Raw genomic sequence first — 55341 nt, forward strand, 5'->3', positions numbered from 1 at the left:
GGTCGGGACGCCTTACCTGCACCGGGCGCATCTCGCCGCCGAGATCGAGCTGCTGCCCCAGGGTACGCGGGTGACCGAGGGCCAGAGCCTCGACGACCAGATGGACCGCTGCCGAGCGGCGCGCCCGGACCTCACGGTCTGCGGCCTCGGCCTCGCCAACCCGCTGGAGGCGGAGGGTCTGTCGACCAAGTGGTCGATCGAGCTGCTGTTCACGCCGGTACAGGGCTACGAGCAGGCCGGCGACCTCGCCGAGCTGTTCGTGCGCCCGCTCCGGCGCCGCGCCCTGCTGGAGGTGTAGCGCCATGCAGCTCACCCTCTGGACCTACGAGGGTCCCCCGCATATCGGCGCCATGCGCGTCGCAACGGCGATGTCCGGCCTGCACTACGTGCTTCACGCGCCGCAGGGCGACACCTACGCGGACCTGCTGTTCACGATGATCGAGCGGCGGGACGCCCGCCCGCCCGTCACCTACACCACCTTCCGCGCGCAGGATCTCGGCCGCGACACCGCCGAGCTGTTCAAGGAGGCGGTCGCCGCCGCGCACGCACGCTTCCAACCCCAGGCGATGATCGTCGGCGCCTCCTGCACCGCCGAGCTGATCCAGGACGATCCGGGTGGCCTCGCCAAGGCCCTCAACCTGCCGATCCCGGTGATCCCGCTGGAGCTGCCCGCCTACCAGAAGAAGGAGAACTGGGGCGCCTCAGAGACCTTCTATCGCCTCGTCCGGGCGCTCGCCGGTCCGCCGGCCCCGCGTCCGGCGCGCGAGCCCGGTCGGCGGCCGCTCTGCAACATCCTCGGGCCGACGGCTTTGGGCTTCCGCCACCGGGACGATCTGATCGAGATCCGACGTCTGCTCGACTCCCTCGGGATCGCCGTCAACATTGTCGCGCCGCTGGGAGCCTCTCCGGCCGACCTCGGCCGCCTCGGGGACGCCGATTTCAACGTCGTGCTCTACCCCGAAACCGCTCGGTCGGCCGCGGAGTACCTGAAGAAGAGCTTCGGGCAGCCATTCACGCAGACACTGCCGATCGGCGTCGGCGGCACCCGCCGGTTCGTCGCCGAGGTGGCGGAGATCGCGGGAATCGATCCGGCACCCGTGCTCGACGGCCCGGGCTCGCGCCTGCCCTGGTACTCGCGGTCGGTCGATTCGACCTACCTGACGGCCAAGCGCGTCTTCGTGTTCGGGGACGCGACGCATGCCATTGGCATCGCCCGGGTCGCGGCGCGCGAACTCGGCTTCACGGTGGTCGGTCTCGGGACCTACAGCCGCGAATTCGCCCGCGAGGTCCGCGCCGAAGCGGCCGAGCACGGGATCGAGGCGCTGATCACCGACGACTACCTCGACGTCGAGGCGGCGATCCGCGCGGCGGCACCGGAACTGGTGCTCGGCACCCAGATGGAGCGCCACGTCGCCAAGCGGCTCGGCATCCCCTGCGCGGTGATCTCGGCGCCGGTCCACGTCCAGGACTTCCCGGCCCGCTACGCGCCGCAGATGGGGTTCGAGGGCGCCAACGTCCTGTTCGACACCCTGGTCCATCCGCTGATGATGGGCCTCGAAGAGCACCTCCTCGGCATGTTCCGGGAGGATCCCGAATTCCACGACGGCGTCGGCCCCTCGCATCTCGGCGGCAAGTCCTTCGGGACTCCGGCGGACGGGGCGCTCGAGGCCGGAGAACGGGCGCCGGCCGACACCCCTCCGACGTCGGCGCCCGTTCCGATCCTGCTGGACAGGCCGGTCGCGACCGCGTGGTCGCCGGAAGCCGAGAAGGAACTGAGAAAGATCCCGTTCTTCGTGCGCGGCAAGGCCCGCAGCAACACCGAGACCTTCGCCCGGGAGCGGCACCTGCCGCTCATCACGATCGAGACCCTCTACGATGCCAAAGCGCATTACGGCCGCTAGGCCGCCGATCCGCGTCGTCATCGTCACGCTCGACAATCATTTGGCGAGCGCGGTGGAACGGGCGCGCCTGCGCCTCCGGTCCGAGATGCCGGGGCTGGTGCTGGGCTTCCACGCGGCAGCCGAGTGGGAGACCGATCCTGCGACGCTGGAGGCCTGCCGGGCCGACATCGCGCAGGCCGACATCGTGCTCTCGGCCATGCTGTTCATGGACGAACATGTCCGGGCGATCCTGCCGGCGCTCGCGGCCCGGCGCGAGGCCTGCGACGCGATGATTGGCTGCATGTCGGCGGGCGACGTGGTGAAGACGACGCGGCTCGGCCGCTTCGACATGAGCGGCACCAAGCGCAGCGCCCTCGACTTCCTGAAGAAGCTGCGCGGCAAGCCCGGCCAGCAGGGCAATGCCGGCCGGCAGATGGCCCTGGTGCGCAAGTTGCCGAAGATCCTGCGCTTCATCCCGGGCTCGGCCCAGGACGTGCGCGCCTACTTCCTCACCCTGCAATACTGGCTGGCGGGCTCCGACGAGAACGTCGCAGCCCTGGTGCGTTTCCTCGTGCACCGCTACGCGGCGGGCGAGCGGGCGGCCTGGCGCGACGGGCCGGCGGCACCAGCGCCCCTCGACTACCCCGAGACCGGCCTCTACCACCCGCGCCTGCCCGGCCGAATCGGCGCGGACCCGTCCCGGCTGCCGCGCCGGGCGGACGCGACGGGCCGCGTCGGCCTCCTGGTGATGCGCAGCTACGTGCTCGCCGGCAACACCGCCCACTACGACGGCGTCATCGCGGCCCTGGAGGCCAAGGGCCTCGACGTGGTGCCGGCCTTCGCCAGCGGTCTCGACAACCGCCCGGCCGTGGATTCGTTCTTCATGCGGGACGGGCGCGCCTGCATCGACGCCCTCGTGTCCCTCACCGGCTTCTCCCTGGTCGGCGGCCCCGCTTACAACGATGCCGCTTCCGCCGAGGCGATGCTGGCCCGGCTCGACGTGCCCTACCTCGCCGCCCAGGCGCTGGAGTTCCAGACGCTGGAGCAGTGGGAGGCGGGTGAGCGCGGCCTGTCGCCGGTCGAGGCGACCATGATGGTCGCGATCCCCGAACTCGACGGCGCCACCGCCCCGATGGTTTTCGGGGGCCGCTCCGCCGCGTCGGGCAGCGACAATTCCCGCGACATGCGGGTCCATCCCGAGCGGGCCGCGCGTCTCGCCGAGCGGGTCGAACGGCTGGTGTCCCTGCGCCGGACCGAGAAAGCCGAGCGCCGACTCGCCGTGGTGCTGTTCAATTTTCCGCCGAATGCCGGCGCCACCGGCACGGCGGCGTTCCTGTCCGTCTACGCCTCGCTCCTCAACACCCTGAAGGGCCTGGCGGCCGACGGCTACACCGTCGACGTCCCGGAGAGCGTCGATGCCCTGCGTGCAGCGATCCTTGAGGGCAACGCCAAGCGCTACGGCACCCAGGCCAATGTCCACGCCCGCATTCCGGCCGAGGATCACCTGCGGCGCGAGACTTACCTCGCCGAGATCGAGACCCAGTGGGGCCCGGCGCCGGGCCGCCATCAGACCAACGGCGCCGAGATCTTCGTGCTCGGCGCGCAGTTCGGCAACGTCTTCGTCGGAGTCCAGCCTGCTTTCGGCTACGAGGGCGACCCGATGCGGCTGCTGTTCGAGCGCGGCTTCGCGCCGACCCACGCCTTCTCGGCCTTCTACCGCTACCTGCGGGAGGATTTCTCCGCCGACGCCGTGCTGCATTTCGGCACCCACGGGGCGCTCGAATTCATGCCCGGCAAGCAGACCGGCCTGTCCGAGGCCTGCTGGCCGGAGCGGCTGATCAGGGCGCTGCCGAACGTCTACCTCTACGCCGCCAACAACCCGTCGGAGGGGACGCTCGCGAAGCGCCGCTCGGCCGCGACGCTGGTGAGCTACCTGACCCCGAGCCTCGCGGCGGCCGGGCTCTACCGCGGGCTGATCGACCTGAAGAGTTCGATGGAGCGCTGGCGCGGCCTCGACCTCGAAGCCGGGACGGAGCGGGAGAGTCTCGCCCGGATGATCCAGGACCAGGGCGCGGCCCTCGATCTCGTGGCCGCCGAGCCGGCCTGGACCGGCGATCTCGGCGCCCGGGTCGGCGCCCTCTGGTCCGCCGTGCAGGAGTTGGAGCAGACCCTGATCCCGCACGGGCTGCACGTGGTCGGGGCGGGGACGCCGGAGGACGAGCGGGTCGACCTGCTCCTGGCGCTCGCCGAGTCGGCGCACGGCGTGAGTCCGGAGCGGGCCGGGATCGAGGCCCTGGTGGCCGGGCACGGCGTCGAGGCGGCGCTGACGGCCTCCGGCCTGTCCGCCGACGAGACCAGCCGCGCCGCCTTCGCGAGTCTGGCCGAGACCGACCGGCTGCTCGCCCGGGACCACGAGGTGCCGGCGCTGCTGCGGGCCCTCGACGGCCGCTTCGTTCCGCCGGTGGCGGGCGGCGACCTGCTGCGCAACCCTGCGATCCTGCCAACGGGCCGCAACCTCCACGGCTTCGACCCCTACCGCCTACCTTCCGCCTTCGCGGTCGCGGACGGTGCCCGGCAGGTGGCCCGCATCCTCGAACGCTTCGCGGCCGACGGAAAGCCCTGCCCGGAGAGCGTTGCCCTGGTCCTGTGGGGCACCGACAACCTCAAGAGCGAGGGCGGCCCGATCGCCCAGGCGCTGGCGCTGATCGGCGCCGCGCCCCGCTTCGACGGCTACGGCCGCTTGAGCGGCGCCGAGCTGATCCCGCTGGAGACCCTTGGCCGCCCGCGCATCGACGCGGTGGTCACCCTCTCGGGCATCTTCCGCGATCTCCTGCCGCTCCAGACGAAGCTCCTGGCGGAGGCTTCGTACCTCGCCGCCACCGCGGACGAGCCGCTGGAGCAAAACTTCGTCCGCAAGCACGCCCTGGCGATCCAGGCCGAGCAGGGCTGCGACCTGGAGACGGCGGCCCTGCGGGTCTTCTCGAACGCCGAGGGGGCCTACGGCGCGAACGTCAACCACCTTGTCGATTCGGGGAGCTGGGACGACGACGCCGAGCTGTGCGAGACCTTCTCGCGCCGCAAGAGCTTCGCCTATGGCCGCACCGGCCGCCCGGCGCCGCAACGCGCCCTGATGCAGGCGGTGCTGGCCTCCGTCGACATGGCCTACCAGAACCTCGACTCTGTCGAGGTCGGCGTCACCTCCGTCGACCACTACTTTGACGGCCTCGGCGGCATGGGCCGGGCGGTGGCCCGCGCCAAGGGCGAGGCGGTGCCGATCTACATCAGCGACCAGACCCGCGGGGAGGGGCGCGTGCGCTCCCTCGAGGAGCAGGTGGCGCTGGAGACGCGCACCCGCATGCTCAACCCGAAATGGTACGAGGGCCTGCTCGGCCACGGCTACGAAGGCGTCCGCCAGATCGAGACCCACCTGACCAACACGGTAGGCTGGTCGGCCACCGCCAACGCGGTCCAGCCCTGGATCTACGAGCGGATCACCGAGACCTACGTCCTCGACCCCGCCATGCGCGAGCGCATGGCGGCCCTCAACCCCACCGCCTCCGCCAAGGTCGCCCAACGGCTGATCGAGGCCCACCGCCGCGGTTTCTGGACTCCCAACGCAGAGATGCGCGACGCCCTCGACCGGGCCGAGGAGGAGCTGGAGGATCGTCTCGAAGGCGTCACCACAGGAGTCGCCGCATGAACATCGCCATCCGCAATCCGGTCGTCGCCCGGAAGGAAGAAGGCAGCGTCCAGGTCGCCCTGGACCCGGACCTGAAGATCGAGACCGCCAAGGTGTTCGCGGTCTACGGCAAGGGCGGCATCGGCAAGTCGACCACCTCGTCGAACCTGTCGGTGGCCTTCTCCAAGCTCGGCAAGCGCGTGCTCCAGATCGGCTGCGACCCGAAGCACGACTCGACCTTCACCCTGACCAAGCGCCTCGCCCCCACGGTGATCGACGCCCTGGAGGCAGTGAACTTCCATTCGGAGGAGCTGCGCGTCGAGGACTTCGTGGTCGAGGGCTATAACGGCGTCATGTGCGTCGAGGCCGGCGGCCCGCCCGCCGGCACCGGCTGCGGCGGCTACGTGGTCGGCCAGACGGTGAAGCTCCTCAAGGAGCACCATCTCCTGGAAGACACCGACGTCGTGGTGTTCGACGTGCTGGGCGACGTGGTCTGCGGCGGCTTCGCCTCGCCGCTCCAGCACGCCGACCAGGCGCTGATCGTCACCGCCAACGATTTCGACTCGATCTTCGCCATGAACCGGATCGTGGCGGCGATCCACGCCAAGTCGAAGAACTACCCCGTGCGCCTGGGTGGCGTCATCGCCAACCGCTCGGCCAAGACCGACGAGATCGACCGGTTCAACGACGCGGTCGGCCTGAAGCGGCTGGCTCATTTCCCCGACCTCGACGTGGTCCGCCGCTCGCGGCTCAAGAAGTCGACCCTGTTCGAGATGGACTCGTCCCCGGAGCTCGACGCCGTGACCGCGGAGTACATGCGGCTCGCCGAGACGCTGTGGTCGGGCGCCCCGCCCTGCGAGGCGGTCCCGATGAAGGATCGCGACCTGTTCGAGTTCCTCGGTTTCGATTGAGTTTGGGGTCCGACCGATGGCCAGCGCCAGCTACGACGCCCGCCGGGGCGAGTTGACCACCTACTTCGACCGCACCGCGGTCGAGGCGTGGTCGCGTCTGACCTCGGACGCGCCGGTGAGCCGCATCCGCGCCACGGTGCGGGCAGGCCGCGACGCCATGCGGGCGACGCTCCTCTCCTGGCTGCCCGCCGACATGACCGGCCTGCGCCTGCTCGATGCCGGCTGCGGCACCGGGGCGCTCAGCGTCGAGGCGGCGCACCGCGGGGCGGAGGTGGTGGCGATCGACGTCTCGCCGACGCTGATCGGGCTGGCGCAGGAGCGGCTGCCGGCGATCGCCGGGGCGGGCCGCATCGACTTCCGCGTCGGCGACATGCTCGATCCGGGTCTCGGCCGCTTCGACCACGTGGTGGCGATGGATTCGCTGATTCACTACCGGGCCGCCGACATCGCCCGGGCGCTGGCGGCGCTGGGTGCGCGCACCGACGGCTCGGTGCTGTTCACCGTGGCGCCGCGCACGGCCCTGCTGACTGTGATGCACGCGGCGGGCAAGTTCTTTCCCCGCAGCGACCGTTCGCCCGCGATCGTGCCGGTGACCGAGGGCGGCCTGCGCCGTCGGATGACCTCTGAAACAGCGCTCGACGCCTTCACCTGGGCGCGGAGCCACCGGATCAACAGCGGATTCTACCTGTCGAACGCGGTGGCGCTGACGCGCGCGCGCGCGTCCGCCTCTGCGGGATCGGGGGCGGCGTCGCCCGGGGTGCGGACATGAACGCCGCATCCCAGAAACTCACCCGCGCCCTGATGCGCCTCGGCCCGGCGATCCTCCCCTTCGCGGATGCCGCAACCGTCGAGCTGCCCCTCGGGCGCCTGCTTCGGCTCGCCCTGTTCCAGGTCACCGTCGGCATGGCGGCGGTGCTGCTGATCGGCACCCTGAACCGGGTGATGATCGTCGAACTGGGGGTGCCGGCCTGGATCGTCGCGGTGATGCTGGCGCTGCCGCTGATCTTTGCGCCCCTGCGGGCGCTGGTCGGCTTCCGCTCGGACACGCATCGCTCGCTGCTGGGCTGGCGGCGGGTGCCCTACATCTGGTTCGGCACGCTGCTTCAGTTCGGCGGCCTCGCGATCATGCCGTTCGCCCTGTTGATCCTGTCGGGCGACACCACCGGGCCGCTCTGGGTCGGCAACCTTGCGGCGGCTCTGGCCTTCCTGCTGGTCGGTGCCGGTCTACACACGACCCAGACCGTCGGGCTGGCGCTCGCCACCGACCTCGCCCCCGCGCATGCAAGGCCGAAGGTGGTGGCGCTGCTCTGCGCGGCCCTGCTGTTCGGCATGATGGCGAGCGCCCTGCTGTTCGGCCTGTTCCTCGCCCATTTCTCGCCGGTGCGCCTGATCCAGGTGATCCAGGGCGCCGCCCTGGTCACCATCATCCTCAACGGGTTCGCCCTCTGGAAGCAGGAGCCGCGCGATCCCAACCGGACGCAGACGGCGCCGCAGCGCGACTTCCGGTCGTCCTGGCGGGCCTATGCGGGTGAGGGCACCGCCCGCCGTCGCCTCGTGGCGATCGGCCTCGGCACGGCGGGCTTCTCCATGCAGGACATCCTGCTGGAGCCCTATGGCGGCCAGATCCTGCACCTTTCCGTGGGCGCGACCACGGCCCTCACGGCGCTGCTCGCCGCGGGCGGCGGGCTGGGCCTGCTGGTTGCGGCGCGCTGGCTCGGCCGCGGGGGCGATCCGTTCCGGGTGTCGGCGGTCGGCGTCGGCATCGGCATCCTCGCCTTCTCGGCGGTGGTCTTCGCCGCGCCGCTGGCCTCGGCCGACCTGTTCGCCGCCGGCGTCAGCCTGATCGGGCTCGGCGGCGGCCTCTTCGCCCACGGCACGCTCACCGCCTCGATGAACCGCGCCGGCCCCGAGGATACGGGGCTGGCGCTCGGCGCCTGGGGCGCCGTGCAGGCGACCGCCGCGGGCCTGTCGATCGCGGCGAGCGGCCTCGTGCGCGACGTGGGCGGCGCCATCGCCCAGTCGGGGGTGCTCGGCGAGGGCATGAACGAGCCCGCGATCGGCTACCTCATCGTCTACCACATCGAGATCGCCCTGCTGTTCGCGGCGCTCCTCGCGCTGGGGCCGCTGGTGCGTGAGGACGCACGGACAGAGGATCGAGACCGCATCGCCAACGGCCTTACCGGCCGGACGGCCTGACATTCGGGGAGGACAGCCATGCCAACCGGCGCACTTACGGGTTATGTCGACGTCGCCCAGGTCGTGCTCTACGCGTTCTTCATCTTCTTCGCCGGGCTGGTCTTCTGGCTGCGCCGCGAGGACCGGCGGGAGGGCTACCCGCTGGAGAACGAGGCCGTCGGCCGCCGCAAGGCGGACGATCCGATCCTGATCCCCCGGTCCAAGGCCTTCCATCTCCCCGGCGGCGAGACCACCTACGCACCGCAGGCGGTGCACGGCCGGGACGACATCGAGACCGGCATCCCGGCCCGCAAGGTCGAGCCCTGGCCCGGCGCTCCCTACGAGCGCACCGACACGTCGCTCCAGGCCGGCGTCGGCCCCGGCTCCTGGGTGCTGCGACACGACGTCCACGACCGGACCTGGGACGAGGAGATCCGCATCGTTCCCCTGCGGGTGGCGAAGAACTTCGTCATCCACGAAAGCGGCCCGAACCCGATCGGCATGACGGTGTTCGGCACCGACAACGCCGTGGCGGGCGTGATCAGCGACGTCTGGGTCGACCGCGGCGAGTCGCTGATCCGCTACTATGAGGTGGAACTCCCGGCGGGCGGCCGCCGGCTGATGCCGACCACCTTCTGCCGGGCCGGCGGCTTCACCAAGACGGTGACGACCGAGGCGCTGCTCGCCAGCCAGTTCGCCGACATCCCGACCACCCGCGATCCCGACAGCGTGACCTTCCTGGAGGAGGAGCGGATCGTCTCGTATTTCGGCGCCGGCACGCTCTACGCGACGCCGGCCCGGGCGGAGCCCCTGATATGAGCGGCGACTTCCTCCCCGAGGGCACCCCGCGGGGCCTGCCCGGTCCTCTGCCGGCGGGCGAGCGTATCCTGTGGCAGAGCAGGCCGACCACCTTGGGCCTGTTGGTCCGGGTGTTCCACGCCCGTCTGGTGATTGCGTGGTTTGCGGTCTGCGCCCTGGCCTTCGGCCTGGCAGCCGGTTCGCCCGCCTCGGCCCTGAAGGTGGTGGGACCGACCCTGGTGATCGGCGCGGGCGCCGTCGCGCTGCTCTGGCTGCTCGCATGGCTCACCCATCGGACGACGCTCTACACGGTGACCAACCGTCGTGTCGTGCTGCAGGCCGGCATCGCCCTGCCGGTGACCCACAACCTGCCCTTCGCGCAGATCGAGACTGCGGCCCTGCGCGCCTTCACGGATGGCAGCGGCGATCTCCCTCTGCAGTTGCGGCCGGGCATCCGCATCGCCTACCTTCACATCTGGCCGCATGTCCGGCCCTGGCGTCTCGCCCGGACCGAGCCCATGATGCGCTCCGTACCGGAGGCCGACGCCGCGGCGGCGCTGCTGGCACGGGCCCTCGCGGCCCATGCCGACGGCACCGCGCCGCCGGTTCGGGTGGCGCAGCTCGAGCGCGCGGACGAAAATTCCGGTCGCCTCGTCGCGGCCGAATAGGGAGGGGCACGATGGGCGAGCGGGCGGAGGGCGCCGGCCGGGCGATGGGGCCGGCGGGACCGGCACCGGCGCTGCTGATGGTCGGTGCGGGCGCACTCATGGGCTTCACCATGCTGGCGGTCCTGATCGGCCGGAGCGAGCAGGTCGGCCTCGTCGCACTGCCGCCCGCCAAAGCGGTGGCGCGGCTCGAATTCCGCGCCGAGGATCAGGTCGACGGCTCGATCGCCCTGCGGGACATCGCCGACCGGCATATCGTCGCCTGGATCCGCCCCGGCGAGGACGGCTTCCTGCGCGGGACCCTGCGGGGCCTCGCCCAGGCCCGCCAACGGGAAGGCCTGGGGCCCGAGCAACCGTTCAGCCTGACCCGCTACGAGGACGGCCGGCTCGCGCTCGCCGACGAGGCCACCGGCCGCCGGGTGCCGCTCGAGGCCTTCGGGCCGACCAATGCCGGCGCCTTCGCCCGGCTGATGCCCGCGCCGGGCGTACCCGCCACGGAGACGCGGTGATGGGCCTGTTCGGCAGCCGCACCGTCACCGTACCCTGCACGGTGGAGATCGAGCAGACCCCCGAGAGCCTGCACGCCCACGTGACCCTCGATGCCGGCTTCGAGATCGAACCCGGCGACGAGGTCCAGGTCCACGACGCGCCGACCTCGGTGCCCTACGGCGAGCGGCTGACCGTGCGCCGCACCGCCACGGTCACCCGGGCCGGGGCGCTGGAGCGGGCCTGGACCAAACTCATCGCCCATCTCGAGCTGACCGAACTCTACGAGGTCAGCTTTTCCGAGAGGAGGAAGCTGTGAACGCATCTGTCCCGCCGCCCTCCGGCCAGCCTGTCCCCAAGGTCCCGGTCAACGAATCGACGCGGGCCGCCCAGGAGACGACGTTCCTCAGCCCGCGCTTCTACACGACGGATTTCGACGAGCTCGATCGCACCGATGTCGAGCCCGTGCGCCGCGACTGGGATCTGCTCATTGCCGAGCTGCGCGCCGACCCGAACAAGCGCCACTTCACCCGCAACGAGGAGTTCGACTGCGACCTGTCGCAGATGGAGCCCGAATTGCGGAAGGAGTTTTTGGACTTTTTGGTTTCCTCCATCACGGCGGAGTTTTCCGGCTGCGTCCTCTACGCCGAGATGAGGAAGCGGGCGAAGAACAAAGATATCAAGGAATTGTTCGGCTTCATGAGCCGGGACGAGGCGCGTCACGCCGGGTTCATCAACGATACGCTCAAGGATTTCGGCATCGGCGTGGATTTGGGGTTTCTTACCAAATCCAAGAAGTACACGTTCTTTCGACCGAAATTCATCTTCTACGCCACCTACCTCTCGGAGAAGATCGGCTACGCCCGCTACATCACGATCTTCCGCGAGCTGGAGCGGCACCCGGAGCGGCGCATCCATCCGATCTTCAAGTGGTTCGAACTCTGGTGCAACGACGAGTTCCGCCACGGGGAGGCCTTCGCGCTCCTGATGCGCGCGAACCCGAAGCTGACGAGCGGCGTGAACCGCTACTGGATCCGGTTCTTCCTGCTTGCGGTCTTCGCCACGATGTACGTGCGCGACCATCACCGGCCGGCCTTCCACAAGGCGCTCGGGGTCGATCCCACCGACTACGACTTCAAGGTCTTCCGGATCACCTCGGAGATCTCCCGGCAGACCTTCCCGCTGGAACTCGACCTCGACAACCCGAAGTTCAAGGCGGGGCTCGACCGGCTGCTTGCCTGCTCGCGGGCGATCGCCGACGCCAAGGCGCGGGGCGGCGTCGTCGGCACGGTGCAGCACGGCGTGCAGGTGCTGCGGGCGGCCACGACCTTCGCCCGGCTCTATCTCCTCCCCGTCAAGGCCAACGCCCTGCCGGCCGACATCCGCCTCCAGCCGGTCTGGTAGCATGGGGACCTACGCCGCCCCGGTGGTCTACGCGGTCCTGCTCTGGTGGTTCTCCACCGGGCTGATCCTGCTGCTCGACCACGCCCCGCGGCGGACGCATGCGTGGAGCATGGCCGGGGCGACGCTGCTGCTCGCGGGCGCCCTGTTGGCGATCCGGTCCAGCGCCGCGGACACGAGTGCCACGGGGGCCTACACGGCCTTCACGGCGGCGCTCGTCGTCTGGGGCTGGCAGGAGATGAGCTACTACATGGGCTTCCTGTCCGGCCCCAAGCCGGCCGCCTGCGCGCCGGGGGTGCGGGGGTTCGACCGGTTCCTCGCGGCGCTCGCCACCAGCCTGTGGCACGAATTCGCCATCGTGATCGGGGGTCTGGCGATCCTGGCCCTGGTCTGGGGCAGCCCCAACCGCTTCGCCCTGTGGACCTACGGTACCCTGGTGGTGATGAACCTCTCGGCGCGGCTCAACCTGTTCCTGGGGGTGCGCAACCTCCACGCCGAGTTCCTCCCGGACCATCTCGGCTACCTCGCCTGCTACCTGTCCCGGAAGCCGATGAACCTGCTGTTCCCGGTCTCCGTGAGCCTCGGGACCATCGCGGCGGCGCTGCTCGGACGCGCGGCCCTGGGGCCGGACCTGCTGGAGCACGAGCTGATCGGCCTCACGGTCCTGGCGACGCTCACGGCGCTCGCCACCCTGGAGCACTGGTTCCTGATGCTGCCGCTGCCCTCGGCGGAGCTGTGGCGCTGGAGCCTGCCGGCCCGGGCGCCCGGGGAAGCGGCCGGACCGCCGGATCACGTGTAGGCCGAGGGATCACGAACGGGCGACGCACGTCCACCAATCTGGAACTGATCTTGTGCGAAGTCCGGTGTCACAGGCGGGATCAACCCGCAGGATTTGTTCGGGGAGAGGCGACATGGACTACGAGACCTTCTTCGGGGCTGAGATCGCCGGGCTCCACCGGGAGGGGCGCTACCGGGTCTTCACCGACCTCGAACGCCACGCGGGCAACTTCCCGCACGCCACGCACCACCATGCCGGCGGCACGCGTCCCGTGACGGTGTGGTGCTCCAACGACTATCTCGGCATGGGCCAGCACCCGGCCGTGACCGGCGCGATGCACGAGGCGATCGACCGCTGCGGCGCCGGCGCCGGCGGCACCCGCAACATCTCGGGCACCAACCACTACCACGTGCTGCTGGAGCGCGAGCTCGCCGACCTCCACGGCAAGGAGGCGGCCCTGCTGTTCACCTCCGGCTACGTGTCGAACTGGGCGGCGCTCGGGACCCTGGCCTCACGCCTGCCGAACTGCGCGGTCTTCTCCGATTCCGAGAACCACGCCTCGATGATCGAGGGCATCCGGTTCTCCCGCGCCGAGCGCCACATTTTTCGTCATAACGACCCGGAGGACCTGAACCGCAAGCTCGCCCTGGTCGATCCGGCCCGGCCGAAGCTCGTGGCGTTCGAATCCGTGTACTCGATGGACGGCGACATCGCCCCCATTGGAGAGATCTGCGACGTGGCCGAGGCCCACGGGGCACTCACCTACCTGGACGAGGTCCACGCGGTCGGCCTCTACGGCGCCCGCGGCGGCGGCATCTCGGAGCGGGACGGCGTCGCCCACCGGCTCGACGTGATCGAGGGGACGCTGGGCAAGGCGTTCGCCGTGCACGGCGGCTACATCACGGCCTCGGAGAAGCTCTGCGACTTCGTGCGCAGCTTCGCGTCGGGCTTCATCTTCACCACCTCCCTGCCACCCGCGGTGGCGGCGGGCGCGGCGGCGAGCATCCGCCACCTGAAGACGAGCGGCGAAGAGCGCGCCCGGCATCAGGAGCGCGTGGCGAAGGTCCGTCAGGCGCTGGAGGCCGCCGACATCCCGACCATGCCCAACGACAGCCACATCGTGCCGGTGATGGTCTGCGACCCGGTGCTGTGCAAGGGGATCTCCGACACCCTGCTCGACGAGTTCGGCATCTACGTGCAGCCGATCAACTACCCGACGGTGGCCCGCGGCACCGAACGCCTGCGGATCACCCCGTCGCCGCTGCACACGGATGCCGACATCGCCCGTCTCGTCGAGGCCCTGACCACGATCTGGGGGCGGATCGGGCTTCGGCAGAAGGCGGCGGAGTAAGGCGCTCTTCCCTCCCCCTTGCGGAGAGGGGTAGGGGTGGGGGTGGTGCAGACGGCACCGCCTCGACCCATCCTGCACCCCCCATCTCCGGCTCCTCCCCACGCGGGGAGGAGAGGAGCCAGAGCCAGAACCCCGTGCCCACCTTCCCCTTCTCGGCCATCGTCGGCCAGGACGAGATGCGCCAGGCGCTGCTGATCGCGGCGGTGGACCCGTCCGTCGGCGGCGTGCTGGTCTTTGGCGACCGCGGCACCGGCAAGTCCACGGCGATCCGGGCGCTGGCCGCCCTGCTGCCGCCGATGCGGGCGGTGGCCGGCTGCCCCTACAATTGCGACCCCGACAGCCCGGCCGCATCCTGCCCGCATTGCGCGGAAGGCGGCCCGCGAAAGAGTCACAAGACACCGGTGCCGGTGGTGGACCTGCCGCTCGGCGCCACCGAGGACCGCGTGGTCGGCACCCTCGATCTGGAGCGGGCGCTCGGCGCAGGCGTGAAAGCCTTTGAGCCGGGGCTGCTCGCCCGGGCCAATCGCGGCTTCCTGTACATCGACGAGGTGAATCTGCTCGAGGACCACCTCGTCGACCTGCTGCTCGACGTGGCGGCCTCCGGCGTCAACACCGTCGAGCGCGAGGGCCTGTCCTTGCGCCATCCGGCGCGGTTCGTGCTGGTCGGATCCGGCAACCCGGAGGAGGGCGAATTGCGCCCGCAGCTCCTCGACCGGTTCGGGCTGGCCTGCGAGGTCGTGACCCCGAAGGACATCCCGACCCGCATCGCGGTGGTGCGTGCCCGCGACGCCTACGAGCGCGACCCGGAGGGCTTCTGCGCCGCCCGCGCCCGGGACGAGGCCGCGATTCGAAAGCGCCTCCTGCTGGCGCGGGAGCGCCTGCCGTCGGTCACCGTGCCGGATGCCGCCCTGGAGCGCGCGGCGCGGCTCTGTCTCACCCTGGGCACGGACGGGTTGCGCGGCGAGCTGACCCTGATGCGGACCGCCCGAGCGCTCGCGGCCCTCGATGGCGCCGGGGCCGTCACCGACGACCACCTCCGCCGCATCGCCCCGGCCGCCCTGCGCCACCGGCTGCGCCGCAACCCGCTGGACGAATCCGGATCCACCGCCCGGGTGGAGCGGGCGCTGGCGGAGATGTTTTCGTGACGGTCGCGCTGCCGGTCCGCCTGTCGTGGACCGGACGGACCGCGCCCGACCGGGTCGGGATGGCGCGCGGGTCTCCTCTCCCGTGCGGGAGAGGGACAGGGTGACGGACGTGCCCGATCCGGAAAGGTCTCCTCCCTCACCCCGACCCTCTTCCGCACGGGAGACAGGGGGCGTCGCGTCGCGTCCCGGGCAGGCCGAACCGGCGGCCCAGGGCGAGAACGCGCCTCTGCAGGACAGGCTTTTCAGCGCGTCGCATCCCTGGACCGACGTGCATCGCGCCGCCCGGCTCCTCGCCGCCGACCCGCATGGGCTCGGTGGCGCGGTGGTCCGCGCCCCTCCCGGACCGGAGCGCGAGCGCTGGCTCGAGACCCTGCGGTCCGCGTTGCCCTCCGGAACGCCCTGGCGGCGACTGCCGCCCGGCATCGGCGACGACAGCCTGCTCGGCGGCCTGGATCTCGCCGCGACCCTGGCGGCGGGCCGTCCCATCACGCGGGCCGGTCTGCTGGCGGAGGCCGATGGCGGGATCGTCGTCGTCCCCATGGCCGAGCGCCTGCCGGCCGGCACTGCGTCCCGCCTCGCGGCCGCCCTGGATGCCGGCACCGCGGTGGACCGGCCGGCCCGATTCGGCCTGATCCTCCTCGACGAGGGCGAGGCGGACGAGACGGTGGCCGAGGCGCTGGCCGATCGCCTCGCCTTCCGGATCGACCTGAACGGCCTCGCGGAGCCTCCCCCGGCTGAGCCGGAACCCGTCTCGGACGCTCCGGAGCCCGATCCGGTCGGGAGCCTCTGCGCCCTGGCCGAGGCCTTCGGGATCGCGTCGCTGCGCGGCCCGATCCTGGCGGTGCGGGTCGCGCGCGCCCTCGCGGGCGACGGGCCGATCGGCCGGGCGGAGATCGTCGCGGCCGGGCGCCTCGTCCTGGCGCCGCGCGCCACGCGCCTGCCCGCACCGGAAGAGCCGCGCCCCGAGACCGCCGAGGCGCCACCCGCGGACGCGCCTCAGGAGCAGCCCAGGGCGGAGACGACGGATCCGTCCGCCGCGGAACCCCCCGACGACGTCGTGCTGGAGGCGGTGCGCGCCGCCATACCGCCGAACCTCCTCGACCAGTTGCTGGCGGGGGGTCGGCGGCTCACGGCCGCGAAGTCCGGCCGGGTGGGGCAGGCGGCGGCCGCCCGCACCGGGCGCCCGGTGGGCTGCCGGCGGGGCGATCCGCGGCGGGGACGCCTGGACCTGCTCGCCACCCTGCGAACGGCCGCGCCCTGGCAGGCCCCGCGGCGCACGGGGGAGGAGACGCGCCGCATCGTGGTGCGGCGGGACGATCTGCGGATCCGGATCCTCAAGCAGCGGACCGAGACCACCACGGTGTTCTGTGTCGATGCTTCGGGCTCGGCCGCCCTGGAGCGGCTGGCCGAAGCCAAGGGCGCGGTCGAGCTGCTGCTGGCCGAGGCCTATGTCCGGCGCGACCGGGTGGCGCTGGTGGCGTTCCGCGGCACCGGCGCGGAGTTGGTGCTGCCGCCGACCCGCTCGCTCACCCGGGCCAAGCGCGGGCTCTCGGGGCTGCCCGGCGGGGCGGCACGCCGCTCGCGGCGGGGATCGATGCCGCGGTCGCGGTGGCGCTGGGCGTACGCCGCGGCGGCAGCCGGCCGGCGATCGTGCTGCTGACCGACGGGCGCGCCAACGTCGCCCGGTCGGGGAGGGGGACGAGCCCGGGCGGGCGCGGAGGCCCTGCAGGCGGCCCGCACCTTGCGGGCGGCCGGGCTGGCGGCCCTGGTGGTCGATACGGGGACCCGGGGCGAGGACGCCCGGGCGGTGGCGGACGCGATGGGCGCCCGTTACCTGAAGCTGCCGCGGGCCGAGGCCGGTCAGCTCAGCGCAGCGGTGCGGGCGGCGCTCTGAGCGCCCCGCTCTTCAGCCCCGGGGCGGGGTCTCAGAGGTCGCCGCCGATGCCGCTGTCGGCGAGGCGCTGGTGATGGGCGAGCCACGAGTTCAGCATCTCGCGGATGACGGCCTTGAGGCTCCAGCCGCCGGAGACCGGGGCGGCGATGTTCTGGGTCGAGGAGGTGAACAGGATCATGGCCTTCTCCAAAGTCCGGGGACGCGTGTTGCTCTTGCTCGCCCGTGATATGCCGCCGTTGTTGCGGCGCAGCAATCCGCTTCCTCTCACCGGTGGCATGCGGCCGCCGCATAGGATTATGCAGTGCTACGAAATACTTCCGGCCATGAACGATAGCACCGCCGCCGCCTATGGCACCTCCGGCCTCTCCGGTCATGCCGCATTGCGGGATGCGGACGCATGTTGACCGGCGTCGCGACCGACCGACCGGACTGGGCCGTGGAGGGTCGCGACTGGCCCCATCGGGAGGCCAGCCGCTTCGTGGAGGCGGCGGGCCTGCGCTGGCACGTCCAGGAATTCGGGTCCCCGGATGCCCCGACGCTGCTGCTCCTGCACGGGACGGGGGCGGCCACGCATTCCTGGCGCGGGCTGGCGCCGCTCCACGCCCGTGACTTCCGCATCATCGCCCCGGACCTGCCGGGTCACGGTTTCACGGATCCCCTGCCCGACGCCGACCTGTCCCTGCCCGGCATGGCCCGGGCCGTGGCGGGCCTCGTGGCGGCGCTCGGCCGGCCGCCCGTCCTGGCGGCGGGCCACTCGGCCGGTGCGGCCGTGCTGGCACGGATGTGCCTCGACGGCGCCATCGCCCCGCAGCTGCTGGCGGCCTTCAACGGCGCCCTGGCGCCCTTGCCGGGGGCGGCCAATCTGCTGTTCCCCGGCATGGCGCGGCTCTTGTTCCTCAACCCGCTCACCCCGAAGATCTTCGCCTGGACGGCGGACCGCGCCGCGGCCAAGCGGCTGATCGAGGGGACCGGCTCGCGCCTCGACCCGGAGGGCGTCGATCTCTACCGGCGGCTCTTCGCCCGGGCCGGCCATGTCCGCGGTGCGCTGGGGATGATGGCGAACTGGGATCTGGCCGGCCTGCACCGGGCGCTGCCCGGCCTCGCGACCCGGACCGTGCTGATCGTCGGCGGCGACGACAGGGCCATCCTGCCGGACACCGCCTTCGCCCTGCGCGACCGCCTGCCCGACGCCCGCGTCCGCCTGATCCGGGGTCTCGGCCACCTCGCGCACGAGGAGGCGCCGGAGCGCGTGGCCGAGGTGCTGCGCGCGGAGGCTTTGGACGCGGGCCTTCTGTCGCCGCCGTGACCCGGACGGGACTGGCGTCGGCCTTGCGTGGGTCGTAGAGCCTGCCGCGGGCCGCAAGGGCCTGCCGCTTAGACAGCACAATTAGCCAGCACAAGGAGCAGCCGGGACGATGGCGAGACCCGTGATCGGCGTCATCGGCAACGCCCGCCTGATCGACAATCGGTTTCCGGCGCAGATCGTCGGCGAGAACAACATGCGGGCGGTGGCCGCGGTGGCGGGAGCCCTGCCGCTGATGTTCGCCGCCGCCCCGGCGATCACCGACCTCGGCGACCTCCTCGATACCGTGGATGGCATCCTGCTCACGGGCGGCCGCGCCAACGTCCACCCGACCCGGTTCAACACCGAGCCCTGCGCGGCGCACGAGCCCTACGACGAGGACCGCGACGCCGTGGCTCTGCCGCTGATCGAGGCCTGCGTGGCATGCGGGGTGCCGCTGTTCGGCATCTGCCGCGGCTTTCAGGAGATGAACGTCGCCTTCGGGGGCAGCCTGCACCCGGAGATCCGCGACCTGCCGGGCCGGCTCAACCACCGCATGCCGCGCCTCCCGAACGGCGAGATCCATCCGGACCTGGAGGTGATCTTCGCCGACCGTCACGAGGTCCGCCTGACGCCCGGAGGCGCCTTCGCCCGTCTCCTCGGACGCGAGACGATCCGGGTGAACTCCCTGCACGGCCAGGGCATCCTCGAACCGGGCGGGCGGATCGTGATCGAGGGGGTCGCCGAGGACGAGACGGTTGAGGCGATCCGCGTCCGCGACGCGGCGGGCTTCGCCCTCGGCGTCCAGTGGCACGCCGAGCACGATCCGGCGACCAACCCGCTCAACCGCGCCCTGTTCGAGGCCTTCGGGACGGCCGCGGCGACGCGGCACCGGGCAAGGGTGGCCGGGGGGCGCTGAGGCGCGGCATCGGTCGCGGACGGCGATCCTGACGGGGCGCCGATGCGGCGGGCGGCCGCCGTCTCCACGCAGCCAGAGGCTGCCAGGCATCGGCGTCCAGGGTCGGGCGAATCGGGCCGCGACGACGGCCCGCGGAACCCGCACTGCCCGCCCGCGGTTGCCTCGCCATGTCCCCCTCTGCCGATGCGTCTTCCGGTCCCCCGTCCGGCCTGCGGGTGAGCGTCGATCTCAACCTGTGCCAAGCCTATGCCCAGTGCTGCTACGCGGCGCCGCGGCACTTCCGCATCGAGGGGCACGAGGCCCTGTTCTACGATCCCGCGCCCGCCGCGCAGGACCGGGACGACATCGAGCGGGCGCGCGTCGCCTGTCCGGTCCAGGCGATCCGGGTCGAGGATCCGGAGCGGGGGGCCTGATGGCGCAGCCCCCCGGGCGGGCCCTGATCGTGGGCGCCGGCCTCGCGGCCCTGCGCGGTGCCGAGTCCCTGCGCGCGGCGGGGTTCTACGGCCCGCTCACCATCGTCGGCGACGAGCCCCATCCTCCCTACGACAGGCCGCCGCTGTCGAAGCATGTCCTGACCGGTGCCGTCGCGGCCGACGCGACGACGCTGCCGGGACGCCACGGCCTCGCGGCCGACTGGCAGCTCGGCACGGCGGCCGTGAGCCTCGATCGGCAAGCCCGCACGGTCCGCCTCGCCGACGGGCGTGCCCTCCCGTACGATCGGCTGCTCATCGCCACCGGTACCCGCGCCCGGCCGTGGCCGAACCCCCACGAGGGCCGGCTCTCCGGCGTCTTCACCCTGCGCGGGCGGGACGATGCTGCCGCCTTGCGGCGCGCCCTGGCCGCCGGCCCGAGGCACGTTCTGGTGATCGGCGCGGGCTTCATCGGCTGCGAGGTCGCGAGCCTGTGCCGCCAGCTCGGCCTTCCCGTCACCCTGGTCGAGCCCGGCCCGACGCCCCTGTCCCGCGTGCTCGGCAGCACCGTCGGAGGGTTGATCGGCGCGATCCACGCGGGCCACGGGGTCGCGGTGCGCTGCGGCAGCGAAGTCGAGTGGCTGGAGGCGGAGGGCGGTCGGCTGGTGCGGGCCCACTTGGTCGACGGCGGCAGCATCGCGACCGACATCGCCGTCATCGCCCTGGGCGCGGTGCGCAACACCGACTGGCTCGAAGGGTCCGGCCTGTCTGCGGATTGCGGCGGGGTCGATTGCGACGCGCGCGGCTATGTCCTCGACACCGACGGCCAGCCCGATCCGCACATCGCCGCCGCCGGCGACGTGGCGCGCTTTCCCCATCCCCTCTACGGGGGCCGGCGCGTCGCCCTGGAGCACTGGAGCCACGCGGTGGCGCAGGGCATCCATGCCGGCCGCCTGCTCGCCGGCGCGGGACCCGAGGTGCCCTACGGCGCCCTGCCGACCTTCTGGTCGACGCAAGGAGACCTCGTGGTGAAATCCGCGGGTCTGACCGAGGGCGCCGACGCCGTGGCGATCACGCAGGGCGATCCGGCATCCGGCCGCTTCGTCGCCCTCTACGGCCGCGAAGGACGCTGCATCGCGGCGGTCTCGGTGGATTCCGCCCGCTGGCTGCCGGCCCATGCCGAGCTGGTCGCCGCCCGGGCCCCGTTCCCGCCGCACGGCGCCGCGACCGACCGGCCGAAGGCCGTCACGATCCTCGAGCCGGGCTTGCCCTAAGGAAACCGCATGCCCGACGCCACCCTCCTCAATCAGGTCAAGGATTTCGCCAACCGGCCGAATCCCTATCCGATCTATGCGCGGCTGCGGGAGAACCCCGTCTCGCGCCAGGACGACGGCACCGAGGAGGGCACCTGGGTTGCGGCGACCCACGGCACCATCGCCAGCCTGCTGCAGGACCCGCGGGTCAGCTCCGAGACCCTGCCCCCGGCCGACCGGCCGCGCACCGGCAACCCCCTCACCGACCTGATCGTGAAGCCGCTCAAGGACTGGATGATGGACCGGCACCGGGTCTTCATCTTCCGCGACCCGCCGGACCACGATGCCCTGCGCTCGGCGGTGATGCACCAGTTCAGCCGGGAGCGCGTTCAGGCGATGCGCGCCCGCTCCGACCAATTGGTCGCCGATCTGCTCGACGAGAAATGCGGCGCCCGGGAGATCGATGCGGTCGACGACCTCGCCTACCCGCTGCCCGTGACGGTGATCTGCGAGCTGTTCGGCGTGCCCCGGGAGGACGAGCCGAAGTTCCACGGCTGGGCGACGCAGCTCGCCACCGCGCTGGAGCCCGACAGCCTGTCCGACCCCGAGATCCGCGCCGAGAACAGCCGGACCTTCGACGCGATCGGCGGCTACATGGCCGACCTGATCAAGGACAAGCGGAAGCACCCGGGGGACGACATGCTGTCGGGGCTTGCCAACCACGCGACCCCGGCCGGGGTGAAGATGGGCGATTACGACCTGATCGCCACCTCGATCCTGATGCTGGTGGCCGGCCACGAGACCACCGTGAACCTGATCACCAACGGCCTGCTGACCCTGCTGCGCCATCCCGACGAACTGGAGCGCCTGCGGCAGGATCCGCTCCGGGCCCCGCGGCTGATTGAGGAACTGCTGCGCTACGAGCCGCCGGTGCAGTTCCGGACGCGGCGGACGCTCTCGGCCATCGACATCGCGGGCGTGACGATCCCCGAGGGCGCCGACCTCGTGCTGCTGCTGGCCTCCGGCAACCGCGACGGGGCCGTCTTCCCGGATCCCGACCGGTTCGACCCCGACCGCGCCGGACTCCGCCATCTCGGCTTCGGCGGCAGCCTGCATTACTGCGTCGGCGCACCCCTTGCCCGGTTCGAGGCCGAGGCGGCGCTGACCGCCCTTGCCCGCCGGCTCAAGGCGCCCCGGCTGATCGAGGACCCGCCGCCCTACCGGTCGGGCGCGGCGCTCCGCGGGCCCGAGCATCTGCGGGTGGCGATCGACGGGATCGCATGAGGCGCCGCCGGGCCGGCGGGTCGGCGGCGCACGATGCCCCTCAGGCGGCCTTGACGGCGGCGAGGAAGGTCGTGACCTCCGCGCCGAGGCTCGCCGAGTAGCGGGCCAGTTCCTGCGCGGCGCTCAGGACCTGTCCGGAGGCCGTCCCGGTGTCGCGGGCCGCCTGCCGGACGTCGGCAATATCGGTGCTCACCGCCTGCGTGCCCTGCGCCGCCTGCGTGACGTTCCGGACGATCTCGCTGGTGGCCGCGCCCTGCTCCTCCATGGCGGCGGCCACGCTGAGCGCCACCGTGCGCATCTCGTCGATCGTGCCCCCGATCGTCCGCATCGCCTCGACCGCCTGCCGCGTCTCGGTCTGTATGGCCGCGATCTGCGCCGCGATGGTCTCGGTCGCCCGGGCCGTCTGCGAAGCGAGCGCCTTCACCTCGCCCGCCACCACGGCGAAGCCCTTGCCGGCCTCGCCGGCGCGCGCCGCCTCGATGGTGGCGTTGAGGGCCAACAGGTTGGTCTGCCCGGCGATCCCGGCGATCAGGCCCATCACCTCGCTGATCTGGTCGGTGCCGCGGGACAGCACCTGCATCAGGGCGTTCGTCTGGGTCACATCCGTGCTGGCCCGGTCGGCCATCGCGGAGGACTGGGCGACGCGGGCCGCGATCTCGTGGATCGAGGCGGCCATCTCCTCGCTGGCCGCCGCCACGGTCTGCACGTTGCTCGACGTCTGCTCGGAGGCAGCGGCCACGCGCACGGACTGGTCGGTGGTCCGCGCGGCCGTGCGCGTCATCTCCCGGGCGGTGGCCTCCATCTCCACCGCGGCCGAGGACAGCCCCTGCGTCAGCGCGCCGACCTGCGTGTCGAACCGGGCGGTGATCGCGTCCAGCATCTGGGCGCGGCGCATCTTCGCGTCGTTCTCCGCCACGGCGGCCGCGTCGGCCGCGCGCTTGGCGATCAGGGCGTCCTTGAACACCTGGACCGCGCGGGCCATGGCGCCGACCTCGTCGCCGCGCCGCTGGTCATCGACCGTCACCGCGAGATCGCCGTCCGCGAGGCCGCGCATCGCCGCGGTCAGGCGGGTGATCGGACGCGCCAGGCTGTTGCCGACGAGGAGGAGCAGCGCCAGGATCGGCAGGGCGAGGCCGGCGGACCAGACGGCGATGGTGACCGCCCGGTCGCGCACGGCCGCGTGGACATCGTCCCGGTACAGGCCGGTGGCGACGATCCAGCCCCACGGCTTGAACATCTGCACGCTCGCGACCTTCTCCACCGCCACGGACCCGCCGGCGCGCGGCTTCATGTAGTCGACGAAGCCGGAGCCGTCGCGCGTGGCGGTCTCGACCATCTCGGCGAAGTAGCGCTTTCCGCCGGGGACGTCGGTCTGGTCCACCACCCGCTTGCCGACGTTCTTGGCGTTGAAGGCGTTGGCGATCAGGTGACCCTGGGCATCGAGGACGAAGAAGTAGTCCTCGCTGCCGAAGCGCAGGGCGGTGATCGCCGCGAGGGCCGCCTTCTGCGCCTCGGCGAGGGGCATCTGGCCCGCGGTGGCCTGCGCCTCGTAATGGCCGAGCAGGCTCTGCGCGACCTCGGTGAGGCGCTTCGTCATCAGGGCGCGATCCTCGAGCGCCGAGCTGCGCATGTCGACGTAGCTCAGCGCGCTCAGGGCGCCGATGGCCACGAGCACCAGGACCATCACGGCCGCCAGCTTGTGGCGGAGCTTGAGGTTGGCGAGACTGTGCCACGGCACGGCACGGTCGGCGGACGGGCGGCTGGTCTGGTTGGGAATCATCCGAGCACCGGAAGAGGACGCCTGCAGCCTGCCGGAACAGGGTCGCCGTCGGCGCTGCATCGAGCCACTTTCGCGCGATCGGGTTAGTAAATCGCAAAAATTCGCGACCGAGAGCCGGAACCATGAGGGCGGATCTCGAGAGGCGCCCCGTGAAAGCAGCCTATCTCAGTAAATTTACATAGATTAGTATCTAATTCTATTCGAGACGGGACAGCAACTCAACTGTTCACGGCTGTCCGGTCACGCTGTAGTGTGCCCGCCTGAAGCAGCCCGTGTCCGGCCGCAGGGGCGAGCGGCGGTCGGCCCGACGATCAGTCCGGTCTGCGCCACGAGCGCGAGCCTGTCCGGCCGCAGGATCCGTCATCGATCGGCAGGCTCCGATGGCGCCGGTCCGGCAGCGGCTCCCGGCCGGCAGGACCGCGGCCGCCCCGACACGGACCGCCCGAGCGGAGCGTCATCGGTATTAAACGTGCTTCGACGATCTTCATGGAAATGCAGCGACGGAATTCCCCTGTGCGGCAGTTCGATCTATTGTTGCATCGCCTAGCGGATCAGTCGGGAACGCCGCGATTTCAGGAGGGCACCATGTTGCACGGTGCGCGAACGAGCCTCGCCGCCCTCATCCTGGCCCTCGGCCTGGGCGGCGCATCCGCCGAATCCGTGGCCACGACCTGGACGGACCCACCGGCCCACAAATCGGCCACCGAAAAGGCGCCGGCCGCGGATCAGAAGGCGGCGGCGCCGGCAACGGCCGCCTCGACCCCAGCGGCGGCGACGAAGGTCCGGCCGACGCCCGCCAAACGGACGGCCGTCGCGGCGCGGCGCGAGCCGGAGCGGAAGGCGGCACGCGGCCCATCCTCGACCGCCAAGCGGTTCGCCGCCGCGCCGCGCCGGGCCCGCATCACCGCAGCGCCGGCCCGCATGATCCGCAGCGGCCCGCAGATCGCCGCGGCAGCGCCCCCGCCTCCGCCTGAGGGCTACGCGCGCTACCGCGCCTACAATTACGGGCCGGGCTATGGGTACGGCTACGCGCCGGACGACACCGACGACCGCCTCGATCGCCTGAGCAGCGCGCAGGCCGCCGGCTACGTCGTGGTCCGCCGCCGGACGGTGCAGTTCCCCGACGGCCGGACCCTGCGGGTCTACCGCCCGGACCCAGAGGGTGAGCCGTTCTGATCTGACACGCCTGCGAACACCGCCCGCAGGGGGGCCCTCAGAATCTTCCCGGCGGGGTTGCGCGGCAGGAGTTCGTCCCGGATCACGATCCGCACCGGGACCTTGAACGCCGCGAGCCGCGCGGCCGCGAAGGCGCGGATCTCCGAGGCGTCGGCACTCGACCCCTCCGCCAGAACCACGATGGCGCCCGGCTCCTCCCCGAGGGTCGGATGGGGCACCGGCAGCACCACGGCGTCGATCACGTCCGGATGGGCGTAGAGGGCGTTCTCGACCTCGCAGCAATAGATGTTCTCGCCGCCGCGGATCAGCATGTCCTTGATCCGGTCGACGATGGTCAGGAACCCCTCGTCGTCGGCGCGGGCGAGGTCGCCGGTGCGCAGCCAGCCCTCGGAAAGGGCCTCGGCGGTGGCCGTCGGGTCGTCCCAGTAGCCGCGGACCACGTTGGGGCCCTTCACGCAGAGCTCGCCGACCGCGCCCGGCGGCAGCACGTCCCCGAGGGGGTCGACGATCCGCACCTCGCAGACCGGCAGGGGCGGACCGCAGGACTCGGGATGCGCGAGGTAATCCTCGCCCTGGTGATGGGTGAAGGTCGCCGAGGTCTCGGTCATGCCCCAGCCGGTCCCGGGGACGACCTTCGGCAAGGCCTCGCCGAGCGTTCGCACGAGGTCGCCGGCGGCCGGGGCGCCGCCATAGGTGACGCCCTCGAGACTCGGCAGCGGCCGTCCGGCTTCCCGGGCGGCGGTGGCGAGCTGCCACGCGATGGTCGGGACGCCGCCCGCGCTGGTGCAGCCCTCCCGTTCGATCAGGTCGAGGGCCGCGTTCGCGTCCCAGCGGTGCATCATCACCAGCCGGTGGCCGCCGTAGAGCGCCGCCCCGAGGCTCGCGTGGCAGCCGGTGACGTGGAACAGCGGGATCACCAGCAGCGCCGCCCGCTGCGGCGCGGACGGGTCGGGCTTGGGCGGGCTCTCGCCCCGGCGCAGGGCGCTGCGCGCCGCCGAGTAGGGATAGGCCATCACCGTCGTGGCGGCCGCCCGGTGGGTGCCGACCGCCCCCTTGGGCTTGCCGGTGGTGCCCGAGGTGTAGAACAGCGTCGCGTCGTCCTCCGGACCGAGAGCGATGTCGGGCAGGGGCAGGTCGGGCAGGGCGGCCCAGTCCCGGACCGGCCCCACAATCTCGGCGAGCGGCATCGCACGGGGGTCCGGCTCCATCCGGGTGGTGAGGACCCGCTCCAGGGCCGGGCATTCGCCCAGATGCGGGGCGAGCCGGGCGAAGCGCTCGCCGTCGGCGATCAGCACCCGCGCGCCCGAATGCTGCAGGCCGTAGGCGAGCTCGGGCCCGGTCCACCACGCATTGAGCGGCGTCGCGATCGCCCCGGCGAGCAGGGCACCGAAATAGCTCACCGGCCATTCGGGCAGGTTGCGCTGCGCGATGGCGACCCGGTCGCCCTTGCGCAGGCCGGCCTCCACCAGGGCCCGCGCGAGGGTGGTCGCCGCCCGGGCGAAGCCCGTGAAGGTCACGCGCTCGTCCTGGTAGACAACGAAGGTCTTCTCTCCGTGCCCCCGGGCGATCCGGAACAGGTCGCGCAGGGTCGGCGGGGCCTTCTCCCAGATCCGGGTCGGCACGCCCCGGATCGGCACCGTGGCGATGGCGAAGGGTGCGCCCGGGGCGGTGAGCCGCGCCTCGGCCTCGCGGAAAGGCAGGGAAGGCCAGCCGGCGGGGATGCGGGGGTCGAGACTCATCGGGCGATGGTCACGCCGCCGTCGATGACCAGTGCCTGACCGGTCACGAACCGGCCCGCCGCGGAGGCCAGGAACACGGCGGCGCCGGCGATCTCGTCGGGCTCGCCGATCCGGCGCAGGGGCGCGGCGTCCGTGGTGGCGGCCAGCATCTCGGGATCCTCCCACAGGGCCCGGGCGAAATCGGTGCGGATCAGCCCCGGGCAGAGGCAGTTCACCCGCACGTTGGCGGGCCCGTACTCCACCGCGTAGTTGCGGGCGAGCTGGAGGTCGGCGGCCTTCGAGACGTTGTAGGCGCCGATCACCGGCGACCCTTTGAGCGCCCCGATGGAGGAGACGATGACGATCGCGCCGTCCCGCCGCGCCACCATGCCGGGGGCGACCCTCTGGATCAGCCAGTGGTTCGCCAGGACGTTGTTCTCGAGGATCTTCCGGAACTGCGCGTCGGAGATGCCGGCCAGCGGCCCGTAATAGGGATTGCTGGCGGCGTTGCAGACCAGCACGTCCACCGGGCCGAGCCGCGCCTCGGTCTCGGTGACCAGGGCTTCCAGCTCGTCCTTCACCGAGATGCTCGCCGGGATCGCCACGGCGCGGCCGGCGCCGTGCGCGGCCTCGATCTCGGCGACCACCGCCGCGCAGGCTTCGCGCTTGCGCGAAGAGATCACCACCCGGGCGCCGTGCTCGGCCATCCGCAGGGCGATCGCCCGCCCGATGCCGCGGGAGGAGCCGGTGATGAGCGCGACTTTGCCGGTCAGATCGAACAGGGACATGGCTCGCCTCCGCGCTGCGCAGGGCCGGACACGCCCGCCAGCTTGGTTCCGCGGGATCTGACGGTCGCGACGCGCCCCCTCTCCCGTACGGGAGAGGGTTGGGGTGAGGGGTGCGCGCTGTCCGGAAAGACCCGATCCCTCACCCTGTCCCTCTCCCGCACGGGAGAGGGGACCAGCGCCTCACGCGGCCACCGCTGGTGTCTCCGGACGCCGCCCATCCTCACGCCCCCGCCCGCATCGACCGGCGCAGGCGCGCCATGCCGGCAAGCCACCGTTCGGGATCCTCGGCCCGGCGGCGGGCGTATTCGGCCACCTGCGGGTGCGGCAGGATCAGGAAGCGCCCCGATGCCAGCCCATCCAGGGCGGCCTCGGCGACGGCCTCGGGTGACAGCACGCCGTCGCGCGACGCGGCGCTGGTCGCCCCCAGCATGGCGGTGTCGACGCCTTGCGGGCACAGGGCGGCGACCCGGATCCCGTCCGCGGCATGGGCGATGGCGAGATGCTCCAGGAAGGCCAGCGCCGCGTGCTTGGTGGCCGAGTAGGTGGCGCTGCCGATCTGGCTCAAGAGCCCCGCCGCTGAGACGGTGCCGAGGAACGCGCCCCCGCCTCGGGCGCGCCAGAGCGGGACCAGAACCCGCGCCGCGTGGACATGGCCCATCACGTTCACCGACCACGACCGCGCCCAGCTCTCCGGATCGGCAGAGGTGGCCAGCTCCGGATCGGGGTCGCGCTCCAGGATGCCGGCATTGGAGCAGTAGAGCGCGATGGGACCGATCCCGGCCTCGATGCCTGCGAGGGCAGCAGCGACCGCCTCCGGGTCACCCACGTCGATGGCATAGGCCCGTCCGCCGAGTTCCACCGCCACGGCCTCAGCCCCGGCGCCGTCGCGGTCGAGGGCGACCACGGTCGCGCCCCGGGCCCGGGCCGCCGCGGCGAGCGCCCGGCCGATGCCCCGGGCGGCCCCCGTGACGGCGACGACGCGGCCGGAAAACTCCATGCTCAGGCCCCCGCCCGCTCGGCGAAGCCCCAGGCCGCTTCGGCAAGCTTCGGGACGCGTGCCGCCATGGCGGCGGCGTGCTCGCTCGCGGCGTTGCCCGCCTTGGCGCGGGCGGCCACACCCTGCAGGATGCCGACCAGCCGGAACAGGTTGTAGGCGAAGTACCAGTCGAGGTCGGGCAGGCTTTTCCGATCCGCCGCCCGGCAGTAGAGCGCCACCGCCTCGTCCCGTGTGGGAATGCCCAAAGCCGGCAGGTCGAGCCCGCCGAGCCCGCTGCGCCCGTCGGCCGGCAACTCCCACTGCATCAGCAGGTAGCTGAAATCGGCGAGCGGGTCGCCGAGCGTCGACAGCTCCCAGTCGAGCACCGCGCTGACGCCGCCGTCGCGGGAAAAGATCAGGTTGTCGAGGCGGTAATCACCGTGGACCACGCAGGCGCCCTGCTGCTCCGGCACGGTCCGAGGCAGCCACGCGATCAGCCGCTCGACGTCCTCCAGGCGCCCGTCCTCGGCGGCGCGGTACTGGCGGGTCCAGCGGTCGACCTGCCGGGCGAAGTAGTTGCCGGGCCGGCCGTAATCGGAGAGCCCCGCCGCCTCCGGGTCGATGGCGTGCAGGCGCGCCAGCGTGGCGATCATGCCGGCATAGTGCCGGTGGCGGGCATGGGGATCGAGGCCCGGCAGCGCCCCGTCCCAGTGCACCGCGCCGTCCACCGCCTCCATCACGTAGAAGGCCGCGCCGATGATGTCCGGGTCCTCGCACAGCGCGAAGGGCCGCGGCACCGGGAAACCCTCGCCGTAGAGGGCGCCGATCACCCGGAACTCGCGGTCCACCGCGTGCGCGGAGGGGAGGAGCGGGCCGAAGGGTTTTCGCCGGAGCACGTAGGCCTGGGCGGGCGTGTCGAGCCGGTAGGTCGGGTTCGACTGACCGCCGCGGAACTGCCGCACGGTGAGCGGGCCGGCGTAGCCGCGGACGTGGCCCTCCATCCAGGCGGCGAGCTTCGCCTCGTCGATCCGGTGGCGCGGCTCGACCGGCTTCACGCCGGAGAAGACATCCGCGTCGCTCATGCGCCCTCGCGGGCATTGGTGTAGCGCCCGAATTCCAGCCGGGCGATCGAGCGGTTGTGGACCTCGTCGGGCCCGTCGGCGAGCCGCAGGGTGCGGATATGGGCGTACATCCTGGCGAGCCCGAAATCCTCCGAGACGCCGGCCCCGCCATGGGCCTGGATCGCGTCGTCGATCACCTTCAGCGCCACCCGGGGCGCCGCGACCTTGATCATGGCGATCTCGAGCTTGGCGCCCTTGGCGCCGACCTTGTCCATCATGTCGGCGGCCTTCAGGCAGAGGAGGCGGGCCATCTCGATGTCGATCCGCGCCTCCGCGACCCGCTGCTCCCAGACCGACTGCTCGGAGATCCGCTTGCCGAAGGCGACCCGGGACACGAGGCGGCGCGCCATGGCCTCCAGGGCCACCTCGGCGGCCCCGATGGTGCGCATGCAATGGTGGATCCGGCCCGGCCCGAGCCTTCCCTGCGCGATCTCGAAGCCGCGGCCCTCGCCCAGGATCAAGTTCCCGGCCGGCACGCGGACATGCTCCAGCACCACCTCGCCGTGGCCCTTGGGGGCGTCCTCGTAGCCGAAGACCGGCAGCAGCCGCTCCACCCGCACCCCCGGCGTGTCCATCGGCACCAGGATCTGCGTTTGCTGCCGGTGGCGGGGGGCGTCCGGGTCGGTCTTGCCCATCAGGATCGCGATCCTGCAGCGCGGGTCGCCGACGCCGGTCGACCACCACTTGCGGCCGTCGATGACGTAGTGGTCGCCGTCCCGGCGGATCGACGTCGCGATGTTGGTGGCGTCCGAGGAGGCGACCTCCGGCTCGGTCATCAGGAAGGCCGAGCGGATCGCGCCGGCCATCAGGGGCCTGAGCCACGCCTCCTTCTGGGCGGGGCTGCCGTAGCGGTGCAGCACCTCCATGTTGCCGGTATCGGGCGCCGCGCAGTTGAAGACTTCCGAGGCGATCCCGACCCGGCCCATCGCCTCGGCGCAGAGCGCGTAATCGAGGTTGGTGAGGCCGGCGCCGCGGTATTCCACCGTGTCGTGCTCGGGGGAGGGCGGCAGGAACAGGTTCCACAGGCCCTCGGCCTTCGCCCGGTCCTTCAGCCGCTCCATCGTGGGCGAGGGGGCACGGCTCTCCGTCCGCTCGGCCGCGACCGCGGCGGTGGCCGGCAGGATCTCGGCGGCGATGAAGGCGCGGACGCGGTTCAGCCAGTGCGTCTGGGACTGGGAGAGGTTGAAGTCCACGGTGTCCGCTCCCTAGGGTTTTCCTGCCGGCCAGCGCACCAAGCTGTGCGAGCCGGCTGCCCGCCGTCCCACTGCCTTCACCCGCGGCGCGACGGGCCCCCTCTCCCGTGCGGGAGAGGGTTGGGGTGAGGGACGAGAACTCTCAGGATCAAGCAACCCAGCGACGCGCGTCCCTGGCGCGCCGCCTCCGGACAGACCTGATCCCTCACCCTGTCCCTCTCCCGCACGGGAGAGGGGACCTGCGCTCCAACCCGAATCGAACGTGGATCTTGATCGACCCGGATCACGCCACCCCTCACAGATAGGCCGATCCCATCTCGCTGGCGAAGCGCTGCGGCGGCCCCTCCCAGACGATCCGCGCCTGCTCCAGCACGTAGACCCGGTCGGCGTGCGGGAGCGCGAAGGTGACGTTCTGCTCGCCGAGCAGGACCGTGATCGGCGTGGTCTGCCGCAGCTTCTCCAAGGCTTTCGACAGCAGCTCCAGGATCACCGGGGCAAGGCCGAGCGTCGGCTCGTCGAGGATCAGGAGGCGCGGCCGCATCATCAGCGCCCGGGCGATGGTCAGCATCTGCTGCTCGCCCCCCGACAGGGTGCGGGCGCTCTGCGTCTCGCGGGCCTTCAGGATCGGGAACAGCTCGTAGAGCCAGTCGCGCTGCCTGGCGCTCTCGGCCTTGGGGAAATGCTGACCGCCGAGGTCGAGGTTCTCGCGCACGCTGAGGTCACCGAACAGCTCGCGGGTCTCGGGCACCTGGACGATGCCGGCCCGGGCGATGGCGGCGGGCTTCATCGTCGCGAGATCCCGGCCGTCGAACCGGATCGTGCCGGTATGCGGCACGAGGCCCGAAATGGCGTTGAACAACGTGGTCTTGCCGGCGCCGTTCAGGCCCACCACCGAGACGAACTCGCCCTCGTGGACGTGGATCGAGGCGGCGCGGAGCGCCTGCGCCTTGCCGTAGAGCACGTCGACACCCTCGACGGTCAGCAGCGAATCCGGCTTGAACGCGGCTTCCGGCCGGGCCGCCGTCTCGATGCTGCCGCCGAGATAGACCCGGCGCACGGTCGGGTCGGCCATCACGGACTCGGCCGAGCCCTCGGCGATGCGCTCGCCGAGATACATGGCGAACACCCGGTCCACGAGGGCCGCGACGCTCTTCACGTTGTGGTCGACGAGGAGCACGGCCTTGCCCTCGTCGCGAAACCCCCGGATCAGCTCGGAGAAGGCCGCGACCTCGCCGCCGGTCAGGCCCGCGAAGGGCTCGTCGACCAGCACCACCCGGGGATCGCGGGCGATGGCCTTGGCGAGCTCAAGCCGGCGCAGATCCGCGAAGGGCAGGGTGCCGGGCCGCCGGTCGACCACGGCGCCGAGGCCGACGCGCTCGGCGATTTCTTTCGCGCGCCGCGCGACGTGGGGATCCGCGACCAATCGGATCAGGCTGTCGGGCAGGAGCGCGAGGCTGATGTTCTCCAGCACGGTCTGCCGCTGGAGCGGCCGCGCGTGCTGGAACACGAGGCCGATCCCGGAGCGCGCCACCCGGTGGGCCGGCATCCCGCCGATCTCGGCGCCGTCGAGGCGGATCGAGCCGGCGCTCGGCCGCTCCAGCCCCATGATCAGCTTCATCACGGTGGACTTGCCCGAGCCGTTCGGGCCGATCAGGCCGAGGATCTCGCCGGGCCGCAGGTCGAGATCGACCTCCTTGACGGCGACGAGGCCGCCATAGCGCTTGGTCAGGCCGCGCACGGTGAGGCAGGGCTCGGCCAGGACGGGAGACACGGCCGGCGGGGGTGCCACGGCGACGGTCATCGGGCGCTCCGGAAGGACGCGAGGCCGAGGAGCCCCGAGGGCACGAACAGGATCACCAGCAGCGCCACCGCCGACACCACGAAGGTCGAGAGCCCGCCCAGCGGGCGCAGCAGCTCGCCCGCCGCGATCAGGAACACGGCGCCGAGCGCCGCGCCCACGATGGTGCGGCGGCCGCCGAGCACCGCCGCGATGATCACCTGCACGCCCACCGAGGTGTTGATCAGCGTGCCCACCGAGGCGGTGCCCATGTAGAAGACCACCAGCCCGCCCGCGAGGCCCGAGAAGGCGGCGCTCACCGCGAAGGCCGCGAGCTTGTGCTTGGCGACGTTGAAGCCGAGCGCCCCGGTCACCACCGGATCCTGGCCGGCGGCCTGGAGGATCAGCCCCGCGGGCGAGCGGGCGATGGCCGTGAGGATCAGGCCGGAGACCGCCATGAAGCCGAGCGCCAGCCAGTAATTGGTGTCGGCGTCGATCGATATGACGTCGGGGACGGTCAGGCCGATCTCGCCGCCGGTGAGGCCGGAGAAGACCACGATCATGTTCTGCAGGAGCAGGACCGCCACCAGGGTGATCAGCCCGAAATAGGGGCCGCGGACCTTGAGCGCCGGCAGCGCCAGGGCGAGGCCGCCGACCACGGCGAGCACGGTCCCGGCCGCGAGGCAGTAGGGGATCGGCAATTCGTAGCGGTTGTTGAGGATGCCGGCGCCGTAGGCCCCGAGCCCGATCAGGAAGGTCGGGCCGAAATTCACCTCGCCGGCGAAGCCGAAGAGGAGGTCCCAGGCCATCGAGAACACGCCGAAATAGTAGGCGATCGTGAGCAGGCCCAGGATGTAGCCGGAGACATACCAGGGGAGGGTGGCGGCGGCCGCGACGGCGAGGATCGCGATCCAGAAGCCGGGGGTGGTGAGGAGCTTCATGGATGAGCCGCACCAGGATTGATGATCAGGGCTTCAACGCTGATGAAAGAACGCGACGCACCCCCTCTCCCGTGCGGGAGAGGGTTGGGGTGAGGGTCGAGATTGTTCAGGATCGAGCCCGTCCTCGACGCGCGTCCCGCCTTCTCCGGGCGCCGCACGCCCCTCACCCTGTCCCTCTCCCGCACGGGAGAGGGGACCCGCGTCTCGTCTTGCCGCCGCCGCGGCGGCGCACACGCCGTTCGAATCCGGGAGCCAGCACTGGGAAGGGCGTTCATCACGCGCCCGGCGAAGACTCTGATCTCGAGGACCGCCATCAGCGCCGCCCCAGCAGGCCCTGCGGGCGCAGGTACATGACGGCGACGAGCAGCAGCAGCGCCGGGATGACCCGGTAGGCCGGCGAGATCAGGTAGGCGGTGGCGGTCTCGAGGTAGCCCACCACGTAGGCGGCGATCAGCGAGCCGGTGACGCTCCCTAAGCCCCCCAGCACCACGATCGAGAAGGCGCTCGCGGTGAGCGGCCCCACCGAATACGAAGACACCCCGAGGAACATCCCGAGCAGCACCCCGGCGATGCCGGCCAGAAGCCCGTAGATCGCCCAGACCGCGACGTAGATCTTCGCCATGTCGTGGCCGAGCAGCGTGACGCCGCGCGGGTTCATGGAGGCGGCGAGCAGGACCTTGCCGGCCCGCGCCCGGTTCACGAACAGCCAGAGCAGCCCGATCACCACCCAGCAGATCAGCGCGGTGAAGAGCTCGTTCTTCGGCGTGCGGACGCCCGCGATCTCCACCACGCCCTCGATGAGCGGCAGCACGGTCTTCGGGTTGTCGGTGAAGAAGTAGGCCACCAGCTCCTGGATCATGATCCCCCAGAGCAGCGTGCCGGTGAGCACGAAGATTTCCTTCTCTTCGCGCGGGATCGCCCGGCTGCGCTCGATCGGCGCCACGACGGCGAAATAGGTGACGAGGGCGCCGGCGAGCCCGCACAGCACGCCGATCGCCGCGCCCGCATAGGAGCCGAGCCCGAACAGGGCCGAGGCCGCCCAGGCCGCCACCGCGGCCATGACCATCAGGGCGCCGTGGGTCAGGTTGAGGACGCCCGAGACCCCGAAGATCAGAGTGAAGCCCATCGCACCGAGGGCGTAGAGGGCCGAGATCGCGAAACCGTCGACGAGGATCTGGAGGCCGATCATCGCGCTCTCCCTGTCCGCCTACGGGACCGCCGCCTTCACCGCAGGGGGCAGGATCATGGTCCCGTTGGCGGTCGCCGCCGGCCAGATCGCCACCTGCTTGCCGTTCTGCCACTGGCCGAGGACGCTGGTCATCAGGCCGGGGCCGTACTGGATCGAGTGGGTGAACGGGTCGTCCTTGCCGTAGAACTTCAGGTGCCCGACGGTGCCGACATAGTCGGTCTTCTCCAGGGCCTCGACGAGCTTGTCGGCCTCCGTGGAGCCCGCCCGCTTGATCGCCTCCGCGGTGTAGTAGACGGCGTCGTAGGCCATGAAGCCCGCGTAGGAAGGCGCCCCGCCGAAGCGCTTGGTGAAGGCCTCGGAGAACGGGATCGTCTTCTCGGTGAGCGCCACGCCCGGCAGCGCCACGCTGTCGAACAGCACGCCCTGCGTGCCGCCGTTGGTGTTGGCCCAGAAGGTCGAGGAGGTCGCCTGGCCGCTGATGCCGGTCATGGCGATCGGCACCTGCTGGTTCTGCCACTGCACGGTCGGCTGCACGCCGACATGGGCGATGCCGGTGACGATCAGGTCGGGCTTGGCAGCCTCGATCTTGTTGTAGATCGGCGTGAAGTCCCCCGTGTCCGGCGAGAAGCGGACATGCTCGACCACCTTGAGCCCGGATTTCGGCAGGCATTCCTGGTAGGCGGCGTCGAGCGGCCGGGTCCAGGCGGCGTCCTCGCTCATGATCGCGGCGGTCTTGGCCTTGAGCGTTCCGACCAGCACCTCCTTGGCCGAGTCGCAGACCGCCTGCGCTAGGGCGTGGGAGGTCAGGTAGCCGTGGAAGGTGTACTTGTTCCGGGCGTAGTCCTTATGGACGTTCACGCTGATCTCGTTGGAGGCCGCGCCGGGCGTGATCATCGGCGTCTTGAGCCGCGCCGCCCAGGGCATCAGCGCCAGCACGACCTCCGAGATGTAGCTGGCGATGACGACGTTGACCTTGTCCTCGGAGACCGCCCGCTGGAAGGCGCGGACCGCGTCGGAGGCGGAGGACTTGTCGTCGTAGGTGACAACCTGGATCTGGCGCCCGTCGATCCCGCCCTTGGCGTTGATCTCGTCGGCGGCGAGCTGGACCGCCTGCGGGATCGAGGCCCCGGCGACCGACTGCGCCTCGGCGATCACCCCGATCTTGATCGGATCCGCGGCCCGGACGGGCCCGGCGGCGACCAGCCCCGCCGCGATCAGCGCGGGCAGCATGCGCCGAATCGGGGCAACCCGAGCGGCGGCGCGCACGGTCTCGGACATCGGCGCTTCCTCATCCCAGTGCCCGAATTTTATATTCGCGGGCTTGGGACGGACTGTACCCGCGCTCCGACGGATCACAAGGGGCCGATCGGGACCGGCCGGTGACGTTTGCACCGAGTCGTTTTCCGCCCGGGGTATCGCGGCGCGCCGCCGCGTCCTAGGCTCGCAGCGGCCCTGCGAAGCGCGGGCCCGGCGGCCTCGAAGAAGGGCACGGTCTGGTGAGGAACGCACGCTCGGCCGCGGCCGGGGTTCGCCCCGGACCGCGGCCCTGGAGCCTCGGGAAGCGGCCCGCACGGGCAGCGGGAGCTCGGCCATGACCCTGCGCTGGACCCGGCGGCCCGAGGGCTCGACCTGGGGGGATTTCGGCCCCGACGACGAGCTGGGGCGCCTGAACCTGCTCACCCCCGAGAAGGTGCTGCAGGGCGTCGCCGAGGTGCGCGCGGGCCTGACCTTCTGCCTCAGCCTGCCGCTGGACCTGCCGGGCGGCAACGTCCTGAACCCGCGCCGCCACCCGCCCCAGATCACACCGACCCGCCGCGCCGACGGCCGGCCGAACATGAACTTCCCGGTCTGCGAGGAGGTCGACGGCGCCACCGACGTGATCTGCGACGACCGGGCGCTGATCCACCTGCAATACTCGACGCAGTGGGACTCGCTCGCCCATGTCGGGTCGCTGTTCGACGCGGACGGCACGGGCGCGACGCCGACCTACTACAACGGCTTCCGCGGCGGCCGGGACATCGTCGGTCCGAGCGCGCCGGAGGCGGCGGATCAGCCGTCCCGGGCGAAGCGCCTGGGGATCGAGCGCCTCGCCGAGACCGGCATGCAGGGCCGCGCCGTGATGATCGACCTGCGCGCCCATCTCGGCGACGCCAAGACCAAGGTGGGTTACGACCAGCTCGCCCGGATCCTGGAGGCCGATGGCGTCGTGATCGAGCCCGGCGACATGGTCTGCCTGCATACGGGCTTTGCCGAGCGGCTGATCGCCATGGGCGGCGATCCGGACCCGAAGCTGGTCCACAATCTCTGCGCCGGCCTCGACGGGCGGGACCCGCGGCTCCTCGAGTGGATCACCCGAACCGGGCTCTGCGCGCTGATCGCCGACAACTACGCCGTGGAGGCCTACCCGGCGGGACCCGGTCCCGCCTGCTGCGCGACGCTGCCGCTCCACGAGCACTGCCTGTTCAAGCTCGGGGTCAATCTCGGCGAACTGTGGCACCTGACGCCGCTGGCCGCGTGGCTGCGCGCCCATGGACGGAGCCGCTTTTTGCTCACAGCCCCGCCGCTGCGCCTGCCCGGCGCGGTGGGCTCGCCGACGACGCCGATCGCCACGGTGTGAGCACCGGGCGGCCTCAGGTGCCGACCGGATCAGCCGAGGGCGGCGGGCGCGGCGGCGGCGCGCGGCGGATCGCCGACCGGCTCCGCGGCCGGCTCCGCAGCCGGCTCCGCGGCTTCCTGGGGCGGCCCGGGACGGAGGACGGCGCGCTCGCGGAAATGCGGGATGGCCGCCTCGAACACGGCCTCGGCGGCGGCCCGGTCGCCCGCCGCCACGGCGTCGCGCAGCCGCACCACCCAGCCGTCGAGCCGGGCCCGGTCGGCGAAGACCGGCCGCGCCGCCATCACCCCGTCGATGCCCGGCAGGGCGATCCGGGGCTCCTCGCGGGCGAACAGGATCTCGTTGAGCCGCTCGCCGGGCCGGGCGCCGGTATAGGCGATCTCGATCTCCGCGCCGGGCTCGAAGCCGGCCAGCCGGATCATCCGCTCGGCGAGCTCGGCGATCCGCACCGGCTGGCCCATCTTGAGCACGTAGACCGCGGCACGCTCCGCGCCCGCCCGGGCCTCGCCGTCGGCATGCGAGGCCGCCGTCAGCACGAGGTCGCAGGCCTCGCGCACGGTCATGAAGTAGCGGACCATGTCGGGGTGGGTGACGGTCACCGGGCCGCCCCGGGCGATCTGCGCCTTGAACACCGGCACCACGGAGCCGGCGGAGCCCAGCACGTTGCCGAAGCGCACGGCGATCAGCCGGGTCGCGTGGTTCGGCCTGACCGATTGTTCGGCGTCGAGGGCCTGGGCGACCATCTCGGCGAAGCGTTTGGTGACGCCGAGCTGCGAGACCGGCTCGATCGCCTTGTCGGTGGAGATCATCACGAGCGCCCGGGCGCCGGCCGCCACCGCGGCCTCGGCCACGTTGATCGAGCCGAACACGTTGGTCTTGATGCCCTCCTGCCAGTCCCGCTCCAGGTAGGGCACCTGCTTGAGCGCGGCGGCGTGGAGCACGTAGTCCGGCCGGAACGCCGCGATCACCGCGTGCGTCCGCTCCCGGTCGCGGATATCGGCCAGCACGCCGGTCACGTCCGCCTCCGCGGCCAGGATCGCGGGGTGGCTGAGGATGCCGTGGAGGGCCGGCTCGGAGGATTCGAGCACCAGCACGGCGGCGGCCCCGAAAGCCACGGCCCGCAGGCAGATCTCCGAGCCGATCGAGCCGCCGCCGCCGGTGACCACGACCCGGCGTCCGGCGAGGAACGCCTCCAGGCGCGGGCGATCGATGGCGACGGTCGGCCGCAGCAGCAGATCCTCGATCTCGAGCGGCGCCAGTTCCGGGCCCTGGACGCCCTCGCCGAGACCGACGACGCGGGCGAGCGGCAGGCCGAGGCGCCGGGCGCGGGCGATCAGGTCGTCGGGGGCCGCCTCGGGCACGAGGGCGCTCGGGGCCGCCACCAGCCGCCGCACCGGCGCGCCGCGGTTCGCGAGGTCGGCGACCACGCGCTCGAGATCGGGGAACCCGCCCAGAACCGGCACGCCGCGCATGAACTGGCCGCGCTCGTCCGCCCGGGGCGACAGGATGCCCCGCGGGGCGAGCTTCTTCACGGAGCCCGTCTCGATCGCCCGGAGCAGCACGTCCATGTCGGCGCCACGGCCGAGGAGCAGGGTCGGGACGGTGGCGGCCCGCGCGCTCGTCTGCCGGGAGCGGGTATCCTTGAGGTAGCGGAACGCGAGCCGGGTACCGCCCAGGAAGAAGATCTGCAGGACCCAGTACAGCAGGATCGCGATCTTGCCGAAGAAGTAGAAGCCGTACAGGTCGGACGAGACCAGGACCCAGTCGGTCACCAGGAGCGCCAGCGCCAGGACGCTGGCCGCCCGGACGATGCCGGCGAGATCCTGCAGCGAGGCGAAGCGCCACTTGGTCCGGTAGAGCCGGAACCGGCCGTAGACGAGGCCTGCGAAGACCAGGAACGGCGGCAGCAGCAGGGGCAGGGCGTGCAGGCGCTCGGCGAGCATGCCGCCCTGGAAGCGGAACAGGAAGGTGAGCACCACGGCGGCAGCGGTCGCCGCGAGGTCGTGGGTCACCATCACCGCGGTCTTGTAGAGGCGCTGCTGCATCGGGTGCCGGATGGGATGCCGCGGGGTATCCGCCGCGGCACCGGCCCTGTCAACGCGCCGCTCCGGCCCCGCGCCACACGGACGCGCGACCGCTGGGCGTATTACCTGCCGAGATTGCCGCCGAACCCGGATTTGAAATTCTTCTGATAAGTGCGCCCTTTCACCGGGTCGGCCTTGTCGACCATCAGAATTTTGACGCGCTCATTGAAGTCTTCCGTGGTCACGGTCTGTGCCCGACCGGTGATCAGAATTCTAGCCATCTTCGCCTCCGCAACATCGCCCAGGGCACAGGATCGCGCGGAGGGTCTGTTTTACTTGGTGTGTGGCCAGCCGATTACAATCGGAGCAGCCTCAGAATTGCCAGGCTTAGGTCAGCGCCCGGGCCGCGGCGCCGGCCGCATCGTCCACACGGTCGATGTCCGGGGCCTCGATATGCCGGTACCGCGCTTGAATCAGCCCGAAGGCACCGAAAGCCGCGTGGCCCGCCGCGGCGAGCCCGAGCAGCACCCAGCCGTAGGGCTGGGCCCGCAGCAGCGCGAAGGCCTCGGACAGGCCCTTGGCATCCGAGGAGCGCTGGTGCCACGCCGCCGCCACGAGGAACCCGCCGATGATCAGGAAGGCGAGGCCCCGCGCCGCGTAGCCGAACCGGCCGATCGGGCCGGCCCAGCGGTCACGGGCCTGCGGGTCGATGGCGAGTCGGTCGGTGACGTCGCCGCGCCAAGCCTTGCCGAGGAAGCCGAAGCCGCCTCCGACGACCGCGAGGCCGACGAGGGCCACGAGCCAGCGGCCGAAGGGCTTGCTCAGGAGCCACGCGGTCCCGTCATGCACGCCGTCGCCGCCGCTCATGCCCAGGCCGAGGCTGAGCGAGGCCGCGCTGGCGGCGAGACCGAGATAGAGCACGGCGCTGATCAGGTGGGCGCCGCGCACGGCGAGGCCCTTGGCCGAGGTGCCCCGCCGGTCGGCATCCGTGATGCCCTCGACGAGGCGCCAGAGGGCGAATCCGGCGAGACCCAGGGCGATCAGGCCGACGATGGCCGCGCCGAACGGCCCGGCCATCACGGCGCGGAGCGCGTCCTTGCTGTCCCCGGCCCGCCCGCCATGCCCCAGGGCCGCCAGCAAGGCGAGGCCGCCGACCACGATGTAGACGACACCGCGGGCGCCGTAGCCGAAGCGGGCGATGCGCTCGATCGTGTTGCGGCCCCCGGGAAGCGTCCTCATCGGCAGACCTGGGAAGCCGGGATACGGATGTTCGTCACGGGCTGCCTCGATGAGCGACGTCCTGAGCGACGTCCGGTGACGCTGCGCCTCGTCAACGCCCGGCGGCCCGCGCGCGATCCGTTGCCGGCGCAGAGTTCCGGCCGCCTACATCGGCGTCCGCTCGGCCCGGCCCGTGAGCGCCACGTAGAAGCCCAGCCCGTCCTGGGCCGGGAGGGTCTGCAGGCGCTCGATCAGGCCGCGACGCTTCGCGTCGAGGAGCAGGCGGCCGGCCGGCTGGAACAGGGTCTCGCCCCCGCCCTCCGGCGGCGGATCGAGCCGGATCGCCACGGTCTTGCCCTTGGCGAAGCGGCTGCGCTCCAGCATGTCCTTGAGGGAGGCCTCGGCGGTCGCCCGGTTGGCGCCGCGCAGGTCGAGCACCGACTCGGCGTCGGTCACGCCGAGGGAGCCGCGCAGCTTGGCCGCGTAGAAGTCTTCGAAATGGGGCAAGTCTCGGTGCCTTGATGCGTCGCCGTTCGATCAGGTGGGGTGCGGGCGCTCAGAAGGCGAGGCCGCGGTAGATGTCGCGCACCGGCACCGCGCCGTCGAGTTCCGGCAGCGGCACGGTGCCGTCGAGCCCGAGGGCCGCGACGCTCCGGTCGTCCCCCGCGCGCCGCCAGACCTCGACCCGTGCCGCGTCGGAATAGACGATCGGCAGCACCGCGAGGCGCGGCACGGTCCGGCAGGTATCGATCTTGCGGCCGCGGTCGAGCCTCATGGTCGCGGGAAGGAGCCCCTCGGCGACGAGAAGCGGATCCGTGGCATCGCCCTCCGGCAGGGGCGGCCCGGCCCGCACCACCACATCGGGGACCGTCGCGAAATCGTCCCTCGCGGCGCGGGGGATCCCGAGATCCGGCATGGCGCGGCAGCCCCTGCCGTCCGCGAGATCGCCGATTCGTCGGATCAGGTTGGCGACGATCGCCCGATGCCGCTCCCGCGGCGGCGCCATCAGCACGGGTCCGCCGTCGGGCAGCTCCCGACGCTCGTGCGCGGGCCGGCTCTCCACCCAGAGCCTGAACTCGGACCCATCCATCCGCGCGTCGCGCTTCGCGGTCAGAGCCATCGCCGATCCCCGATCCCGACCCGATCGTAGCACCGGGGCGGCCGGCCGCAACAGCGCCGCCTCAGAAGGTCATCCGGGCGCGTCATCGTCGATCGCGGCGCTGCGGATCGCGAGCCCCGGATAGGCGCCGCAGCCCCGTTCTCGGGCCATCACGTCGAGACTTCGGGCGACCGTTGAAAACGATCAGCCGCGCGCGCGGCGGCGCCCTCAGCACCGTCGAGGACGTCCCCGCGCCCCTCGTCCGGGCACGGCTTCAGCCATCGCATGTCTTCGGCGACGCCCATGCGCGCGTCGCGCTTCACGGCCAATGCCATAGCGGGCTCCGAGCACGACGCGGAGGCTCGCACGATGCGGCCCTCCAGGGGGCGGACTCAGTCGGCTCCGAGCCGGGCCGTCGCGACGGTCGCGCCGGCGTCCAGGAAGCGCTGCGGATCCACCGGCGCGCCGTCGATGCGGGTCTCGTAATGCAGATGCGCCCCCGTGGAGCGCCCCGTCGAGCCGACCGAGCCGATGACGTCGCCCGCGGCCACGCGCTGCCCCGGGCGCACCCCGATCCGGGCGAGATGGCCGAACCGGGTGGTCAGGCCGTGGCCGTGGTCGATCTCGACCATGTTGCCGTACCCGCCCGCAGCCTCGGCGGTGACGACCCGGCCCGGCGCGGTGGCGCGGGCGGGCTCGCCGTACTCCGCCTTCAGGTCCAGCCCGGTATGCAGGGCGAGGCCGCGGGTGAAGGGGTCGAGGCGCGTGCCGAACGGGCTCGACACGATCGAGGCCCCCCGGATCGGACGGGCCAGGGGCAGGGTCGCGGCGACCCGGCGCAGGCGCTCGCCGTCGTCGAGCGTCCGCCGGGCCAGCGCGAGGCCCTCCGCGAAGCCGCTGCCGTCCAGGGCGCGGCCATTCAGGGGGACCAGCGGGCCGCCGAGTCCGGCGGCCGGCACGGCCGCATCGAAGCGGTCGGGATCGAGGCCGGTGCGGCCGATCAGGCCGCGCAGCCCCCGCACCGCGTCCCCGGCCCGGGCGGCCAGTCGGGCGAGGCGCTCGCCCTGGGCCGCCTGCAGGCCGTCGAGCCGGGCCTCCAGCCGGATCAGCCCGGTCTCCGCCTCGCGCGCGCTCCGGCGGGGCAGGGGCTCGATGGCGGACCGCGCCGGAGCCGCCCCCTCGGTCGGTCGCAGGAGAAGCCCGTCATAGCCGCCGCTGCGCGGTCCGTCGGACCGGTCGGGCAGGGCGCCGGTGGTGGAGGGCTCGGACAGGGCCTGCCGCTCGAGGTCGCCGAGAGCCGCGGTGCGCCGCTCCAGCTCGGCCTGGCGCTCCAGGGCGGCCGCGACCCGTTCGGCCAATCCGGCCTCGCTGCCCACCCTGTCGCGCCGGTCGCGGTCGAGGCGGTCCTGCAACTCGCCGATGCGCGCCTCGTAGGCGTCGCGCAGGGCGGCCTGCCGGGCGACGAAGCCGGCGAGCACGTCGTCGTGGAACACGATCAGGTAGGTGGCGCCGAGCGCCCAGACCAGCGCCAGGGCGAGGCCGGCGGCAAGCCAGGGGGCCGGCCGGCGCGGCCTGGGAAGCATGTGGAACTTCGGAGGATGCATCGGGACGGCCCCGGGGGAGCCGCCATTCAGACCTCAGTAGGGTTAAGGATCCGTCGCGGGCCGGGTCGTCCGGCCGGTCAGGGCAGGGCGCGGGCGGCCGTCAGCACGGCCTCGGCATGCCCCGGGACCTTCACCTTCGGCCAGATCTTCGCGATACGCCCCTCGCGGTCGACCAGCACGGTGGTGCGCTCCACGCCCATGTACTTGCGCCCATACATGCTCTTCTCGACCCAGACGCCGTAGGCTTCGAGCACGGCCTTGTCCTCGTCGGCGGCGAGCGGGAAGGCGAGTCCGTACTTGCCGCAGAACTTGTCGTGGCTCTTCACCGGGTCCGGCGACAGGCCGACGACCTTGGCGTCCGCCTCCGCGAAGGCCGGCAGGAGACCGTTGAAGTCCTGCGCTTCCAGCGTGCATCCGCTCGTGTCGTCCTTCGGGTAGTTGTGGAATAAGCCATATAAATCTGAGCAACTTGCCCGAGGTGCGGGACTTTTGCCCCGATTGAGATCATTGGGCTTTTTCCCTGAAGTCCCGCACCTTTTGCGCACGACCCTGGCGGGTGTTCCGCGGAACATTATATGTTAGGGTGCGACCCTCTGAGACTGGCTACAGGGGGTAGCTCAGCGATGCGCGCGAGAATAGTCGGACGCTATTTCAGAGATCGTGCCGAGATGACCGGCTTTCGCCTTGCAATGATCTTCGCGGCTGCGTGGACCCTGTTCTTCGCAGTGCTGTTCTTCGGCATCCCCGACGAGCCGCCGGACGTGCAGGGCCACCTGTTCGACAGCAGCCATGTGAGGCAGACCCAATGAGTGACGACGGTTTCCCCTACCCGGTCGATGTGCCCGGCAACTTCTCTAACGCCGGCATGCCCCTCGGGGACGCCCAGGATCCGCCCGTGGACCTCATGGCTCTGGAGGCGGCTAGGGACATCTGGGCGACCGTCCCGGAACTGCTGGAGCGCTCCAAGGCCCAGGCGGTCAGCCGCATCCAGCTCCGCGTCGAGAGCGCCATCAAGGCCGCCCTGGACCGCCACGAAGCGCTCGTCTGCCGGCGCACGCGCTGATCTTGTTCCCGGAACAACTGGAGGATCACATGAAGGTCATTGCGAAAGAACACCTGACCGCCGGCACGCTGATCGAGTACGGGCAGGCCGACGACGGCAGCGGGCACGCCGTCATCCTGTATCTGCACGATGGCAATGTGCGCGAGTGCAGGACGACCGAGGCGGATGTTCTGAAGAACCCTCCGAAGCCCGGTGACATCATCGTGGAGCATGCCACGCACATCGACTGGATGCCGTTCGATGAGTTCCGCGAGCAATACTCCGAAGTAGCCTGAGAGGAAGACATGGATCAGAAGTTCATTCAGTTCGTGCTAACGCCAGCCAAAAAAGGCGGATACGTCGTGCAAAACAGCGGCCCCAGTGCGAACTTCAACGAGTTCAATTTCGAGTTCGCTGGCACGCTCGACCAATGTCTGATGTTCGTCCGCGATCAGTACGTGCCGTTGGTTGAAGCTCCAAACCAACCACCAGCACCGGGAATGACTTATCGAGAAATGCTGGATTAAGCCATAACTCGGCCTAAGCCCAAAGTCTGATCTCATCTCGCCAGCACGAATACAGGCCCGTGGCAACCCCGCGGGCCTTTTCATTTGTTCCGCGGAACATCTTCTGGTAAGTGTTCCGGGAACAACTTCGGGAGTTGCCGGAATGCGCAAGTCTTTGTTCCTGATTTTAATGCTGCTGGCGACCAATGCGCTGGCATTCGACCCGGCGAAAGCGCCACGTTACCCGTCGCCGGATATGTATCGGCCGAACGTCGATAGCATCATCCTGCGTGGCAACAACTCGTCGGGCGACATCTCTACGATGTCAGTAAAGCCGACAGGCGCTGCTGTAGCCCAGACACTTGCTGACCTGATGGCTCAGCGTCTGAACATAAAAGGGAACGATCTTTCCCAGAGCAACTACGCTGGCCTTGGGCCATACATCACGTTCGGCAACACCGACGCGTTGAACTATCTCTACTCCCACCGTAACGGCACTCAGCCGTCGCTGCTCGGCACGGCCGCGACCGTGCGTAACACTGCCGGCTCTGGCACGTTCGGGCCAGTCGCTGCCGACTTCGCCCACATGTTTGCGACCCAGAAAGATAATTGGTCTACGGCGACAGGGAGTGCGGCGTTAGAAGGTGAGATCGACCCTGTTTTCGTAATTACTAATCAAGGTAAGAAAGGCGACACCGCTGGACTTCTGGTCAACGCCACGAAGCGGCGCGACAACCTAACCACCTTGCAGTCGGATGAAACTGGCGCGCCCAGCCTGTTTGAGGGCTCGGTTAGTCTTACGGATGCTTCTGGCAATATCTATCACAATATGCATTCCATCTTGGGCTTTGCCGAAAGTCCGCTGAATAATCCCGGTGGCCCCAATAGCATGTCGGGTGGCCGTGGGTTTGGTTCTTACAATGAAACCTTCCTAGGGACGTGGTTCTCCGCATTCCACGCGAGTTCGGTATCGACCGCGACTGGATGGCAGAACTACTTTAGCGGTGCGACGACGCGTGATCCTGCAACAATCAATTATCGCGTTGACAACAACGGCATCGTCTACTCCGGCTTCCCGGCGGCGCGCGTGAGCTACGGGTACGACGCAAACGCCGATGCGATGCTGTTCAAAGATCAGGCTGGAGCTACGATTGGGTTCATCGGGCGTACCAGTAAAGTCTGGGGTGCCATTGGTGGCATCCAGATCGGTGTCGGCGCGGTCCAAGCCTACCTCAACGCCAAATCAGGCACCGCGACCATACCGGCCAATATGGCCAGTCTTGCAGTCGCTGACGTTACGACGCTGGCAATAACCGGTGCGCAGCCGGGGGATATGGTCACGGTGTCCACAGTCATCGCTGACAGTGGCCTATCCGGCTATCGCCTCTTTGGCGTCGTAACTGCTGCGGGTGTCGTCACTATCCGGGCGCAGAACCTCAACCCAACAACTGCGGGTGGAACTGCCATATCGTTCACCGCGAAGGTCGAGCGCTTCCAATAAGCTCACGTCCACGCACCAACGGGCATCCGGCGTCTGACAGCGCCGGGTGCCCTTCTGTTTGCGAAGATCTGCGTGGTCAGGTACTCGCCCAGCCCGCTGTTCGTGGCGAGGCACACGTACTGGAGCGCGTCCACCACGTCCGACCACGGGTTCTTTTTCTCGGGCAGCGGGGCGAGGTTGCCGTTGCGGCGCTTGGCGTAGCGGTACTCGATGGACAGGGCACGTACGAGCGTCGGGCAGTTCTGCTGGTCGATCAATATGCCGGGGTCTTCACCCACGTTGTGGAGGAAATGGCTCTCCACCGCGGCCAGCCGTTTGTCGATGGCGTTCGACGGAGCGGGGTAGGCCCGGTAGTTCTCCTTGTTCAGGTAGTCGAACGGGCTCTCATCGAACACTTGTCCGCCGGCCACGCCGCTCGGGTCGCCGATGATGTAGAACGGCAGCCCGGCAAACCGAGGCGACAACAGGGCCGGGCGCAGGCTTTCCTTGACGTGCTGCTCCAGGCCCATGTTGACCGAGATCAGCTCCTCCAGCACCAGCAGGCGGTCGCGGCTGTCCTGCTGGCAGATGACCGCGCATGGGTTGCGTCCGAAGTCCTGCCCGATGATCAGCGTCCGGCCACGCACCGGGGTCAGTTTGTCCACGACGTGCCGGTCGCCATTGAACGAGTTGACGAACACGGTCTGACCCGATGGGTCGGCGCCGTACTTGGCGTGGATGTAGCGGTCGCACCAGTCCTTGCCCTGGCCCGCGGCCATCGCATTGATGTAGTAGGTCCGGCCTTGAGCACGGCGGCGTTCGTCGTTAACCGGGAGCTTCAGGGTATCCTCGGTCTGTAGCAGCCACTCAAGGTTCTCGGCGTCGTCGTCCATGCCGCCGGGCTGGATGAACACCTCGCAGTTCGAGGGCGTCTCCAGGGCCATCAGGCGGTGCCAGTCCGATCCGCGGGAAGGCATGTTGGTGTCGGCGATGATGCCGTACCACGTACACCCACCCTGTGCGCCGGAGGGGTATCGACCGCAGCGGCCGGTGATCGCCTGCACGAGGTCGGTGGAGATGTCGATGGCCTCCGACATCCATGCGCCAGTGAGCTGGGATGAAAGCAGACGGGACTGATCCTCTGCGTCCTCCAGGGGGATCAAGATCCACTCGGAGTTGACACTGGTGCCATCCGCGAGCTGCATCTTGATGACCACCGTCTTGGCCTGGGCCCGGTAATCGTGGATGCCGGCGAGCCACTGCCGGATGTCCTTCAGCACCGTGTCCTCAAGCTGCTTAAGGGTTTTGCGCACGATGGCGAAGCGGGTGTAGCGCACGCCGTCCGGCGCGGGCCGCTGCTCGATGGCACGGCGCAGCACCTCAAAGATGCAGCCCGTGGTCTTGCCCGAGCCCACCGGCCCGGCGACGATGCGGAAGAACGCAGTCGAGCGCATGAACGCCGCCACAGTGGGCGGCGCGTCGAAGCGGATCATGCTCATTGGGCATCGCCCTCGGGCAGATCATCCATCGTTGCTTCGCGCAACGTTTCGGTCGCGCCTTTGTCTAAGGCCTTCGACCCATCCATGTCCTTCGCTTGAGGGCCATCGGCGTCGAAGGGGAGCGCCCAGTCTTCCTGCACATTGCCTATTATGCGGTTCTGCAACAGAGCCATCCCGCCCAGGATGCAGTTTCGCGGGCAATCACCGCCCCATGAGTGCAGCGCATTCATGCTGCCGCGCTCAATCATCACAATCGCCATCCCGACGAGTGTGCCGGACTTGACCCGCTCGACTAGGGCCTGCGCTGATTTCAGCATGTCCTCATCCACGACCGGCGCCGCGGGTTTGGGCTTGAACTCTTTGATCTCGGCCATGTTGTTCCCCGGAACAATTATGCGTCTTCGGCATCCCGCGAGATCGGCAGGGCGTCTATCGTCACCGCCGGCTTCTGGGCATCCATGTTGATCACGATCTGCACGCCGCCCTCGCCGGAGCCGCCGGAGGCGCGCTCGCCGATGCCGCCGCCCTTCATGAAGGTCTTGACCAGCTCGACCTTCGCGGCGGTCAGGCCCTCCTTCAGGATCTCATCGAGCAGCGACGGCAGGGCCAGCTCCAAGCCGGTCTCCATCTTCGCCTTGATGCGGGTGGCCGCCGACGACGTGGCGCCCCAGGCCATCATGGCTTCGCGGTAGAGCTGCTGGAAGATGTCCAGCTTGAGCAGTTCATCGAACTCGGCCCGCGTCATGCTGTGGCTGCGCAGGATGTGCTCGATGGGCATGATGTCCATCGCCAGTTCCGAAGCGAGCGAGACCATCAGCTTGTGGCTGTTGCCTCGGGTCTGGACGGCGGTCTGGACGAGTTTATTGCGCAGATCCGTCTCAATCTGCATCGACACAGTTGACATCTGGCGGTCCTATAGCTTTCCGAACGGTTATCATGTACTAGCTATTCTGGCGAGTGCCGCGCACGCAAATAATCGTAGGGCGTCATCTTGGCCGGTTTGCAAGTCAACAGGACATTCGTGCAGTCGATGTCCCCCGCGGAACTCGCGGAGAAGGAAGATCGCGACCGCGACGAGAAATATGGTCAGGCGCTCGGTGAGCAAGTGGCCTCTGATCTCGCGAACTACATCAACCGGATGTGGTACGTCATGCGAGATCACCGCTCGTCCGCGGCCGGCTGGAACCACCGCCTGCTCGGGGCGCAGCGCGCGTTCAACCGCGAGTACGATCCGCGCAAGCTCGCCGAGATCCGGGAGTTCGCCGGGTCCGAGGTGTATGCCGGTATCGTCGCCGGGAAGTGCCGGGGCGCCACGTCGCTGCTGCGCGAGGTGTATCTGGAGGTGGAGCGCCCCTGGGGCCTGGACCCGACGCCGGAGCCGTCGCTGCCCCAGTCGATCCAGGAGGCCATCCAGGAGCTGGTGCAGGCCGAGGTGCGAGCCATGGTGGCAGCGGGTGCGGGTATGCCCGACCCGAACGCCATCCGTGACCGCCTACAGGGACTGGTCAACGAGGCTATCGGCGCGAACAAGCGCAAGGCCCGTGAGCAGGCGGCACGCGCAGAGGACGCGGTGGACGACTACCTCGCCGAGGGCGGGTTCTATACCGCACTCGCCGAGTTCTTGAACGACCTCCCGATCTTCCCCTTCGCCTGCATCAAGGGGCCGGAGGTGCGCGTCGCGCCACAGATGAAGTGGACCAAGGGACCGGACGGGCGCCCGAAGGCGGTGCAGCAGAACAGCGCGAAGATGTTCTGGTCGCGCAAGTCGCCGTTCGACATCTACTGGACGCCGGGCGTGAGCGACATCCGCGACGGCGACGTGATCGAGATCAACCGCTACACCCGCGCCGACCTGAACGCGCTGATCGGCGTGCCGGGCTATGTCGAGGAGAACATCCGTGCTGTGCTTCGCGAGTACGGCACCCGTGGGTGGAAGTCGTGGACCGACCCGACCGACAGCGAACGCGCCAGGGGTGAGAACCGCGAGAGCCCGAGCACGAACAATTCCGGCATCATCGACTGCGTGGAGTTCCACGGCTCGGTCCAGGGCAAGCTGCTCCGGGACTGGGGGTTCGATGAAGACGACGTGCCCGACCCCGACCTCGATTACTTCATCCAGGCGTGGCTGATCGGTCGCTACGTCATCAAGGCGCAGCTCCATCCGAGCCCGCGCAAGCGAGCGCCATACTTCATCACCTCGTTCGAGAAGGTTCCCGGCACGCCCGTGGGCAACGCCCTGCCGGACATCCTTGGCGACCATCAGGATGTCGGCAATGGCATCCTGCGGGCCATCGTGAACAACATGGCGATGTCGTCCGGCCCCCAGGTCATGATCAATGATGATCGGATCGAGGGCGGTGGAGACAACGACGACATCTACCCGTGGAAGCGCTGGCACTATCGGGACAACCCAATGAACCGCGGCTCTGCGGCCGTGCCGCCTGTCGGGTTCTACCAGCCGCAGGACAACTCATCTCAATACTTCGTCAACTACGAGAAGATCTGTCAACAGGCCGACGAGCTGTCGGCGATCCCGCGCTACGTCACCGGCTCCGACCGCATGGGCGGTGCGGGGCGTACGGCGTCCGGTCTGGCGATGCTCATGGGCAACGCCAACAAGATCCTAAAGAACGTGTGCGCCAACATCGACCGCGATGTCATGGAGCCTCTGATCCAGATGCTCTACGACTTCCTGCTACTCACCGATCAGTCGGGTATGTTCCAGGGCGACGAGACGATCCGCGTCCAAGGTGTGCAGGTCGCTGTCCAGCGTGAGACCGAGCGGCAGCGGCAGATGGAGCTGTTGCAGGCGACGAACAACCCGACCGACTTCACTATCATGGGACCGCTTGGGCGTCGTGCGCTGCTCGGGGCTGTGGCCAAAGGTGTCGGCCTGCCCGGTGAGGAGATCGTGCCCACGGTCGAGGAACTTCAGGACCGTCTCCAGAAGCAGGCTCAGGCCGCACAGGCACAGGCCCAGGCGGCTCAGGCGCAGCAGATTGAGCAGGAGGGCGAGCGTTCGCTGCCTAGCCCTGGCGGGGGTCCCCAGGCCGGCACAGCGCCAGCCGGGCCCAACACAGATCTCGGAGTACCCGAGAGTGCCCCCGTGCGGGGAATGGTGTAAGTTGTTCCGCGGAACAGGAGAGACGACATGAAGAAGATCACGATGCTCGCCGGGGCGCTGCTCGCCGGCCTCTGCGCTTATAATGCCGAAGCGCAGACCCAGACTGCGGTGGGACGTGCCGCCTTCGTCGCCAACACCGACGTGCAGGTCTCGGGCGCCCCGATCACGCGTCCGGCGAACACTACCGCGTATGCCGTGGGCCAGCTCGTGGCCAACGATACCGTGGCGGCAAATGTCGCCCCGATCCCGATTGCGATATGCAGGGCGTCGGGTGATGTCGGGCTCCTGAAGGGGCTGCGCGTGGAGAAATCCAGCCCGAACATCACCAACGCTTCGTTCCGCATCCATCTGTTCCGCATCGCACCGACCATGACCAATGGCGATGGCGGCGTGTACTTGCCGGCCAATGGCCGTGCATCGGCCGAGATTGGTTACTTCGACGTGACCATGGATCTTGCCTACGGAGATGGTGCCAAAGGTACTGTGGCGATCAGTGAGCGCGGGTACACCTGCCCTCCAACAGCCGCTAACCTCTATGCGTTGATTGAGGCGCGTGGTGCTTACACACCCGTCTCGGGCGAGGTGTTCAATGTAGCGTTCGAAGCACGCCACTGATACATTACGAACAAGGCGGGAGCTGCACATGAATATATGTAAGATCATTGCAGCTCTCGCGCTGCTCTTTCAAGCGGGACCGGCGCTGGCGCAAGCCACGAATACTTGGCCACGGATGATCCCAGTGCGGCCTGATGGGTCTGTAATCGATCCAGGGTCCGTTGGCGGTGGTGTGGGTGGCTCGGTCACGCAGGGTACCACGCCCTGGGTAATCTCGGGCAACTCGACGGCCAATGCGTCGGGCAACCCTATCTTCACGCAGGTCGTGAACTTCCCGGCTTCTCAGGCCGTCACGAACGCCGGCACTTTCGCGGTTCAGAACACCGCAGCGACGCCGGCCGGTGCGAACGTCATCGGGCGGGTCGGCATCGATCAGACGACGCCTGGGACGACGAACGCCGTCGTCGCGCAAGGGCAGTACACCACCACGCCGCCGACGCTCAGCAACAACGCCTATGCGGCTCCGCAACTCGACGCCAACGGGCGCGTGCTCGTGTCGATCGGTCAGACGCTCGCGGCGGGCGGCACGTCGCCGGGGCTCGCCAACTCAATCCAGGGCATCACCAACGGTGTGCCTGTCCCGATGAGCGCGGCATCGCTGCCGCTCCCGGCCGGCGCCGCCACGGCGGCGAACCAAGCCACCGAGATCACGGCGTTGCAGACCGCCGCGTTGCGTGCCGTCCCGTTCTCGGAGGCCAGCGCAGCCGCTGCGGCTTCAGGCGCCACGATCTTCGGAGGCTCCCGCGATGCCGGTGCCGCGTCGCCGTGGTCCAAGTTCAACGCTTTGGTCAGCTCCAACCAGAGCGGCACGCTGGTCGTTCAGGGCTCGAACGACAACTTCACGACCGGCGTCATCATCGGCTCGACCGCGATTACCGCCAACGTCTCTGCCTACATCACGGTCCCGCTGCTCTACCGGTACAACCGGGCCTACTTGGTCAACGGCGCCACCGCCGCGACCTACAGCATGAACACCAGCTACACGGCGAACTGACATGCGCCGCACCGTCTTCACCACTCTATTATGCGCCGCGGTAGCGGGCGGCGCGTATGCGCAGGCTGTCCAGAACGGCCAGCTTCAGATCGCCCCTGCGGTGGTCCCTAACAGCGACTATCTGGCGTCGGCCGGTGCCCGCATGTCGCCAAGCATGCCGTTCTATCGGATCGGCGAGCCGTTTATTATCCCATTCACGCCCACGAGCGGCGCGGTCGAGGTGCCAGTTAACTACCCTCCTCAGACAACTTCGTTTCGCTACGTGGTCAAGGCACCATGTGCTGTTCGACTGCGCGGACGCATATCGGGGTCGCCGTTTGTTCCTGTGACCGAAACAACTGGCTGGTATTGGCCAGGGGGCTCTTTCGATATTTTTACATCGCTACAGCCAATATCGGTGTCCGTCATCGGAGTAGATGGTCCATTTGCGTCCGTGCAGCCAGCTCAAAAAGCGTGCTCTGGCACGGTTGAGCTTCAGCCGGGAACTGGTCAATGATCCGCAACGCATGGCTTATTGCGTTTTTCCTTGCGACGCATCCTGTGGTAGCTCGTGGAGGCTACACCCCATGGTTTCCGCAGGATGGAGCCCAGGGCTCCGTAGGTCCGGCGGGCGCACCCAAGCGGATTGAGCGCTACACCGCTGTGGCCAATGCAAGCGGCATTGCTATTTTTACTTGGACTGCATGCACGAGCACGGCCGATGTCGATGTGATTACCGGCTGGGTCACGATCAACGGCCTCGTGCAGATGGTGACGGGTGCTGTCGTCACCCAGAGTTTGTCCGGTGCCACGGCTAACGTGAAGGTGTCCCAAGGCACCTTGGCGCTGACCGCGAGCCCGTTCACCACCGCTCCGCAGGGCACGAACCTCACCGTGCGGATGATGTGCAACTAGGAGAGCACAATGAAGACCATGAAGAACAAGTCCATGGGCGTGCGTGCCGGTGTCAATGTTCCTCGCGGTAGCAAAGCCCCGGTCGGTCACACTGCCCGTACCGGGGCCCAAGCGCCCGGCGTAACCGGGGTCAAGAAGATGGGCGGTGACAGCCGGTTCGCGGCCAAGCCGGGCGGCAAGGCCAGCATCGGTAATCAGTCGGTCGGCGCCTCCCCCACGGGCCGTACGCAGCGAGGTGGTGGTAGTGGCAGCTCGACCGGCCCGAAGGGTCGTAAGGGCGCCGGCCAGGACGACAGCGGCAACACGCTGTAGTGCGGCGCCCCCGCACCACGAAGGTTGTCGCCTCCCGGTCGGTCTCGACCGTGGGGGCGACCTCCGGGTCTAGGGCCAAGGACAAGTCGCAACCGAGGATCAGCTTCGGTCAGACCGGCGTCATCGACTTCGGCGTCGGGAAGGGCAAGAAGCCAACCACGAAGAAGCCGAGAAAATGACGAGAAGCGCCGAGATCCACCACGCTCTGCTGGAGTCCGCCCAGAGGTTGAAGAAGATTGCCCCACATGAGTGGGGCACTTTTTTGCATTCGCTGTCTGCTTCAGCAGAAATCGATAACGAGAACTTGCTTTCCGCGGAGCCAAGCAGCATTTTGCATGCCCAGGGCAGGGCCGTTGCTATGCAGCAGCTCTGCCTTAACTTGATAACTGCGGATGAGCAGTTGGCCAGAGCCGCCACTATCGCAAAGCGCACACGGTAAACCGAGGGATCGACAATGGCCGTTATCGAAGCAACGGGCCCCGAAAGCCTGGATATGAGCGTGGTGCCGAAGCATCTGCGCGCACGTTCCGCGGCTGCCGACGTGGCCTTGAAGAACATGCGTGAGGGCAGGGCGCCTGATCAGGCCGCTGAGCCGGCCCAGGAGGGCGGCGAGCGCCAGGAGGGTGGCGAGCGCCAGGGCGAGCAGCAGGCGCCACTCACGACCTCCGCTGAGCCCCAGCGGGTCGAACAGCGTCAGGACGGCAAGCCCGAGGACTGGGAGCAGCGTTACCGCTCGCTCCAGGGCCAGTTCGAGCCGCTGCGCGAGGCAAACCGCACCCAGCGGCAGGAGATCGATCAGCTCCGTATGGCCGTGAGCGGGCTGGAGGAGCAGATCCGTGCGCAGGGCGGCAGTAAGCCAGCGAATACGGAGGAGCCCAAGGAGTTCGACATCGCCAGCGTGCTCTCCGAGGAGGAGCGCGAGGACTGGGGTGATGTCGCTGGTATCATCGACCGCGCCGTCAAGGCTGCACAGAAGCCGCTGCTGGCCAAAATCGAACAGCTCCAGGGTAAGACTGAGCAGCGCGACCAGTTCGAGCAGTCGAAGAACCGCGAGGAAATGCACAAGGCTCTCGACAAGGAAGTGCCGAATTGGGAGGAAATCAACAAAGACCCGGCATTCTTCAAAGACTGGCTGCTGAAGACTGACGAAGCCTCTGGACTTTCGTATTCCACCTTGCTACAGCAGGCATACAGCCGCAATGAAGCCGGGCGCGTCGCGTTCTTCTTCAAGCGGTATCTGTCCGAGAAGGACGGAGCCTCGCCAGAGGGCCAGAAAGGTCAGGGACAAGGTAGAGCGTCGGCTCCCAAGTCTCTCGATCAATTCGCGGCGCCGGGCAAGGGCAAGA

The 55341-nt window shown here is 70.0% G+C and carries 57 protein-coding genes and 1 pseudogene (2 of these 58 only partly in view); 35 read left to right on the plus strand and 23 right to left on the minus strand.

Translation table 11 applies throughout. The annotated features are described in order from the left end of the window. From PQI07_RS22215 to PQI07_RS22285, 15 genes and pseudogenes are all read left to right on the plus strand, one after another. A protein-coding gene (locus tag PQI07_RS22215) for a ferredoxin:protochlorophyllide reductase (ATP-dependent) subunit N (RefSeq protein WP_179698819.1) crosses the window boundary here: on the plus strand, positions 1-298 show its end. 977 nt of this gene lie to the left of the window's left edge; 298 of the gene's 1275 nt are visible here — the last part of the coding sequence; its start codon lies off the left edge, out of view; its stop codon occupies positions 296-298. A gap of 4 nt (positions 299-302) precedes the next feature. Beyond that, complete coding sequence (bchB, locus tag PQI07_RS22220; RefSeq protein ID WP_043383081.1) at positions 303-1901, plus strand: ferredoxin:protochlorophyllide reductase (ATP-dependent) subunit B; 1599 nt, start codon at positions 303-305, stop codon at positions 1899-1901. Further along, positions 1876-5580: a magnesium chelatase subunit H gene (locus PQI07_RS22225; protein ID WP_274927400.1), complete on the plus strand. Its 3705-nt coding sequence runs from the start codon at positions 1876-1878 to the stop codon at positions 5578-5580. Before bchB ends, PQI07_RS22225 begins: the two co-directional genes overlap by 26 nt. Next, the gene (gene bchL, locus PQI07_RS22230) at positions 5577-6470 is read left to right on the plus strand and encodes a ferredoxin:protochlorophyllide reductase (ATP-dependent) iron-sulfur ATP-binding protein (protein WP_043346558.1); all 894 of its coding nucleotides are present in this window, start codon (positions 5577-5579) and stop codon (positions 6468-6470) included. The genes PQI07_RS22225 and bchL overlap by 4 nt, the downstream gene beginning before the upstream one ends. Before the next feature lie 16 nt (positions 6471-6486). Continuing rightward, a complete protein-coding gene (gene bchM / locus PQI07_RS22235; protein WP_274927401.1) occupies positions 6487-7239 on the plus strand; it encodes a magnesium protoporphyrin IX methyltransferase in 753 nt (250 codons plus the stop codon). Beyond that, positions 7236-8666, plus strand: coding sequence for a BCD family MFS transporter (locus PQI07_RS22240; protein WP_274927402.1), 1431 nt, complete (start codon positions 7236-7238; stop codon positions 8664-8666). Before bchM ends, PQI07_RS22240 begins: the two co-directional genes overlap by 4 nt. 18 nt (positions 8667-8684) lie before the next feature. Then, positions 8685-9464: a photosynthetic reaction center subunit H gene (puhA, locus tag PQI07_RS22245; protein ID WP_043757045.1), complete on the plus strand. Its 780-nt coding sequence runs from the start codon at positions 8685-8687 to the stop codon at positions 9462-9464. Continuing rightward, on the plus strand, positions 9461-10111 hold the full coding sequence (gene puhB / locus PQI07_RS22250) for a photosynthetic complex putative assembly protein PuhB (protein WP_043757042.1): 651 nt from the start codon (positions 9461-9463) through the stop codon (positions 10109-10111). The genes puhA and puhB overlap by 4 nt, the downstream gene beginning before the upstream one ends. Before the next feature lie 11 nt (positions 10112-10122). Further along, a complete protein-coding gene (gene puhC / locus PQI07_RS22255) occupies positions 10123-10617 on the plus strand; it encodes a photosynthetic complex assembly protein PuhC (protein WP_052083600.1) in 495 nt (164 codons plus the stop codon). Then, the gene (locus PQI07_RS22260) at positions 10617-10913 is read left to right on the plus strand and encodes a hypothetical protein (protein ID WP_020095258.1); all 297 of its coding nucleotides are present in this window, start codon (positions 10617-10619) and stop codon (positions 10911-10913) included. The genes puhC and PQI07_RS22260 overlap by 1 nt, the downstream gene beginning before the upstream one ends. Continuing rightward, on the plus strand, positions 10910-11998 hold the full coding sequence (gene acsF / locus PQI07_RS22265) for a magnesium-protoporphyrin IX monomethyl ester (oxidative) cyclase (protein WP_043383098.1): 1089 nt from the start codon (positions 10910-10912) through the stop codon (positions 11996-11998). Before PQI07_RS22260 ends, acsF begins: the two co-directional genes overlap by 4 nt. Position 11999: 1 nt before the next feature. Next, positions 12000-12794 (plus strand): putative photosynthetic complex assembly protein PuhE, encoded by a 795-nt coding sequence (gene puhE, locus PQI07_RS22270; protein ID WP_043354267.1) that lies wholly within the window; start codon positions 12000-12002, stop codon positions 12792-12794. Positions 12795-12906: 112 nt separating this feature from the next. Further along, positions 12907-14124 (plus strand): 5-aminolevulinate synthase, encoded by a 1218-nt coding sequence (hemA, locus tag PQI07_RS22275; protein WP_043383104.1) that lies wholly within the window; start codon positions 12907-12909, stop codon positions 14122-14124. Between the two features lie 134 nt (positions 14125-14258). Then, a complete protein-coding gene (gene bchI / locus PQI07_RS22280; RefSeq protein ID WP_043757036.1) occupies positions 14259-15269 on the plus strand; it encodes a magnesium chelatase ATPase subunit I in 1011 nt (336 codons plus the stop codon). Between the two features lie 268 nt (positions 15270-15537). Then, positions 15538-17163 (plus strand): annotated as a pseudogene (locus PQI07_RS22285) (magnesium chelatase subunit D). Positions 17164-17194: 31 nt separating this feature from the next. On the opposite strand, the gene PQI07_RS22290 reads toward PQI07_RS22285, so the two are convergent. Further along, positions 17195-17341, minus strand: coding sequence for a hypothetical protein (locus tag PQI07_RS22290; RefSeq protein WP_164706391.1), 147 nt, complete (start codon positions 17339-17341; stop codon positions 17195-17197). On the opposite strand from PQI07_RS22290, the gene PQI07_RS22295 reads away from it, so the two are divergent. The 6 genes from PQI07_RS22295 to PQI07_RS22320 all read left to right on the plus strand — a co-directional run bounded on the left by PQI07_RS22295 (position 17340) and on the right by PQI07_RS22320 (position 22311). Continuing rightward, positions 17340-17567, plus strand: coding sequence for a hypothetical protein (locus PQI07_RS22295; RefSeq protein WP_274927403.1), 228 nt, complete (start codon positions 17340-17342; stop codon positions 17565-17567). The two genes, PQI07_RS22290 and PQI07_RS22295, sit on opposite strands and share 2 nt — an antisense overlap. After that, positions 17561-18469: an alpha/beta fold hydrolase BchO gene (gene bchO / locus PQI07_RS22300; RefSeq protein WP_043354001.1), complete on the plus strand. Its 909-nt coding sequence runs from the start codon at positions 17561-17563 to the stop codon at positions 18467-18469. The genes PQI07_RS22295 and bchO overlap by 7 nt, the downstream gene beginning before the upstream one ends. Before the next feature lie 109 nt (positions 18470-18578). Continuing rightward, entirely contained in the window at positions 18579-19364 is a 786-nt protein-coding gene (locus tag PQI07_RS22305; RefSeq protein ID WP_043383116.1) for a gamma-glutamyl-gamma-aminobutyrate hydrolase family protein, read from the plus strand. 167 nt (positions 19365-19531) lie between these two features. Next, on the plus strand, positions 19532-19777 hold the full coding sequence (locus PQI07_RS22310; RefSeq protein ID WP_043383119.1) for a ferredoxin: 246 nt from the start codon (positions 19532-19534) through the stop codon (positions 19775-19777). Further along, positions 19777-21048 carry an NAD(P)/FAD-dependent oxidoreductase gene (locus PQI07_RS22315; protein WP_274927404.1) on the plus strand — a complete coding sequence of 424 codons (1272 nt, stop codon included), beginning with the start codon at positions 19777-19779 and terminating at the stop codon, positions 21046-21048. Before PQI07_RS22310 ends, PQI07_RS22315 begins: the two co-directional genes overlap by 1 nt. Positions 21049-21057: 9 nt before the next feature. Next, positions 21058-22311: a cytochrome P450 gene (locus PQI07_RS22320; RefSeq protein ID WP_043383124.1), complete on the plus strand. Its 1254-nt coding sequence runs from the start codon at positions 21058-21060 to the stop codon at positions 22309-22311. 40 nt (positions 22312-22351) lie between these two features. Here PQI07_RS22320 and PQI07_RS22325 read toward each other — a convergent pair whose 3' ends face one another. Further along, positions 22352-24091 carry a methyl-accepting chemotaxis protein gene (locus PQI07_RS22325; RefSeq protein ID WP_043354008.1) on the minus strand — a complete coding sequence of 580 codons (1740 nt, stop codon included), beginning with the start codon at positions 24089-24091 and terminating at the stop codon, positions 22352-22354. 585 nt (positions 24092-24676) lie between these two features. On the opposite strand from PQI07_RS22325, the gene PQI07_RS22330 reads away from it, so the two are divergent. Next, positions 24677-25267, plus strand: coding sequence for a hypothetical protein (locus PQI07_RS22330; protein ID WP_274927405.1), 591 nt, complete (start codon positions 24677-24679; stop codon positions 25265-25267). Here the strand turns inward: PQI07_RS22330 and PQI07_RS22335 are convergent. The 9 genes from PQI07_RS22335 to PQI07_RS22375 form a co-directional block, all read right to left on the minus strand. Further along, a complete protein-coding gene (locus PQI07_RS22335; protein ID WP_274927406.1) occupies positions 25234-27006 on the minus strand; it encodes a class I adenylate-forming enzyme family protein in 1773 nt (590 codons plus the stop codon). The genes PQI07_RS22330 and PQI07_RS22335 overlap by 34 nt on opposite strands. Beyond that, positions 27003-27773 (minus strand): SDR family NAD(P)-dependent oxidoreductase, encoded by a 771-nt coding sequence (locus PQI07_RS22340; protein WP_053608295.1) that lies wholly within the window; start codon positions 27771-27773, stop codon positions 27003-27005. Before PQI07_RS22340 ends, PQI07_RS22335 begins: the two co-directional genes overlap by 4 nt. Before the next feature lie 220 nt (positions 27774-27993). Further along, the gene (locus tag PQI07_RS22345; protein WP_179698813.1) at positions 27994-28770 is read right to left on the minus strand and encodes an SDR family NAD(P)-dependent oxidoreductase; all 777 of its coding nucleotides are present in this window, start codon (positions 28768-28770) and stop codon (positions 27994-27996) included. A 2-nt stretch (positions 28771-28772) separates the two neighbouring features. Next, entirely contained in the window at positions 28773-29831 is a 1059-nt protein-coding gene (locus PQI07_RS22350; RefSeq protein WP_043353020.1) for a phosphotransferase family protein, read from the minus strand. Then, positions 29828-31063, minus strand: a complete 1236-nt coding sequence (locus PQI07_RS22355) for an acyl-CoA dehydrogenase family protein (protein WP_043383145.1) — start codon at positions 31061-31063, stop codon at positions 29828-29830. Before PQI07_RS22355 ends, PQI07_RS22350 begins: the two co-directional genes overlap by 4 nt. Positions 31064-31358: 295 nt before the next feature. Continuing rightward, positions 31359-32864 (minus strand): ATP-binding cassette domain-containing protein, encoded by a 1506-nt coding sequence (locus PQI07_RS22360; protein WP_274927407.1) that lies wholly within the window; start codon positions 32862-32864, stop codon positions 31359-31361. Next, the gene (locus PQI07_RS22365) at positions 32861-33781 is read right to left on the minus strand and encodes a branched-chain amino acid ABC transporter permease (protein WP_043345981.1); all 921 of its coding nucleotides are present in this window, start codon (positions 33779-33781) and stop codon (positions 32861-32863) included. The genes PQI07_RS22360 and PQI07_RS22365 overlap by 4 nt, the downstream gene beginning before the upstream one ends. A gap of 313 nt (positions 33782-34094) precedes the next feature. Then, entirely contained in the window at positions 34095-34970 is an 876-nt protein-coding gene (locus PQI07_RS22370) for a branched-chain amino acid ABC transporter permease (protein ID WP_043386828.1), read from the minus strand. Positions 34971-34988: 18 nt separating this feature from the next. Beyond that, positions 34989-36248 (minus strand): ABC transporter substrate-binding protein, encoded by a 1260-nt coding sequence (locus tag PQI07_RS22375; protein ID WP_043386830.1) that lies wholly within the window; start codon positions 36246-36248, stop codon positions 34989-34991. Between the two features lie 313 nt (positions 36249-36561). Between PQI07_RS22375 and PQI07_RS22380 the strand changes: the two genes are divergently transcribed. Then, the gene (locus PQI07_RS22380) at positions 36562-37587 is read left to right on the plus strand and encodes a cyclase family protein (RefSeq protein ID WP_053608293.1); all 1026 of its coding nucleotides are present in this window, start codon (positions 36562-36564) and stop codon (positions 37585-37587) included. Between the two features lie 29 nt (positions 37588-37616). On the opposite strand, the gene PQI07_RS22385 is transcribed toward PQI07_RS22380, so the two are convergent. From PQI07_RS22385 to PQI07_RS22420, 8 genes are all read right to left on the minus strand, one after another. After that, positions 37617-39629: an SDR family NAD(P)-dependent oxidoreductase gene (locus tag PQI07_RS22385; protein WP_182592221.1), complete on the minus strand. Its 2013-nt coding sequence runs from the start codon at positions 39627-39629 to the stop codon at positions 37617-37619. 101 nt (positions 39630-39730) lie between these two features. Next, positions 39731-39889 carry a hypothetical protein gene (locus tag PQI07_RS22390; RefSeq protein WP_274927408.1) on the minus strand — a complete coding sequence of 53 codons (159 nt, stop codon included), beginning with the start codon at positions 39887-39889 and terminating at the stop codon, positions 39731-39733. Positions 39890-39995: 106 nt separating this feature from the next. Then, a complete protein-coding gene (locus tag PQI07_RS22395; RefSeq protein WP_043345966.1) occupies positions 39996-40847 on the minus strand; it encodes a DUF1206 domain-containing protein in 852 nt (283 codons plus the stop codon). Between the two features lie 144 nt (positions 40848-40991). Then, the gene (locus PQI07_RS22400) at positions 40992-41333 is read right to left on the minus strand and encodes a hypothetical protein (protein WP_043345965.1); all 342 of its coding nucleotides are present in this window, start codon (positions 41331-41333) and stop codon (positions 40992-40994) included. A 49-nt stretch (positions 41334-41382) separates the two neighbouring features. Continuing rightward, entirely contained in the window at positions 41383-41946 is a 564-nt protein-coding gene (locus PQI07_RS22405) for a Uma2 family endonuclease (RefSeq protein ID WP_274927409.1), read from the minus strand. 149 nt (positions 41947-42095) lie between these two features. Continuing rightward, positions 42096-42260, minus strand: coding sequence for a hypothetical protein (locus PQI07_RS22410; protein ID WP_274927410.1), 165 nt, complete (start codon positions 42258-42260; stop codon positions 42096-42098). A gap of 57 nt (positions 42261-42317) precedes the next feature. After that, positions 42318-43529, minus strand: a complete 1212-nt coding sequence (locus PQI07_RS22415; RefSeq protein WP_446720965.1) for a M23 family metallopeptidase — start codon at positions 43527-43529, stop codon at positions 42318-42320. Between the two features lie 77 nt (positions 43530-43606). After that, positions 43607-44101, minus strand: coding sequence for a peroxiredoxin (locus PQI07_RS22420; protein ID WP_446720966.1), 495 nt, complete (start codon positions 44099-44101; stop codon positions 43607-43609). Positions 44102-44197: 96 nt separating this feature from the next. Here PQI07_RS22420 and PQI07_RS22425 point away from each other — a divergent pair, with 96 nt between their 5' ends. The 5 genes from PQI07_RS22425 (at position 44198) to PQI07_RS22445 (ending at position 46578) form a co-directional block, all read left to right on the plus strand. Next, positions 44198-44338 (plus strand): hypothetical protein, encoded by a 141-nt coding sequence (locus tag PQI07_RS22425; protein ID WP_274927412.1) that lies wholly within the window; start codon positions 44198-44200, stop codon positions 44336-44338. After that, the gene (locus PQI07_RS22430; protein ID WP_274927413.1) at positions 44335-44592 is read left to right on the plus strand and encodes a hypothetical protein; all 258 of its coding nucleotides are present in this window, start codon (positions 44335-44337) and stop codon (positions 44590-44592) included. Before PQI07_RS22425 ends, PQI07_RS22430 begins: the two co-directional genes overlap by 4 nt. A 29-nt stretch (positions 44593-44621) precedes the next feature. Continuing rightward, entirely contained in the window at positions 44622-44867 is a 246-nt protein-coding gene (locus PQI07_RS22435; protein WP_274927414.1) for a hypothetical protein, read from the plus strand. A 9-nt stretch (positions 44868-44876) separates the two neighbouring features. Further along, a complete protein-coding gene (locus tag PQI07_RS22440; RefSeq protein WP_274927415.1) occupies positions 44877-45098 on the plus strand; it encodes a hypothetical protein in 222 nt (73 codons plus the stop codon). A gap of 142 nt (positions 45099-45240) precedes the next feature. Beyond that, on the plus strand, positions 45241-46578 hold the full coding sequence (locus PQI07_RS22445; RefSeq protein WP_274927416.1) for a hypothetical protein: 1338 nt from the start codon (positions 45241-45243) through the stop codon (positions 46576-46578). 2 nt (positions 46579-46580) lie between these two features. Here the strand turns inward: PQI07_RS22445 and PQI07_RS22450 are convergent, their stop codons facing one another. The 3 genes from PQI07_RS22450 to PQI07_RS22460 are packed head-to-tail and all read right to left on the minus strand — an operon-like array spanning position 46581 to position 48960. Continuing rightward, positions 46581-48050, minus strand: coding sequence for a terminase (locus PQI07_RS22450; RefSeq protein ID WP_274927417.1), 1470 nt, complete (start codon positions 48048-48050; stop codon positions 46581-46583). Between the two features lie 2 nt (positions 48051-48052). Next, positions 48053-48430, minus strand: coding sequence for a hypothetical protein (locus tag PQI07_RS22455; RefSeq protein ID WP_274927418.1), 378 nt, complete (start codon positions 48428-48430; stop codon positions 48053-48055). A 17-nt stretch (positions 48431-48447) separates the two neighbouring features. Further along, complete coding sequence (locus PQI07_RS22460; protein ID WP_274927419.1) at positions 48448-48960, minus strand: hypothetical protein; 513 nt, start codon at positions 48958-48960, stop codon at positions 48448-48450. A 126-nt stretch (positions 48961-49086) separates the two neighbouring features. Here PQI07_RS22460 and PQI07_RS22465 point away from each other — a divergent pair, with 126 nt between their 5' ends. Genes PQI07_RS22465 through PQI07_RS22490 form a run of 6 tightly spaced genes read left to right on the plus strand, consistent with a single transcriptional unit; the run spans position 49087 to position 53995 of the window. After that, positions 49087-51180 (plus strand): portal protein, encoded by a 2094-nt coding sequence (locus PQI07_RS22465; protein WP_274927762.1) that lies wholly within the window; start codon positions 49087-49089, stop codon positions 51178-51180. Between the two features lie 27 nt (positions 51181-51207). After that, positions 51208-51795, plus strand: coding sequence for a hypothetical protein (locus tag PQI07_RS22470; RefSeq protein WP_274927420.1), 588 nt, complete (start codon positions 51208-51210; stop codon positions 51793-51795). Between the two features lie 28 nt (positions 51796-51823). Continuing rightward, the gene (locus PQI07_RS22475) at positions 51824-52789 is read left to right on the plus strand and encodes a hypothetical protein (protein WP_274927421.1); all 966 of its coding nucleotides are present in this window, start codon (positions 51824-51826) and stop codon (positions 52787-52789) included. Between the two features lies 1 nt (position 52790). Continuing rightward, the gene (locus PQI07_RS22480) at positions 52791-53285 is read left to right on the plus strand and encodes a hypothetical protein (protein ID WP_274927422.1); all 495 of its coding nucleotides are present in this window, start codon (positions 52791-52793) and stop codon (positions 53283-53285) included. Then, positions 53282-53683, plus strand: a complete 402-nt coding sequence (locus PQI07_RS22485; protein WP_274927423.1) for a hypothetical protein — start codon at positions 53282-53284, stop codon at positions 53681-53683. The genes PQI07_RS22480 and PQI07_RS22485 overlap by 4 nt, the downstream gene beginning before the upstream one ends. Before the next feature lie 9 nt (positions 53684-53692). Then, on the plus strand, positions 53693-53995 hold the full coding sequence (locus PQI07_RS22490) for a hypothetical protein (RefSeq protein WP_274927424.1): 303 nt from the start codon (positions 53693-53695) through the stop codon (positions 53993-53995). Between the two features lie 109 nt (positions 53996-54104). Here PQI07_RS22490 and PQI07_RS22495 read toward each other — a convergent pair whose 3' ends face one another. After that, positions 54105-54242 carry a hypothetical protein gene (locus PQI07_RS22495; protein WP_274927425.1) on the minus strand — a complete coding sequence of 46 codons (138 nt, stop codon included), beginning with the start codon at positions 54240-54242 and terminating at the stop codon, positions 54105-54107. 207 nt (positions 54243-54449) lie between these two features. Between PQI07_RS22495 and PQI07_RS22500 the strand changes: the two genes are divergently transcribed. Further along, positions 54450-55341: the 5' portion of a hypothetical protein gene (locus PQI07_RS22500; RefSeq protein ID WP_274927426.1), read on the plus strand. It continues 185 nt past the right edge of the window; the window shows 892 of its 1077 coding nt (coding positions 1-892); the start codon lies at positions 54450-54452; its stop codon lies beyond the right edge, outside the window.

The organism is Methylobacterium sp. 092160098-2, from assembly GCF_028920805.1.
Taxonomy (GTDB): Bacteria; Pseudomonadota; Alphaproteobacteria; order Rhizobiales; family Beijerinckiaceae; genus Methylobacterium; species Methylobacterium fujisawaense.

Coding starts and splice junctions, on each gene's coding strand:
- bchO (WP_043354001.1), top strand. CDS start 17,561: ATGTTGACCGGCGTCGCGACCGACCGACCGGACTGGGCCGTGGAGGGT.
- PQI07_RS22325 (WP_043354008.1), bottom strand. CDS start 24,091: ATGATTCCCAACCAGACCAGCCGCCCGTCCGCCGACCGTGCCGTGCCG.
- PQI07_RS22310 (WP_043383119.1), top strand. CDS start 19,532: ATGTCCCCCTCTGCCGATGCGTCTTCCGGTCCCCCGTCCGGCCTGCGG.
- puhA (WP_043757045.1), top strand. CDS start 8,685: ATGCCAACCGGCGCACTTACGGGTTATGTCGACGTCGCCCAGGTCGTG.
- PQI07_RS22415 (WP_446720965.1), bottom strand. CDS start 43,529: ATGCATCCTCCGAAGTTCCACATGCTTCCCAGGCCGCGCCGGCCGGCC.
- PQI07_RS22395 (WP_043345966.1), bottom strand. CDS start 40,847: ATGAGGACGCTTCCCGGGGGCCGCAACACGATCGAGCGCATCGCCCGC.
- PQI07_RS22330 (WP_274927405.1), top strand. CDS start 24,677: ATGTTGCACGGTGCGCGAACGAGCCTCGCCGCCCTCATCCTGGCCCTC.
- PQI07_RS22495 (WP_274927425.1), bottom strand. CDS start 54,242: ATGTGGGGCAATCTTCTTCAACCTCTGGGCGGACTCCAGCAGAGCGTG.
- PQI07_RS22305 (WP_043383116.1), top strand. CDS start 18,579: ATGGCGAGACCCGTGATCGGCGTCATCGGCAACGCCCGCCTGATCGAC.
- PQI07_RS22360 (WP_274927407.1), bottom strand. CDS start 32,864: ATGACCGTCGCCGTGGCACCCCCGCCGGCCGTGTCTCCCGTCCTGGCC.
- PQI07_RS22365 (WP_043345981.1), bottom strand. CDS start 33,781: ATGAAGCTCCTCACCACCCCCGGCTTCTGGATCGCGATCCTCGCCGTC.
- PQI07_RS22485 (WP_274927423.1), top strand. CDS start 53,282: ATGATCCGCAACGCATGGCTTATTGCGTTTTTCCTTGCGACGCATCCT.
- PQI07_RS22370 (WP_043386828.1), bottom strand. CDS start 34,970: ATGATCGGCCTCCAGATCCTCGTCGACGGTTTCGCGATCTCGGCCCTC.
- PQI07_RS22335 (WP_274927406.1), bottom strand. CDS start 27,006: ATGAGTCTCGACCCCCGCATCCCCGCCGGCTGGCCTTCCCTGCCTTTC.
- PQI07_RS22240 (WP_274927402.1), top strand. CDS start 7,236: ATGAACGCCGCATCCCAGAAACTCACCCGCGCCCTGATGCGCCTCGGC.
- PQI07_RS22460 (WP_274927419.1), bottom strand. CDS start 48,960: ATGTCAACTGTGTCGATGCAGATTGAGACGGATCTGCGCAATAAACTC.
- PQI07_RS22320 (WP_043383124.1), top strand. CDS start 21,058: ATGCCCGACGCCACCCTCCTCAATCAGGTCAAGGATTTCGCCAACCGG.
- PQI07_RS22490 (WP_274927424.1), top strand. CDS start 53,693: ATGAAGACCATGAAGAACAAGTCCATGGGCGTGCGTGCCGGTGTCAAT.
- PQI07_RS22380 (WP_053608293.1), top strand. CDS start 36,562: ATGACCCTGCGCTGGACCCGGCGGCCCGAGGGCTCGACCTGGGGGGAT.
- bchM (WP_274927401.1), top strand. CDS start 6,487: ATGGCCAGCGCCAGCTACGACGCCCGCCGGGGCGAGTTGACCACCTAC.
- PQI07_RS22315 (WP_274927404.1), top strand. CDS start 19,777: ATGGCGCAGCCCCCCGGGCGGGCCCTGATCGTGGGCGCCGGCCTCGCG.
- PQI07_RS22480 (WP_274927422.1), top strand. CDS start 52,791: ATGCGCCGCACCGTCTTCACCACTCTATTATGCGCCGCGGTAGCGGGC.
- PQI07_RS22455 (WP_274927418.1), bottom strand. CDS start 48,430: ATGGCCGAGATCAAAGAGTTCAAGCCCAAACCCGCGGCGCCGGTCGTG.
- PQI07_RS22450 (WP_274927417.1), bottom strand. CDS start 48,050: ATGATCCGCTTCGACGCGCCGCCCACTGTGGCGGCGTTCATGCGCTCG.
- PQI07_RS22385 (WP_182592221.1), bottom strand. CDS start 39,629: ATGCAGCAGCGCCTCTACAAGACCGCGGTGATGGTGACCCACGACCTC.
- PQI07_RS22410 (WP_274927410.1), bottom strand. CDS start 42,260: ATGGCATTGGCCGTGAAGCGCGACGCGCGCATGGGCGTCGCCGAAGAC.
- PQI07_RS22425 (WP_274927412.1), top strand. CDS start 44,198: ATGACCGGCTTTCGCCTTGCAATGATCTTCGCGGCTGCGTGGACCCTG.
- PQI07_RS22465 (WP_274927762.1), top strand. CDS start 49,087: ATGTCCCCCGCGGAACTCGCGGAGAAGGAAGATCGCGACCGCGACGAG.
- PQI07_RS22225 (WP_274927400.1), top strand. CDS start 1,876: ATGCCAAAGCGCATTACGGCCGCTAGGCCGCCGATCCGCGTCGTCATC.
- bchB (WP_043383081.1), top strand. CDS start 303: ATGCAGCTCACCCTCTGGACCTACGAGGGTCCCCCGCATATCGGCGCC.
- PQI07_RS22475 (WP_274927421.1), top strand. CDS start 51,824: ATGAATATATGTAAGATCATTGCAGCTCTCGCGCTGCTCTTTCAAGCG.
- PQI07_RS22340 (WP_053608295.1), bottom strand. CDS start 27,773: ATGTCCCTGTTCGATCTGACCGGCAAAGTCGCGCTCATCACCGGCTCC.
- PQI07_RS22405 (WP_274927409.1), bottom strand. CDS start 41,946: ATGGCTCTGACCGCGAAGCGCGACGCGCGGATGGATGGGTCCGAGTTC.
- PQI07_RS22295 (WP_274927403.1), top strand. CDS start 17,340: ATGGCCTTCTCCAAAGTCCGGGGACGCGTGTTGCTCTTGCTCGCCCGT.
- puhC (WP_052083600.1), top strand. CDS start 10,123: ATGGGCGAGCGGGCGGAGGGCGCCGGCCGGGCGATGGGGCCGGCGGGA.
- PQI07_RS22430 (WP_274927413.1), top strand. CDS start 44,335: ATGAGTGACGACGGTTTCCCCTACCCGGTCGATGTGCCCGGCAACTTC.
- PQI07_RS22350 (WP_043353020.1), bottom strand. CDS start 29,831: ATGAGCGACGCGGATGTCTTCTCCGGCGTGAAGCCGGTCGAGCCGCGC.
- PQI07_RS22345 (WP_179698813.1), bottom strand. CDS start 28,770: ATGGAGTTTTCCGGCCGCGTCGTCGCCGTCACGGGGGCCGCCCGGGGC.
- PQI07_RS22375 (WP_043386830.1), bottom strand. CDS start 36,248: ATGTCCGAGACCGTGCGCGCCGCCGCTCGGGTTGCCCCGATTCGGCGC.
- PQI07_RS22420 (WP_446720966.1), bottom strand. CDS start 44,101: ATGTTCCGCGGAACACCCGCCAGGGTCGTGCGCAAAAGGTGCGGGACT.
- PQI07_RS22435 (WP_274927414.1), top strand. CDS start 44,622: ATGAAGGTCATTGCGAAAGAACACCTGACCGCCGGCACGCTGATCGAG.
- PQI07_RS22390 (WP_274927408.1), bottom strand. CDS start 39,889: ATGGCTAGAATTCTGATCACCGGTCGGGCACAGACCGTGACCACGGAA.
- puhE (WP_043354267.1), top strand. CDS start 12,000: ATGGGGACCTACGCCGCCCCGGTGGTCTACGCGGTCCTGCTCTGGTGG.
- PQI07_RS22260 (WP_020095258.1), top strand. CDS start 10,617: ATGGGCCTGTTCGGCAGCCGCACCGTCACCGTACCCTGCACGGTGGAG.
- PQI07_RS22470 (WP_274927420.1), top strand. CDS start 51,208: ATGAAGAAGATCACGATGCTCGCCGGGGCGCTGCTCGCCGGCCTCTGC.
- puhB (WP_043757042.1), top strand. CDS start 9,461: ATGAGCGGCGACTTCCTCCCCGAGGGCACCCCGCGGGGCCTGCCCGGT.
- bchL (WP_043346558.1), top strand. CDS start 5,577: ATGAACATCGCCATCCGCAATCCGGTCGTCGCCCGGAAGGAAGAAGGC.
- PQI07_RS22440 (WP_274927415.1), top strand. CDS start 44,877: ATGGATCAGAAGTTCATTCAGTTCGTGCTAACGCCAGCCAAAAAAGGC.
- hemA (WP_043383104.1), top strand. CDS start 12,907: ATGGACTACGAGACCTTCTTCGGGGCTGAGATCGCCGGGCTCCACCGG.
- PQI07_RS22290 (WP_164706391.1), bottom strand. CDS start 17,341: ATGATCCTGTTCACCTCCTCGACCCAGAACATCGCCGCCCCGGTCTCC.
- PQI07_RS22445 (WP_274927416.1), top strand. CDS start 45,241: ATGCGCAAGTCTTTGTTCCTGATTTTAATGCTGCTGGCGACCAATGCG.